This window comes from Nonomuraea sp. NPDC050310, assembly GCF_040655795.1.
In the GTDB taxonomy this organism is placed as follows: Bacteria; Actinomycetota; Actinomycetes; order Streptosporangiales; family Streptosporangiaceae; genus Nonomuraea.
Genome location: NZ_JBFAKP010000003.1, coordinates 565,214 through 622,884, shown reverse-complemented (window position 1 = coordinate 622,884; position 57,671 = coordinate 565,214). Strand labels below are relative to the sequence as shown.

Sequence of the window (57,671 nt, the reverse complement as noted above, 5' to 3'; positions counted from 1 at the left end):
GCCTGGTCGAGAACCGCAAGCGCGGGCTCGATGCCGGACTCGCGGAGCTCTGCTCCGTTGTTCGGGAAGCGCCCCAGGAAGTCGTGACATCTCCGCACATGCTGCTGGATTTCCTCGTAGATCGGATGCTGTCGGGCTATGAGCAGGACGACGACGTGACCGCGCTCGCGATTCACGTCCCTCCTGCCACGAAGAGTGACTGAATGAAACAGTCATAAGGGTTGCTTTCGGGTATCAGTGCCTCGCTTCCGTACGCACTACTGTTCCGGTCGGCCTAGGGTGGAGGTCAACCGCCGGGAGGTGGCCGTGTGGAGTGCTGGGTCGTGTCAGAATGCTGGATGGCCCGTCGCATTCCAGCGCGGCCCCCGCATTCTCCAAGAGAGGCAACAGCCCCCCAGCGGGCACATGGGTCCATTGTCGCCACGCGATCGTTCGAGAGGTGTTCGTGTCGCCTGCAAGTTCGACTCGCTCGAAGCCATCTGAGCTGAACGAGCCCGTCATTCAGCGACTGCTCGAGCGTGGGCGCTCGCAGGGTTACCTCGAGTCTGAGGATGTCCGTAAGGCCTTCGAGGAGGCCGACATCCCGATGTCGCAAGCCGCTGGAGTCCTCCGGACTCTCAGCAAGGAGGGCGTCATCGTCCGGTTGACCGCCGCTGACTCGGCGCCGCCGAAGAAGTCTCGTGGTCCAGCAAAGCGCCGCACCGCTGCCCCCGTCAAGACGAAGAGCGCAGCGGCCGCCAAGGAGCAGCAGCCGGAGACCGTGACCGCCGTCGTCCCCGACGAGGTCCGGCCCGAAGCAGAGGCTGCCAAGAAGCCCAAGAAGGCTGCTCCTGCCAAGAAGGCGGTCGTGAAGGACGAGGTGCCCGCCGCGGCGCCCGTCGCCAAGGCCAAGGTCTCCGACGAGGCCGACGGCGAGGAGATCGAACTCGACGGTGACGTCGAACTCGACGACCTCGAAGACCTCGAGATCGAGGACGAGGTGGTCGTCGAGGAAGAGGTCGAGGAGGAGGCCGAGCCGGACGAGGAGCCCAAGGTGGCGGAGGTCGCCGCCGTGGAGGTCAAGTCCGACGACGAGGTCCTGATCCTGTCCGACGACGACGATGACGCCCCGGTGGCCCAGGTCGCCGCCGCCGGCGCCACCGCCGACCCGGTGAAGGACTACCTCAAGCAGATCGGCAAGGTCCCCCTGCTCAACGCCGAGCAGGAGGTCGAGCTGGCCAAGCGCATCGAGGCGGGCCTGTTCGCCGAGGAGCAGCTCGGCAGCGACAACGACGCGCTGCCGGTCGACGTCCGCGCCGAGCTGGAGTGGATCGCCGAGGACGGCCGCCGGGCCAAGAACCACCTGCTGGAGGCCAACCTCCGGCTCGTGGTCTCGCTGGCCAAGCGCTACACCGGCCGCGGCATGCTCTTCCTGGACCTGATCCAGGAGGGCAACCTGGGCCTGATCCGCGCGGTCGAGAAGTTCGACTACACCAAGGGCTACAAGTTCTCCACCTACGCCACGTGGTGGATCCGGCAGGCGATCACCCGCGCCATGGCCGACCAGGCGCGGACCATCCGCATCCCGGTCCACATGGTCGAAGTGATCAACAAGCTGGCCCGGGTCCAGCGGCAGATGCTGCAGGACCTCGGCCGCGAGCCCACGCCGGAGGAACTGGCCCGCGAGCTGGACATGACCCCCGAGAAGGTGGTCGAGGTCCAGAAGTACGGCCGCGAGCCGATCTCCCTGCACACCCCGCTGGGTGAGGAGGGCGACTCCGAGTTCGGCGACCTGATCGAGGACTCCGAGGCCATCGTCCCGGCCGACGCCGTCTCCTTCACGCTGTTGCAGGAGCAGTTGCACTCCGTTCTCGACACGCTGTCGGAGCGCGAGGCGGGCGTCGTGTCCATGCGGTTCGGCCTCACCGACGGCCAGCCCAAGACGCTCGACGAGATCGGCAAGGTCTACGGGGTCACGCGTGAGCGGATCCGGCAGATCGAGTCGAAGACGATGTCGAAGCTGCGTCACCCGTCGCGCTCGCAGGTGCTGCGCGACTATCTCGACTGATCTTCCAGTCACCGAGAAGAGGTACGGCTCCGCGGAGCCGTACCTCTTTTTGTTGCGCTCGTTTGTTGCGGTTTGGCGCTACTGATCGGTTGGGGCTAGCGGGACTGGGGTGGTCTGTCCTACCGTTTCCGAACATTTCACACTGAAAAGTTTTGGTTCGGAAGGACCGCCGATGACTTCCCCCCGCCATGCGGCACCCGATCTCGCGCAGTTCGGGTACACCCAGGAACTGAAGCGCACGCTCAGCTTCACCGACCTGCTCTTCTACGGCCTGATCTTCATGGTGCCGATCGCGCCCATGGCCATCTTCGGCGGGGTCTTCCAGGCCTCGGGCGGCATGATCGTCCTGGCCTACATCGTCGGCGTGATCGCGCTGTCCTTCACCGCCGCCTCCTTCTCGCAGATGACCAAGGCCTTCCCGATCGCGGGCAGCGTCTACAACTTCGCCAGCCGGGCCATCCACCCCTCGGTGGGCTTCCTGGCCGGCTGGGCGATCCTCCTGGACTACCTGCTGGTGCCCAGTCTGCTCTACCTGGTGGCCGCGATGGCGATGAACGGCATCATCACCGTGGTCCCGGTCTGGGGCTGGCTGCTGCTGTTCATCGCGGTCAACACCGTGATCAACCTGACCGGCATCCGGATCACCGCCCGGGTCACCAAGATCTTCATCGTCGGCGAGCTGATCGTGCTGGCGATCTTCCTGATCATCGGCATCACCGCGATCATCGGCGGCAAGGGCAACGGCTGGGGCTTGGAGCCGCTGTTCAACTCCGAGACCTTCAGCTGGTCCCTGATCTTCGGCGCGACCTCGGTGGCCGTGCTCAGCTTCCTCGGCTTCGACGGCATCGCGATGCTCTCGGAGGAGAACAAGGAGAGCGCCAACACGGTCGGCAAGTCGATGATGGCCGCGCTGGCCCTGGCCGGCCTGCTCTTCGTCGCCCAGACCTGGGTCGCCGCCCTGCTGGTGGAGAACCCGGGCAAGCTGATCGCCGAAGGCGACGGCACCGGCACCGCCTTCTACGACGCCGCCGCCCTGGCCGGCGGGCAGTGGATGTTCTACCTCTGCGCCGGAGCCACCGCGCTCGCCTGGGGCTTCGCCGACGCCATGGTGGCCCAGGTGGCCACCTCCCGGCTCCTGTACGCCATGGGCCGCGACGGCGCCCTGCCGCGCTTCCTGGCCAAGGTCTCGCGCAGCTACTCGGTGCCCTACAACGCCATCCTGCTCGGCTCGGTCCTGGCGATCGTGCTGCCCGGCAGCCTCCTGATCTTCCTGGAGAACCCCGGCGACGGCGTGGCCGTGGTGGGCACGCTGATCAACTTCGGCGCGATGATCGCCTTCATGACGCTGCACGTCTCGGTGGTGTGGCACTTCGTCATCAAGCGGCGCTCGTCCGACCTGCTGCTGCACCTGGTCTCGCCGATCATCGGCTTCGTCATCCTGGGCTTCGTGGTCTGGAACGCCAACCTGGCCGCCCAGATCGTCGGCCTGATCTGGCTCGGCGTCGGATTCGTTATCATGCTTGTCCTGCTGGCGCTCAAGCGCAACGTCAGCCTCGTGGGCATGGACTAGACGATCCGAACGACGGCCGCCCGGCCACCGGCATCCCCGGTGGCCGGGCGCCGGCTCTCCGGCGGAGATGACTGAGATGAACGACCTGGCCCTGCCGTACGACCTGTTCCTGCTCGCGCACAGCGAGGCCGGGATCAGGCTGCCCCACAAACCCGCGCTCTGCGCCGGACTGGCCGGGGCGCTGGTCTCCCAGCTCCTCATCGACGGGGCGGTCACCCTGGTGGGCGACAGCCTCGCCGCGGGGCGGGAGGTGCGGCACACCGACCCCTCGGCGGCCAAGCTCGCCGGGGCGGTGGGGGTGCGGCGGATGCGGGTGCGGGAGTGGCTGCCGCTCGTGGCCGCCGACCTGTACGAGGAGACCGCCGCCCAGCTCGTCGCCCAGCGGGTGGTGGCCGAGGAGCGGCGAGGGCTCTTCCGCAACCAGCGGAGCTATCCTCCGGTCGGGACCACGCCTCTCGTGCGGGCGCGCTCGCGCATCCGGCTGCCGCTGACCGGCGGGAAGGTGCCGGAGGCGGGGGACCTGGTGTTGTGCGCCCTGGTGCCCATGCTGGGGCTGGAGGAGACCCTGTACCTCTCCGAGAGCCCCGGGCAGATCCGGCCCCGGCTGGCCGTGCTGGCGGCGGCGGCTCCTGCGCCGCTGCGAGCCGTCATGCGGGACGTGGAGGACTACATGGGGGACCTGGCCACCGCGGTCTACCGCTGACCGTCCCCCGGGTCAGGGGCCAGTTCGACGTCGAGCTTGCCCGGGGCCTGCCGTACGGCGTAGCCCAGGGTTTGGAGGATCTTGGCCAGCTCGTCCGGGGAGGACGGGTCCTGGCCGCTTTCCAGCAGGACCCGGGCGATCTCCCCACGGGTGGCCTTGGCCATGTGGCTGACCACCTTGCCCTGGTTGAACACCCGCACGGCCACCGACCGCGCACCCGGCTTCCAGGCCCCGGCGTAGGTGGCCGACCGCATGTCCACCACCAGCCCCGGCAGCCGGTCGAGCTCGGCGGTGACCGAAGGCCGCCAGAACGCGGCCAGGCCGCCGAGCGGAGGCAGGGTGACCCCCATCGACAACCGATAGGGCGGGATCCGGTCGGTGATACGGACGACGCCCCACAGCCCGGAGAAGATCAGCACCTGCTCCTCGGCCCGCGCCCGGGCCTCCGGGCTCAGCGTGGCGAGACCGAGGTTGTCGTACAGGACGCCGGTGTACAGCTCGGCGGCCGGCAGGGCGGGGGCCTCGCGCAGGGCGAGGTTCTTGTCCAGTTCGCCCCGCTGGCCCGGGCTCAGGCCCAGGACGTCGAGGGCGTCACGCCGCTTCGAGGCCTTCAGGAGCGCGCTCAGCACCCGCTTGCGGGGGCGGTCGAGCTTGGGGAAGGACAGCTCGCCGAGGCTCGGGCCGTCCCCCACGGACGCCTTGCCCTCGGAGGGCGGCAACAGGATGAGCACGATTCCGCAGCTTATCGGGGCCGGGCCTCTCCTCGGTCCCGCCCCTGCCCCCAGCCCGGCCCCGGTTCGGGGAGGACTCAGGACAGACCCGGACCTTCGGCCGGAAGCTCAGGACGGGTCCGTGGCGAGGGCCGGTGGGACCCCAGATCGGGACCAAGCGGGAGCGATGGCCGGGCGAACCCGGCATCCCGTCCCGGGTGGAGACGTGCGAGAGCGGCGGCCCGGGCCTGCCGGGACGCCGCTCTCGCAATATCGATCAGCGCTCGTCTTCGACCGCTGTAGCCTTCGTCTTGCTCAACTTGGCGGATTCATCAAGGATTTCCGCGCCTTTGTCCCTCAGGGCTGCTATGTGCTGGCGACCGTGGTGGGCGCAGAACAGAAGCTCCCCGCCAACGGGCAAGGTCGCACGGATGTAGGCCTGGGCGCCACAACGGTCACAACGGTCGAGGGCCGTCAGCGGCTTAACGGGGGCGAGTGCTCCAGTCACGTATCGCCTTTCGGGTCACCCCCACCGGAGCGGGGATCTGGCGTCAGTCACTTGGGACAACATCTAACCGGATGCGAACGTTCCCAATCACTCCCCGGCTACGCCGAGAGCGGAATGTGGCCAAAAGTAATGGACAGCCAGCTCACAGTCATGCGAAACGTGTCCAGGAGGCAAGGTTGTCCCCGCCCCACCGGGAAGAACGGTAGGCTAACGCACACGTGTTCGATGCTGTCCCAGAGGAGTCAGAGTGACGGTAGTGGAGGCGGGTTACACAGCTCGTCACCTGTCGGTGCTTGAGGGCCTCGAGGCCGTCCGCAAGCGACCCGGCATGTACATCGGGTCCACCGACAGCCGCGGGCTGATGCACTGCCTCTGGGAGATCGTCGACAACGGCGTGGACGAGGCGCTGGCCGGTCACTGCACCCGGATCGAGGTCGAGCTGCACGCCGACGGCTCGATCGAGGTGCGCGACGACGGCCGCGGCATCCCCGTCGACATCGAGCCCAAGAGCGGCCTGCCGGGCGTCGAGCTCGTCTACACCAAGCTCCACGCCGGCGGGAAGTTCGGCAGCGGCTCCTACACCGCCTCAGGCGGCCTCCACGGCGTCGGCGCCTCGGTGGTCAACGCGCTGTCCTCCCGGCTCGACGTCGAGGTCGACCGCGACGGCCAGGTCCACCTGATCAGCTTCCGCCGGGGCGTGCCCGGCCTCTTCGACGGCGACGGCCCGACCGCCAAGTTCAAGAAGAAGTCCGGCCTGCGCGACGGCGGCAAGGCCAAGCGCGGCGTCACCGGCACCCGGGTGCGCTTCTGGGCCGACAAGCAGATCTTCCTGCCCGACGCCGAGGTCGCCGTGGACGAGATCCACGTACGGCTCCGCCAGACCGCCTTCCTGGTGCCCGGCCTGACCCTCGTGCTGATCCAGGGCGAGACGGTCGAGGAGTTCCGCTTCGACGGCGGCATCTCCGAGTTCACCGAGTTCCTGGCCCGCGACGAGGCCGTCTGCGACGTGCTCCGCCTCCAGGGCCTGGGGCACTTCCACGAGACCGTGCCCGTCCTGGACGACCAGGGCCACATGACGCCCACCGAGGTCGAGCGCGAGCTGACCGTCGACGTCGCGCTGCGCTGGGGCAAGGGCTACGACTCCACCGTCCGCTCCTTCGTCAACGTGATCGCCACCCCCAAGGGCGGCACCCACATCACCGGCCTGGAGCGCGGCCTGGTCCGCACGGTCAACGAGCTGCTGCGCGAGACCCGGCTGCTCAAGAACGGCGACGACGCGGTGACCAAGGAGGACATCCTCGAAGGCCTCACCGCCGTGGTCACCGTCCGCGTGCCCGAGCCGCAGTTCGAGGGACAGACCAAGGAGGTGCTCGGCACCTCCGCGGCCACCCGGATCGTCTCCCATGTCGTCTCGCGCGAGCTCAAGGCGCTCTACGCCAACCCGCCGCGCGGGTTCAAGCAGCCGCTGCGGGCCGTGCTGGAGAAGATCGTCGCGGCCGCCAAGGCGCGGATCGCGGCCCGTGAGCACCGCGACAACCAGCGGCGCAAGAGCGCCCTGGAGAACTCCTCGCTCCCGGCCAAGCTTGTCGACTGCCGGAGTGACGACGTCGACCGGAGCGAGCTGTTCATCGTCGAGGGTGACTCGGCGCTGGGCACGGCCAAGCTGGCGCGTGACTCGGAGTTCCAGGCGTTGCTGCCCATCCGCGGCAAGATCCTCAACGTGCAGAAGGCGTCTGTCGCCGACATGTTGAAGAACACCGAGTGTGCGTCGATCATCCAGGTCGTCGGGGCTGGGTCGGGGCGGTCGTTCGAGCTGGAGTCGGCTCGGTACGGCAAGATCATTTTGATGGCGGACGCGGATGTCGACGGTGCGCACATCCGGTGCCTGTTGCTCACGCTCTTCCATCGGTACATGCGGCCCATGATCGAGGCTGGGCGGGTTTTCGCCGCCGTTCCGCCGTTGCACCGGATCGAGCTCACCAACCCGGGGCGGGGGCAGGACAAGTACGTCTACTGCTATTCCGATGCCGAGTTGCACAAGGTGCTGCGTGACCTTGAGCGGCGGGGGAAGCGGTGGAAGGACCCTGTGCAGCGGTACAAGGGTCTAGGGGAGATGGACGCGGATCAGCTTGCGGAGACGACCATGGATCCGCGGCACCGGATCCTTCGGCGGGTTCGGATCGAGGACGCTGAGTCGGCTGAGCGGATCTTCAGTTTGCTCATGGGGAGTGATGTTGCTCCTCGGCGGGAGTTCATCGTCAACAGCGCGGCCGAGGTTGATCGGGACCACATCGACGCCTGACGTCTTTCCGTTTGGGTCTGGCTTGTTGGGTGGGGCTCGGACAGGATCATCTCCCGCCGTACGGGTGCTCGCCGCATAGGTGGGGCACGGGTGGGGGCTGGCGGCGGCGGTGGGGTGGCCGGTCTGGCCGGGCCGGCTGAGACCGGGCCTTCCGCCCCGGCCTTCACTGTCACGGCCCTTCGCCGCTACGGTCCTTTTACCGTCACGGTCCTTCACCGTCACGGGCCTTCGCCGCTACGGTCCTTCGCCGGCACGGCCCTAGGTCACGAAGCTCCGCCGACCACGGCTCCTCACCCGGCGCACCAACCTCTGCCGCCATCGGCCGTCGCCGCCGCGGCCCTCCGTTACGGCCTCTCGCTGCTACGGTCCTCCGCTACGGCCTCTCACCCGCCCTCTGCTACGAGCTCCCACCGCCGCCGCCCTCCGTCACCGGTCCCCACTGCTGCGGTCTTTCGCCGTTGCGGTGCTGCACCCGTTCGGGCCTTTCGCCGCTGAGGGTGCGCAAGTCTCGCGACGCCCTTATGGCGGGTTCGTCGCGGCACTGCGGCAGCCGCTGGTCTTCGGGGTGCCGGGGTTCGCCTGTCACCCGGCGGATCCCTCCACCGACGCGGAGAGCGCAAGGCGTCCAGGTGTCAGTGTTGTTCCTGGCGGGGGAGGGTTACCTCGTGGAGGACCAGTTGGACGGCGGCGGCCACCGGGATGGCCAGGAGGGCGCCGACGACGCCGAGGAGGGCGCCGCCGATGAGGGCGGCGATGATGGTGACGGCGGCGGGGACGTCGACGGAGGACAACATCACCCGCGGAGCGATGACGTAGTTCTCGACCTGCTGGTAGACGATGAAGAAGATCAGGCAGGCGATCCCCACCGGAAAGGACACGAAGAGGCCGACCAGGGTGACGACGGCGGCGCCGATGGTGGCGCCGACCAGGGGGATGAGGTCGGTGATGGCGACGATCAGCGAAAGGGCCAGAGCGTACGGCACGCCCGCGATCGACAGGAACAGGAACGTGGTCACCCCGGCGATGAGCGAGATGAGCAGGTTCCCCGCCACGTAACCGCCGATGCGCTTGATGATCTCGTCGCCCAGGGCCCGGACGCGGTCGCGGCGGCTGGCCGGGACGAGGCGGTAGCCGAAGCTGGTGATGGACGGCAGCGAGGCCAGGAAGTAGAGCGAGAGGATCAACACCGTCAGCGCGTTGAACAGCGCCCCCGCGACCATCCCGGCGGCCCCGAGCAGCCCGCCGAAGACCTGCTTGCCCAGGTCGCCGCTGGCGAGGTACTGCTGCAGCCGGTCGAGAAGCTGGAACTGCTGATCGAGCGCCCGCACCTGAGGATGGTTCTGCAGCTCGTTGACGTAGGCCGGGAGCTGCGCGGCGAAGTCGGCCGTCTGGGTGGTCAGGGGCGGGACTATGGCCAGCCCGAACCCGACGAAGAAGGCGATCACCAGCAGGAACACGACGGTGATGGCCGCGGGGCGCGGCAGGCCGCGCTTGCCGAGCCAGACGACCGCCGGGTTGAGCCCGACGGCCAGGAAGAGCGAGACGACGATCAGGATGAGCACCGAGGCGGCGGAGGTGAGCGCCTGGACCAGCATCCAGGCGCTGAGCACGCCCAGGGCGGCGGTGAAGCCGAAGACGAACGGGTGGTTGGCCAGGGCCCGTCCCGGCTTGCCGTACGCCAGCTCCCTGCGGCCTTCGGGCGTGGCGGTGGGCGCGCTCGGGTCGAGGGGCAGCTCGACGGCCTTGCTCGAGGCCGGCGCGGGCGACGGCCGGGGGGTGGATGAATCGGTCACGGACACCTCTCAGGCGGGAGTTGTCCGACCAACTGCCCCAGACGGGCTTGAGCACGCCACTTCTGATGGGGGAGCAGCCCGAAGTCCGGCCGGCTCGGTCAGGTGTCGTCGTCCGGGGCGTAGTCGCCGATGGCGACGTCCCAGAGGACGGAGTTCCAGAAGCTGTTCTCGTCGGTGAGGGCGGTGGGGTCGAGGGCGGTGAGGGCCTCGCCGAGGAGGCGGGCCTGGGTCTCCGATTCGTCCTCGTCGCTGGAGGAGGCGGGGGCGAGGCGGAGCTGGCGGGTGAACTCGGCCAGGCAGGCGGCGAAGGTCTGCGGCGAGCTGTTGACCGGCAGGACGGCCGCGTCGATGGTGCTGCGCGAGACGACGGCGCCGGTGCGGCAATTCACGCAGAATTCGTCGAAATCCCCTCCGTCGCCAATCTTGAGGAATTCTCCGGAAGGCTGCGGTTCGGTGGCGGCGGCGAAAAGGAGGTGGTCCTGGGGAAGCCCGGTGTCGAGCAGAAATCGGCGAGCCTCGTCGTGCTGAACCGGCGCGAGATAGGCGCTTGGATAACGGTGGTTCAAGGGGAACTCCGTGGCGTGTCCGGGGAAAAGGGGCCGCTGGGTGGAGAACGGGCCGGCCTCCCCGCCGGAATGGCGGGGAGGCCGGGGTCAAGCGGGGACTTTACCAGCGCCCGGCTATCGCGTCGGCGAAGAGGGAGGCGATGGCCTTCTTCTTGTCCGCCCGGGCCGTGGCCCCGGCGGCGGAGGTTGACCAGTCCCAGGTGTAGGAGGTCGGGATGCCCGCGTCGGCCAGGGCTTTTCGGCACTGGTTGGTCCCGGTGCACGGGCGGAACTCGGAGTAGGCCTCCTGGATGGCGTCGCCGAACTGCCGCATCAGCTTGAGTTCGGCGTGGTTGCCCCGGCCCTTGGAGGAGAAGGCGACCTCGATCCGGTCGGTCCCGTCGGCGTTGCGGACCCGGACGGCGGCGGCGTTGTTGCCGCGGTTGCCGGTCCGGAGCCGTTCCTGCAGGACGGCCCGGCTGAGGTCGTTGCCGCCGTAGTCGACCTGGCAGTTGTGGACGAGGAGGGGCGTGCCGCGGGTGACGACGTAGTAGGTGTGCAGGTCGGCGACGGTGAGGTTGTGCACCCGCTGCCGGGCGTCGCGGCGTTCGACGGCGGCGAGCTGGACGTAGGTGCCCGCGCTGGTGCGCAGCCACATGCCGGGCCGGAGGTCGCCGGCCTTGACCCAGCGGCCCTTGCCGCTGCCGCGAGCGTCCTTGCGGTCCTTGTCGGCGACCCAGAAGGGGTGCCCGTCGGTGGCCACCAGCTCCCCTGAGCTCACCACCAGCCGGACCAGGCGCTTGTCGCCGTCTCCGGTGATCTGGCCGACGACCGGCTTGGCGACGGTCTCCCCGGTCGCCGGGTCGGTGGCCAGGACGGTGTCGCCGAGCCGTACCGACTCGATCGGCTTGGCGGTGCCGTCGCTGAGCAGGACCAGCGTGCCCGGGGTGAAGCTGTTGCCGGTCTTGCAGGAGTCGCCGATGGACGGCCGGGAGGACGGGTTCTGCGTCTTGGTGCTGGCCTTGGCCCGGGCGGCCTGGGCTCTGGCGCGTTCGGCGGCCTCGGCGGCCAGGCGTTTGGCCTCGGCCTCGGCCGCCGCCCTGAGTGCGGCCTCCTTCTCCGCGGCCTCCCGTGCCGCCCTGGCCGCGGCGGCCTTGGCGGCTTCGGCCGCCTTCTCGGCCTTGGCGAGGATGGCGCGGGCCCACTTGAGTTCCTGGAGGAAGGAGACGACCGCCTTGCCGGCCCGCCAGATCGCCCCGATGATCTTCGGTGCTTTGAAGATCTTGCCCCACGGGAGCGAGCCGACGACGGCCGAGACGCAGGCGCCGAGGTCGCCCTGGAGGCAGTTGATGATGTCGTTGATCCCCAGGACCTCCATGAGGATCTGGCCGCCCGCCTCCAGGATCACGTCGAGGATCGACTTGCTCTGGAGCTGCTGGGCCTTGGCCACCTCCTCGGGGCTGGGCCCGGTCTCGATGGTCGCCGGGTCGCCGCCGCCGGTCGCGCCCGCGTCGGGCACGGCGCCGGTGGGGTCGGTGTAGACCATCGGGTTGTTGGCGGCGTAGGTGTAGGGCGAGGTGGCCGCCAGGCCGCTGGGCTGCGGGTCGGTCGAGGTGAACCGGCCGGTGCCCGGGTTGTAGGTGCGCTCGCGCAGGTAGTAGTTGCCGGTCCCGCTGCTGTCGTCCTGGTAGGCGCCGTGGAACTTCATCGGGTTGGCGGGGCCGCCTGCCGTACCGGACAGAGTGGTTCCGGTGCGCGGGTTGCCGAACGGGTCGTAGTCGTAGCCGGCCTCGACCTCGCCGGACGGCGAGAGCAGGTTGGCCACGCCGCCGAGCCAGTCGTGGGTGTAGGCGTGCGCGGCGCCCCCGGTCAGCAGCGCCAGCGGCTCGTCGCCGGGACCGTAGGTGAAGCCCTGCCGCGACATGACCGAACCGGCCGCGTCGTAGGTGGTGTCCAGGGCGATCTGCGGGATCGAGCCGTTGGTGTCCCAGCTCCAGCGCTGGGTGCCGGTGGCCCCGGTGGCGCTGAGCCGCAGGCCCTGCGCGTCGTAGGTGAAGGTGGTGCTCTTGCCGTTGACCGTCGCCGAGGCGAGCTTGTTGTCCAGCGTGTAGGTGAAGCGGTCGGCGCCCGCCCGGACCTGGTTGCCGTTGACGTCGTAGGCGAAGTCGCGGCTGACGACGCTGCCGGGCTTGCTGACCGTCTCCTTCGTGAGCTGGTTGGCGGCGTCGTAGGTGTAGGTGGTGGTGTCGTTGCCCGCCGTACCGGACCGCTTCTGGCTGAGGCGGTTGCCCATCAGGTCGTAGGCGTAGTCGATGCGCCCGGCCATCGGGCTGCCGGTGGCGCAACTGGTGGCCGAGTAGCAGGCCGAGGTGATCCGGTTGACGTTGTCGTAGGTGTAGGCGACCGACTCGTTGCGCTCGCCGCGGGTGGTGACGACGCGCGTGGGGTTGCCGAGCGGGTCGAGGGTGAGCTGGAAGGCCGAGACCGGCGGCTGGCCCTCGCGGCCGGTGACCAGGCTGGTCAGCCGGCCCGCCGGGTCGTAGGCGGCCTCGGCGGCCAGGCCGTTCGGCAGCGTGGTCCTGGTCCGGCGCCCGGCCGGGTCGTAGCCGAACTCCCACTTGGCGGCCGAGCCGGCGACGCCGCCGCCCACGGTGTGCGAGGTGACCCGGCTGTCGGCGTCGTAGGTCGCGGTGACCTTGGTGCCGTCGGGGTACTCGCGGGTCGCGATGTTGCCGCGCTCGTCGTAGGTGTAGGCGAAGCGCTCGTCGGCCAGGCCGGCGGTCTTGCGCAGGACCGAGGTGATCTGGTCCTCGTCGTCGTAGGCGACTTCGCGCACGCCGGCCGGGTCGCCGTACCCGACGGTCCGGTCCTTGGCGTCGTAGGCGAAGGTGTAGACCGGTCCCTCGGAGCCGAGGGTGGACTTCACCCGCCGGTTCAGGATGTCGTAGGTGCTGGTGACGGTCCGCTTGGCGCGCTCCTCCGGCGAGAGCCACTCGGGGCCGTTGATCGCGATGGCGGAGACCGGGTTGCTCTCCGCGTCGTAGCTGATCTCGATGCGGCGGCTGAGCGCGTCGGCCCTGGTGATCAGGCGGCCGGCGTCGTCGTAGGCCATCCGGACGTAGCGCCCCATCGGGTCGCGGACGGCTTCGAGCAAGCCGTCCACCCCGTAGGAGTACACCGTCGAGCGGGCCGCCGGGTCGGCCGGGTTGTACGGGCTGTCCGGGGTGTGCAGGGTCGCCGGGAGGTTGTCCTCGCGGTAGGTCTGGTGCGTGGTGCGGCCCTTGGCGTCGGTGACCGCGACGACGCGGTTGCTCGCGTCGTAGGTCAGCGTCGTCGCGCCGCCGAGCGGGTCGATCGTCTTGACGTGGTTGCCGGCCGCGTCGTACTCGTAGCGGACGGTGTAGCGGTCCGGGTCGGCGCCCTCGACGTTGCCGCGCGGCTCGGTCATCGCGATCGGCCGGCCGTCGTCGTCGTACTTCCAGGTGGTGACGCCGCCGGTGGCGCTGATCTCCTTGATCCGGTTGCCGGCCGCGTCGTACTCGGTGCGCGTGGTCTCGCCGCCGGCGTCCGTGGTCGAGGTCTGCCGGCCGGCCTTGTCGTAGCCCGCCTTGGTGGTACGGCCCAGCGAGTCGGTGACCTGGGTGAGCTGCCCGGCGTCGTCCCTGGTGAAGGACTGCTCGTTGCCGAGCTCGTCGACCTTGCCGGTGGTGCGGTCGAGCGGGTCGACCTTGACGTCCTGGTCGACGAAGCCCCCGCCGGGGTACGGCCGGCGCATCCGGACGAGGTTGTCGTTGTAGTCGTAGAAGTAGGTCGTGGTGAAGTCGGCCTTGTTCGCGCCCGGCTCGTTGCCGCGCGGGGAGACGACCGTCTTGAGCAGGCCCTTGGCGTCGTAGCCGTAGCTGGTGACGATCGGGGCGCGGGTCCGCAGCAGCACCTGGGTCGTCAGGCGGCGCCCGGCCTCGCTGTAGGTGATGACGCTGGTGCGGCGCTCGTTGTCGACCTTCTGCAGCAGGCCGTTGGCCAGGTAGAAGTAGTTGGTCGTCTGCCCGGTCGGGGTCTGCTTGCGCACGACCCGGCCGGTCTCGTCGAACCCGGTGCGCCAGGCGCCGGCCTTGCCGGGGTCGAGGGTGCTGACCAGGTTGTCCTGCGCGTCGTAGCCGTAGCGCGTGGTGTAGGCGTTGCGGTTGCCGCCCGGCGCGGTGCCCCGGCCGTCGATCGCGGCGATCTGGCGGCCCGTGGTGTCGTAGACGCGCTCGTCGCGCCGCCCGGTGGGCAGGATCGTGGACTTGAGCTGGCCCTGGGCGGTGTACTCGTAACGCGTGACCTTGCCGCGCGGGTCGGTCGTCGACACGCGCAGCCCGCGCGAGTCGTACTCGTGCCGGACCTCGTTGCCCTCGGGGTCCACGCTGCGGACGAGCTCGTTGTACTCGTTGTAGGTGTCCTTCCACACCTCGCCGTTGGCGTCGGTGTGCTCGGTCGGGTTGTTGCGCTCGTCGAACCTGGTCTTCTCGGAGAAGCCCTGCGGCGCGGTCGAGGCGGTCCGGTTGCCGTTGGCGTCGAAGGTGGCCTCGTGCTGGTGCTGGCCGGCGTTGACGACCAGGTTGCGGTTGAGCGAGCGGTCGTAGCGGTGGTTGTCGGAGTCGCCGGTGCCGCGCTGGGAGTAGACCAGGGTGTTACCGCGGTAGCCGTCCCACACCACCACGCCGTCGGCGTCGGTGGTCTTGGCCTCCTGGCGGCCGGCGTTCCACTCGAAGCGGGTGGGCTTGCCCAGGCCGTCCTTCTGCTCGGTGACGCGGCCGTCGGCGCCGTAGACGTTGCTGACGATGGCCACGTTGTGCGGGTCGATCACCGAGGCCAGCAGGCTGTTGGCGTGGTAGGTGTACTTCCACGTGAAGCCGCGGGGGTCGATCACCGAGCTGAGCAGGCCGCCGGTGTAGAAGTAGGAGACGTGCCGGCCGTCGGGCAGGCTGATCTGGCGGATCAGCCCGCCCTCGACGCGCACCTCGACGACGCGGCCGGAGGCGTCGGTGATGTTGACGCCCAGTCCCTCGTAGGCGAGCTTGACGCCGACGCCGCGCGCGTTGCCGACCGAGGTCAGCCGGCCCTGGGCGTCGAAGCCGAAGCGGACCTGCCGGGGCGTGGTGAGCACCCAGCCGTCGCCGGACTTCGCCAGCGTGCTGCGCACGCCCGGCGGCCGCTTGTAGCCGTTCCCGTCGGGGGTGTACTTCGCCTGCGCGCCGTCCTCCGCCCGTACGGTGACCACGCCGTCCTCGCCGGGGGTCACGCGCATGTCGTAGGACCACGCCCAGCCGGGGCCGAACGGCCCGGGCCCGCGGTTCATCGAGGAGTAGGTGCGGCTGGAGGCGAAGACCGGGCCGAAGGAGTCCATGGCCAGGTCCTGCTCGGTCCGCACGTAGGCGCCGGTGCCGGTGTTGACGCCCTGGGCGCGTCCGGCCTGCCCGGCGGCGGTGAGCGCGAGCGCGTTGCCGCAGCCGCAGCCGGCGGCCTGCTCGTTCGGCACCGGCGGCGGGTCCTCGGTCAGCCGGGGACCGGCCTGGCCGGAGGGCGGGGAGGCGACCTCGCGCCCGTCGCCGTAGACCGCCGAGACGGTGACGAAGTACTCCTTGCCCACCTCCAGCGTCCAGCCGTCGGCCGTGCCGAAGGAGCGGCAGAACTCGCCCGCCCCGCCGCAGGTGGGGGAGGGGGGAAGGTCGGCGCGCGGGATCAGCGTCGAGGCCTGCTCGGTCTGCGAGGCCGCGTCGTAGAGCCGCACGCGGGCTCCGGTCCAGGACGGGTCCACCTGGCCGGAGGAGAAGTACAGGACCAGCGAGGTGTCGCCGATCACGAAGCCGGGCCGGAGCGACAGCCCGGTGAAGGCGTCGTCGGCCGCCTTGGCGGCCTTCTTCGAGGTGAGGGCGCTCCAGCGGGCCTCGGCCACCTCGGCCGGTTCGCCGTCCGCGGCGGCGCCCGGGGGAAGCACGGGCGGCCGGTGGGCTGGGTCGACGGCCTTGTCGGGGCGGACTCCGGGCGGCATGGGCCGCTGCGCGGGTGCGCCGGTCTGCTGGGTCTGCGCCGCGGCCGGGGTTTCCGCCTTCGCGGGCAGGGCACGGACGGGCCCCAGGACCGAGGCCAGAAGTGCGACGGATAATAAGGCGCCCGTTATTCGGGCACGCCGAAATCGACTGAGTAACATTGCAGGTCACCCCCGTTTGTGATCGGCAGGCTTTCAAGAAAGCAGCCGATCGGAAGCGCTGCAACCAGGATTATGTTCGGTCGCGGGAAAAGTGAATAACCGATGCACCGTTCCAGCCAGGTGAAAGCCGTGACAATGGCCCGGGGCATAGTCCGGTGTTATGGGAAAGACTTATGCCTTGCGCTTCATCTCGCCCAGGACGTTGCGCAACTCGTCGAAGATCGGCGTCATGTCCGCGACCCGGCGCGCCGCGCGCGGTTTGTTGGTCAGCAATCCGTCCACGCCCGCGGCCAGCATCCGGCGCATCACCCTCGGCCGGTTGACCGTGTAGGCCATCACCTTCAGGCCGAGCCGGTGGGCGGTCTTCACGTAGGCGGGCGTGACCGTCTGGTGCGGGACGTTCACGTAGTCGGCGAAACCCGCCACGTACGGTAGGCGTGCCGCCGGCACCGTGCCGAGCACCGCCCGCAGCGCGTGCGTCTGGAGGCGGCGGACGAACTCCCAGTCGAAGCTCTGCACGATCGTGTCGGAGGGCGCCTCGGCCAGGACGTCCGCCAGGCGGGGCTCGATCTCGGGCGTGGGCTTCTTGACCTCGACGACCACGGCGGCCGGGCCGGTGCGCATGGCCTCGATCGCCTCGGCCAGCGTCGGTACGCGCTGGCCGGCGAACCTCGGCCCGAACCACTTGCCGGCGTCCAGGCGGCGGATCTCGGCGAGGGTGAAGTCGCTGACCCGCCACGGGGCGCGGTCGGGGTAGAGCTCCTCGGCGTCGGTGGTGCGTTCCAGGGTGGAGTCGTGGAGCACGACGAGCTCGCCGTCCTTGGTGGTGCGGACGTCGAGCTCGTACATGTCGGCGCCTGCCGTACCGGCTGCCTTGAAGGCGGCGAGCGTGTTCTCCGGCGCCACCGCGGAGGCGCCGCGGTGCGCCACGACGAGGAGATCGAGCGTGACCAGGAGTGATACGACAGCTAGCACAAAGTGACTATATATCTACAGACTGTAGCCGTCCGGTGCGGACGTCGTAGATCGCGCCGCCGACCGGCAGATCCTCGGGCAGGAAGGGGCTGGTGCGGATGCGGGTCAGGTCGTGTCGCAGCGCGGCGTCCTGGTCCGGGACGGTGTGGAACTCCAGGCTGCGCGTGTCCACCCCCCGCGCCTGGGTGAGGGCGTGCACGTCCTCGTCGGTCACCTTGGACATGCCGCAGTCGGTGTGCGGCATCACCAGCACCCGTTCCACGCCGAGCAGGTAGACGGCCAGGACCAGGGTGCGGAGGACGTCGTCGGTGACCCGCGCGCCGGCGTTGCGCAGGATCTTGGCGTCACCCGGCTTCAGCCCCAGCAGGCCGAGGGGGTCGATGCGGGAGTCCATGCAGGTCACCACGGCCAGGCCTCGCGCGGCCCGGCCGGTCAGCCCGGATTCCCCGAAGAAGCGGGCGTAGTCGGCGTTGGCGGACAGCACGTCGTCGAATGCGCTCATGGAGAGATGATCCCCCATGCACGTTTCCTGACGGTTGCCGGGGCTCCCAGGTTTGGAAAGCTCTCACCTGGGAGCATGACGATGCGTGAAGATATGTTGCCGTGAGTAGGACTCAATCGCTGGCCGCCTGCCTGCGGGCGCACGCGCGGCGCAGCCTCGACCGGGTCGAGCCCCGTGACGACGGGCGCAACGCCCGCCGCGCCCTGGCGTTGCTCGACGCCGCCTGTTACGCCGAGAGCCTGCCGGAGGACGACTCGCTCCTCCTGCTGCTGCGGGAGGCGGGCCACTTCGGACCGCACGGCCTCGACGACTTCGAGCCCGACGAGCAGGCCCGCCGCCGGATCGCCGAATGGACCGGCGGCGAGCCCGCCGAGCTCCTGCTGGACCTGGCCGGCCGGCTCCCGCAGGACGCCGCCTCCGACTAGTCCGCGGGCCTGGAATTGTCGGTGCCACCAGGCAGGATAGGGGTCATGAAGGACGCGCCTCCCATCACCGTGATCGCCGACGAGACCGCCTACGCCGAGGCGGTCCAGCTCGCCCTCGACTCGTCGGCGGCCTACTACGCCGACGGCACCTCCACCCTCGACGACGACTCCTACGACCGCCTGGTGCGCGGCATCGAGGCGTACGAGCGCGACCACCCCGAGCAGGTGCTGCCGCAGTCGCCGACGGGCAAGGTGGCCGGCGGCGCGGTGGTGGGCGACGTGCCCCACCTGACCCCGATGCTCAGCCTCGACAACGTCTTCGGCGCCGAGCAGCTCGCCGACTGGGCCGCCTCGGTCGAGCGGCGCATCGGCCGGCCGGTGACCGCGTGGGCGGTGGAGCCCAAGCTCGACGGCCTGGCGATCTCGGCCCGTTACCGGCGGGGCCGCCTGGTCCAGCTCGTCACCCGCGGCGACGGTGTCGCGGGTGAGGACGTCAGCCACGCCATCGGCACCATCCTCGGCCTGCCCGGCCGCCTCACCGACCCGGTGACGATCGAGCTGCGCGGCGAGGTCATGATGACCACCGCCCAGTTCGAGGAGGCCTGCGCCAAACGCCAGGCGCACGACGGCACCACCTTCGCCAACCCGCGCAGCGCCGCCGCCGGCTCGCTGCGCACCCGCGAGCGGCCCTACGTCTGCGAGCAGACCTTCTTCGGGTACGGCGCGCTGCCCCACCCCGACGACACGTCCGAGCTGGCGGCCGGCCTGCGGGAGTGGCCGCACAGCGAGGTCATGGCCTGGGTCGCCGGGCAGGGCGTGCAGACCACGGCCGTCACCCCGGTCGCCGGCACCGTGGTGGCCACGATCGCGGAGGCGCAGGTCCGGGTCGAGCAGATCGCCGCCGCGCGGCCCGACCTGGAGTTCGGCATCGACGGCATCGTCGTCAAGTGCGACCTGGCCGCCGACCAGGCCGCCGCCGGGTTCAGCTCGCGGGCGCCGCGCTGGGCGGTGGCCTACAAGCTGCCCGCCACCGAGAAGATCACCAAGCTGGTCGGCGTGGAGTGGAACACCGGCCGCACCGGCGTCATCGCCCCGCGGGCCGTCCTGGAGCCGGTCGAGCTCGACGGTTCGATCGTCACCTACGCCACCCTGCACAACGTCGCCGACATCGGGCGGCGCGGGCTCATGCTCGGAGACTCCGTGACCGTCTACAAGGCGGGCGACGTCATCCCGCGGGTCGAGGCGCCCGTGGTGCACCTGCGCACCGGCGACGAGCGGCCGATCCCCATCCCCGAGGTCTGCCCGTCCTGCGGCGACGCCATCGACACCAGCCAGGAGCGCTGGCGGTGCGTGCGCGGCCGGGGCTGCCGGGCCATCGCCTCGATCAGCTACGCCGCCGGGCGCGACCAGCTCGACATCGAGGGGCTGGCCGACAACCGCATCAAGCAGATGCTCGACACCGGGCTGATCGCCGACTTCGCGGACCTGTTCTACCTCACGCGGGAGCAGTTGCTTGGGCTGGAGCGGATGGGCGCGGTCAGCACCGACAACCTGCTGGCCGCCTTCGAGCGGGCCAAGGCGCAGCCGCTCAGCCGGGTCTTCTGCGCGCTGGGCGTCCGGGGGACCGGGCGGTCGATGAGCCGGCGGATCGCGCGGCACTTCGGGACCATGGCGGCCATCCGGGCCGCCGACGCCGCGGCCATCCAGGAGGTCGAGGGGATTGGGCCGGAGAAGGCGCCGGTCGTGGTCGCGGAGCTGGCCGAGCTGGCGCCGCTGATCGACAAGCTGGTGGCGGCGGGGGTCAACATGACCGAGCCCGGGGTGCCTGAGGGTGGGCTGGCCGCCGCTGCCGCGGCCGGTGCGGACGTGGGGGCGGGGGAGCTGGAGTTGCCGCTGGCCGGGATGTCGGTGGTGGTGACCGGGGCGATGTCCGGGGAGCTGGAGGCGTTGTCGCGCAACGAGATGAACGAGCTCATCGAGCGGGCCGGGGGGAAGGCGTCGTCCGGGGTGTCGGCCAAGACGTCGTTGCTGGTGGCGGGGGAGAAGGCGGGGTCCAAGCGGGCCAAGGCGGAGTCTTTGGGCGTCCGGATCGTCAGCCCGGAGGAGTTCGCCGACCTGGTCCGGCCCGTCCTCTGAGCCTCGGCCCAGGCCGGGTCGGTGAGGGAGGGCGGCGGCGTCCCGGCCCCGGGTGGGGCGCCGCCGCCCTCGGTTGAGAGAGCAGAGAGGGTCAGGTCAGGAGGGCGAGGGCTCGGGTGAGGTCGCCCTGGGCCAGAGCCTGGTCGGCCAGGGCCTGGCGCGGGTAGGGCACGGAGCCGGCCTGGGCGAGGTCGCGGGCGACGGAGACGATCGCGTTCCCCTGGGCGAAGGTGCCGGTCCGCGACCGCTCCAGGAGGGCGGCGGCGGTGCGAAGGCCGAGGACGACCTTGCGGGAGTCCCGCACGGCCCCGTCGGCGGTCCACCACGACCGGTGCAACGCCACGGTGAGCGCGGCGGCGGCGGCCTTGGCCGGTCCGTCGCCCCGGGCGAGGGAGTCCCGCGCCGCCACCAGCCGGTCACGCGCCCGGTCGGTGCGCAACCCCCAGCCGTAGGGGAAGAGCGGCGCGTAGGTCGCGTCCCCCACGTTGATGGGCAGCTGCTCGACCGAGCTGAACCAGGTGAACGGCAACCGCCCGGTGTACGGCACGGCCCCGAACAGCGGGTCGGCCACCCCGTCGCCCTCGCTGCCCGGCAGCCAGGCCGCCACGACGGCCTCGATCCCGGACAGCTCGCCGAGCAGCAGCGGACGCCCGGACACCACGACGACCACGCACTTGACCGCCCCGCACACCTTGTCGATCGCCGCCCGGTCGGCGGGGGACAGGTCGAGGGTGCGGCCCTGGCGGCCGACGTCGCCGAAGCCTTCGGCGTAGGGCCGCTCGCCGACCACGACGACGCCGGTGGCGGCGGGGTCGATGGGGGCGGAGGCGTCGGGGGAGTGGGTGACGTCCGGCGCGCGCTTCTTGATCGCTTGCAGGATGGTCGTGCCCTCGGTGATCGGGCCGGAGCTGCCCTGCCAGGTGATCGTCCAGCCGCCGGCCTGGTTGCCGAGGTCATCGGCGTTGGATCCGGCGACGTACAGCTTGCCGCCGGGCTTGAGCGGCAGCAGCCCGCCGTCGTTCTTGAGCAGCACCTGCGACTTGGCGGCAGCCGTACGGGCGACCGAGCGGTGGGCGGCCGAGCCGACGGCGGCCAGGCCCGAGCGGTCGGCGTAGGGCCGCTCGAACAGGCCGAGCTCGAACTTCTTGGTGAGGATGCGCGAGACGGCGTCGTCGATGCGCGCGGCGCTCACCCGTCCGGCGGTGGCCTCGTCGGTGAGGGTCTGGGTGAACTGCACGTACGCGTGCGGCACCATGATCATGTCTAGTCCGGCGTTGATCGAGGTGCGCACGTCGGAGGCGTAGTCGCCGGGGATCTGGTCGATGGCCTGCCAGTCGCTGATCACGAAGCCCTTGAAGCCGAGCCGGCCCTTGAGGGTGTCGGTGATCAGTTCGCGGTGGGCGTGCATCTTGGTGTCGCCGACGCTGGAGAAGCTGGGCATCACGGTGCCGACGCCGCGCTTGACCGCCTCGGCGAAGGGCGCGAGGTGGATCTTCTCCAGCTCGTCCCGGCTGCCGGTGAAGACGCCCTGGTCGATGGTGTAGTCGCCGGTCGTGGAGGAGCCGTAGGCGGTGCCGCCGTCGGCGACGTAGTGCTTCGCGGAGGCCAGCACGCCGTTCTTCTCCAGCCCGTCGATGATCGTCGTCATGCGGCTGACCAGGTGCGGGTCCTCGGAGAAGGACTCGTAGGCGCGGCCCCAGCGGTCGTCACGGGAGACGCACAGGCAGGGCGCGAAGTCCCACGGGATGCCGGTGGCCTTGACCTCCTTGGCGGTGATCGCGCCGGTCCGCTCGACCAGCTCGGGGTCGCGGGTCGCGCCGAGGCCGACGTTGTGCGGGAAGATCGTCGCGCCGACCACGTTGTTGTGCCCGTGCACGGCGTCCACACCGTAGATGATCGGGATCTGCAGGCGGGTCTGCATGGCACGGAGCTGGAAGGCGTCGACCATGTCCGCCCACGCCTCGGGCGTGTTGGTGGCGGGGGTGGAGCCGCCGCCGGACAGCAGCGAGCCGAGCAGGTAGGTGGCGATGTCGTCCTGCTTGGCCAGGGCGCCGCGTTCGGCCTGGGTCATCTGCCCGACTTTCTCGGCGAGCGTCATGCGGCTCAGCAGGTCGGCCACCCGCTGCTTGACCGGCCGCTTCCGGTCGAGGTACGGCAGGCCGTGCGCGTCGATCACGATCGCCGGTTCGTCGGCGGGCGGGCTGACGCCTTCGCCGTCGAGCAGGATCGGGATCGTCTCGGCGGTCTCGGCGTCGCCGTCGCGCAGGGTGCGGACGGTGAAGGTCTTGGCCGTGCCGGAGGCGGTCCCGGCGGGGAAGGCGAGCGTGCCCTCGGCCGGCTCGTAGTCCTGGCCGGCGGTAGCCGTACCGGCTCCGGTGCGGTAGCGGACGGTGGCGTCGGCGGGCAGCGGCGCGCCCGTGGCGGTCGAGACGCTGACCCGGACGGTGACCGTACCCGCCTCGTCCACCTGGTAGACCGGCCGGTCGGTGGCCAGCCGGGCCGGGCGCGGCGGCGCGGTGCCGAAGGCCTGGACGTCGTCCCAGAGCAGCACGCCGCTGGCCCCGGCGGGCAGGCGCATCGAGTAGCCCCACATCGCGACCAGGTCGAGCTGGCCGTCGGTGGGCGCGCCGCCGGGCTGGTAGTCGCCGCGGCGGACGAAGTCGGTGAACCGGGTCTGGACCTGCTTCCACCCGGCGGTGTCGTCGACGAAGGAGGACTCGAACAGCTCGGAGCTGCCCGCTCCGCCGCCGCCGTCCTTGACCTCGAAGAAGATGCGCTGGCCCGAGGCGGTGCCCTTCACCCAGAAGGAGAAGCCTTCGTACGGTGACCAGTCCTGGGTGGCGCTCAGGTCGTGCGACCAGCCGCCCCACTGGCCGACGGAGTAGGTCGTCTTGAGCACCCGGCCCTGCCGTTCGGCGTCGGCCTCGACGCTGAGCGCGGGGGTCGAGGCGGCGTCGTTGCCCCAGCCGACGACCCCGGCGGGAACGGTGTCGCTCTCGAAGTCGGTGATGGTGAGCGGCGCTGCCGCCTGTGCGGGGGTGGCGACGAGCGCCGTGGCTAACACGAGGACAGTAGTGAGGATCTTCACGGGACCTCCTTTGGAGCGGTTATCTGCCAGAGAGCGCTCTCTGTCAACCCTTCAGCGCGCCGTGCATGATGCCCTGGATGATCTGCCGCCCGAACACGGCCGCCACGACCAGCAGCGGAAGCGTCCCGACCGTCGTCGCGGCCAGCACGAACGAGTAGTCCACGGAGTAGCCGCTGGACACCGTGGAGAGCGCTACCTGAACCGTCGGGTTCTCCGGGCTGAGTACCACCAGCGGCCAGAAGAAGTCGTTCCAGGCGTTCATGAAGGTGAGCATGCCGAGCACCGCGGCGGCCGGGCGGGCCAGCGGCAGGATGACCCGCCAGAAGAGCCCGAAGGTGGTGCAGCCGTCCACCCGCGCCGCCTCGATCAGCTCACCGGGGATCGCGCCACTGAGGTACTGCGCCATGAAGAAGACGCCGAAGGCGCTGACCAGGCTGGGCGCGATGACCGCGTAGAGGGTGTCGATCCACCCGATCTCGGCCATCATCATGTACAGCGGGATGATCCCGAGCTGCGTCGGCACCATCATCGTCGCCACCACGCCCAGGTAGAGCCCGTTGCGCCCGCGGAAGCGCAGCTTGGCGAAGGCGAAGCCGGCCAGCGTGGAGGAGAGGATCTGGCTGAACGTGATCGCCCCCGCGACCACCGCGGTGTTGAGCAGCGCCAGGTCGAACGGGACGGTGGCGAAGACGCGCTGGATGTTGCTCAGCAGGTTGGGGCCCGGCAGCACCGGCGGGGGCACCTGGCCGAGCGCCGAGTTGTCCAGCGAGCCGACCACCACGCTGTAGTAGAGCGGGAAGGCCGAGAAGAAGGCGACCGCGGCCAGCGTCAGGTAGGCCAGCCGGCCGGGCCGGCGCACCCGGCGCCGGGCGTGCCGTACCCGGGCGAGCGTGAGGTCCATCATGTGCTCCTGATGCGGCGGATGAGCAGGTAGTTGACCGCCGCGGCGACGAGCACCAGGGCGAACATCACCCAGGCGGTCGCGCTGGCGAAGCCGAGGTCGAAGCGGCCGAACCCGGCCTCGAACAGGTAGAGCGTCAGCGTCTGGAACTGGTGGTCGTTGCCGCCGCCCGGCTGCCCGCCGCCGAACAGCAGCGGCTCGGCGAACATCTGCATCCCGCCGATGGTCGAGACGATGACGGTGAAGATGATCGTCGGCCGGATCGCCGGGATGGTGATCTTCCGCAGCCGCTGCAGGCTGCTCGCGCCGTCGATGATCGCCGCCTCGTGCAGCGACTGCGGCACCGCCTGCATCGCCGCCAGGTAGATCAGCGCGTTGTAGCCGGTCCAGCGCCAGATGACCATCGCGGAGATGGCCGCGTGCGAGCTGGCCGTGCCGGCCGCCCAGTCGATCTGGCCCGCCCCGAACACCCCCAGCACCCAGTTGACCAGGCCGTAGTCCCGGCCGAAGAGCTGGCCGAAGATGATCGCGACGGCGGCGACGCTGGTCAGGTTGGGCAGCAGCAGGCTCAGCCGCCAGAACGTCTGGCCGCGCAGCCGGCCGCTCAGCAGGTGCGCCAGCAGCAGGGCCAGCAGCAACTGCGGCACGGTGGACAGCACGAGGATCGACACCGTGTTGAACAGCGCGTTCCAGAAGGCCGGGTCGGCCAGGAGGGTCAGGTAGTTCGCCGCGCCGAGGAAGGCGTGCTCGTCCTCCAGCAGGCTCCAGTCGTGCAACGACACCCAGCCGGTGTAGAGCAGCGGGAAGGCCGACAGGGCGGCGAACAGGGCGAAGAACGGCAGGATGTAGAGGTACGGGGACGCCTTGGTGTCCAGGCGGTAGAGCCAGGATCGCAACACCTGGGGTTCCTCCTGTGGTGGGGGGCTTCGGGTACGGCAGGCCGCCCGGCGCTGGTGCCGCGACCGGGCGGCCTGGGTCCGGACGAGGGGGTCAGAGGATCTTCTTGACCTCGGTCATGGCCTGGTTCCAGGCCTCGTCGGGCGTCTGCTTGCCCTGCTCCACCCGGGTGAGCGCGTTGTTGATCGCGGTGTTGATGTCCCCGGCCTTCGGCCCGAGGTACTGCGCGTTCATGGTCGCCACCGACTGGGAGAAGATCTTCCCGACCGGCGCGTCGTTGAAGAACGGGTTGACGAAGTCGGTGATCACCGGGTCGCTGTAGAGCTTGTTGGTGGAGGGGAAGTTGCCCTTGGCGCGGAAGACCTTCGCCTGCTGTTCCGGCGCGGTCAGCCAGGAGGCGAGCGCGAAGGCGGCCTCGGGGTTCTTGCCCTGCTTGGGCAGGGTGAGGAAGGAGCCGCCCCAGTTGCCGGTGCCGCCGGGGATGGCGGCGATGTCCCACTTGCCGGCCGCGTTCTTGGCCTGCTCCTGGATGTAGGCCATCATCCAGGCGGGGCAGGCGATGGTGGCGAAGGAGCCGCGCTGGAAGCCCGCGTTCCAGTCGGCCGACCAGGCGGTGATCTTCGCGGAGAGCCCGGCGCCGATCGCCTCGATGGTCTTGTCGAAGGCGGCGCGCACCTCGGGGTTGGTCTCGACGACCACGGTGTCGTCGGTGGCGTAGAGCCCGGTCGGCGCCTGGCCCAGGATGGCGCGGTACATCACGATCGGGCCGTCGAAGAAGGCGGTCTTGGGCAGCTTGGCCGCGGCGAACTTCTTGCCGGTCTCGATGTAGCCGTCCCAGGTGGACCAGAGTCGCGAAACCTGCTCGCGGTCGGTGGGGAGCCCGGCCTTGGCGAACAGGTCGGTCCGGTAGCACATGGCCAGGCCGCCGACGTCGGTGCCGAGGCCGAGCTGGCGGCCGTCCTTGGACTGGGAGGTCTTCCACTTCCATTCCGGCCACTGGCTCGCCAGCTTGTCCGCGCCGAGCTCGGTGAGGTTGTGGAACTTGTCGGGGTTGGCCTTGAACTGGCCGATCCAGCCTTCCTCGATGGCTTCGATGTCGGCCGCGCCCTTGCCGGTGGCCAGGTTGGTGGCCACCCGCCGGTGGTGCTCCTCGGCGGCGGCCACCCGCTCGACGATGTCGATCTCCGGATGGGCCTTCTCGTACTCCTGGTAGAGCGACTGGTAGCCGAAGTCGTTGAAGGTGCCGATGACGATCTTGGTCTTGGCGCCGCCGCCGGCCGCGCCGGAGGCCGCCGGGGTGGTGCCGCCGCTGCCCGACGTGCCGCCGCCGCAGGCCGTCACGGCGAGAAGGAGTAAGGGCACGAGCAGCCCGCGCTGCAAACGCATAGAACCGCACCTCCGTAGGTCCTGGGATTGCCCAGACCCTACGGCGGCTTCTGACGGACTTCAATATAAGCCTTAAAAAAAGTGGCAACAGCTCGGCAACGCCGTGCTCATCCCGGCGTCACACGCCCTGCAGGGCTCGCTGGCTGTCCAACAGGAAGCCGTCGACCACCAGCGTCGCCGCCCCCCGCGCCACCGCGTCCGGCCCCAGCAGGCCGAGCTCGATCCCGGTCCGCTCGTACGGCAGGGCCAGCGAGTGCGCCCGCGCGGCCTCCCGGATCTCCGGCAGGAACCGCCGGCCCAGCAGCAGCCCGGCCCAGCCGCCCAGCACGATCCGCTCCGGGTTGAGCAGGTTGATCAGCGTGCCCAGCCCCGCGCCCAGGTAGTGCACGGTCTCGGCCAGCACCCGCCCGGCCTCCGGCGAACGATCGGCCAGCAACGCGGCGAAGGCCGGCTCCTCCTCGCCCTCCTCGCCCGGCACCAGCTCGCGGTAACGGTCCAGGACCGCCTCGGCCCCCGCGTACGCCTCCAGGCAGCCGCGGTTGCCGCAGCGGCAGGTCCGGCCGCCGGCCGCCACCGTCATGTGCCCCCACTCGCCCGCGCTGCCCGACGCGCCACGGTAGATGCCGCCGTCGGTCACCAGGCACAGGCCCACCCCCGAGCCGACCAGCGCGACCGCCGCGGTGCTCGCCCCGCGGCCCGCGCCGAACCACAGCTCGGCCTGGCCCATCGTCTTGGCGCCGTTGTCCACGAAGAGCGGCAGCTCGGTGCCGGCGCGCAGCAGCGTGCCGAGCGCGACGCCCTGCCAGCCGTAGGTCGGGGCGTGGATCACCGCCTCCGGGCCGGGCTCGACCAGGCCGGGCACCCCGACGCCGAGCCCCAGCACCCGCTCGCGCGGCACGCCGGCCTCCGACAGCACCAGGTCGGCCCCGGCCAGGATGTGCCGCACCACCAGCTCGACGTCGTGCCGGGCCGGGCGCAACGCGTAGTCGGTGCGGGCCAGCTCGTTCATGCCCAGGTCGAGCAGCTCGACCCGGACGTGCGTCTCGCCGACGTCCACGCCGATGGCGTAGCCGTAGTCGGGGTTGACGCGCAGCAGCACGCGCGGGCGCCCGCCGTCCGACTCGACCTGGCCGGCCTCGGCGATCACCCCGTCGGCCAGCAGGTCGGCGGTGACGTTGCTGACCGTCGCCGCGCTCAACCCGGTCTGGGCGGTCAGCTCGTGCCGGCTGGCCGGGCCGCCGAAGAACAGCGCGCGAAGGAGGGTCTCGCGGTTGCCCCGGCGCAGGTCTCGTACCGTTCGCCGTCGTGCCTGCATCATGGCGAGCATCTTAGGACAGAACGCGAAATAAGGCAGGGAGAGGGCTTGAGGGAGGGCGATCGCTGTGCAAGCCTGCTTAGTACACGTCGTAAAATAACTCTCGGGAGCGTGAGCGTGGCCATCGAGGTCCGCGACGGAGTCACCGTCATCGACGGAGTGCCCACGGCGCTCGTCACCGCCGACTACCCCTACTACCGGGACCACCCCTCGGTCTGGGCCGACCGGCTGCGGGCGATCCGCGACGAGCTGGGGATCGAGATCATCACCTGCTACCTGCCGTGGCGCCACCACCAGCCCGCTCCCGGCCGCGAGCCCGACTTCACCGGCCGCACCGACCCGGCCACCGACGTGCTGGGCTTCCTGCGCCTGTGTGCGGAACTCGGGCTCAAGGTCGTGGCCAAACCCGGCCCGTTCATCCACGCCGAGGTCGACTACGGCGGCCTGCCCGACTGGGTCTGTCCCACGGCCGACCCGCGCATCGAAGCCCTGCTGGACGCCGACGGCAGGCCCTCCACCTGGGGCGGGCGGGTGCTGCCCGCGCCGCTCGGCCCCGCCTTCGCCGCGCACGCCGAGCAGTGGCTGGCCGCCGTCGGCAAGGAGGTGCTCGACCCCGGCGGGCCGGTCGTCCTGGTGCAGATCGCCAACGAGGGCCTCTACACCAACGGCGCGCTGCCGCTGACCGCCTACGACTACAGCCCGTCCGGCCTGGCCTTCTACCGGGAGCGGCTGCGCGAGTGGTACGGCACGCCGCAGGAGTACGCCCGCGTGCACGGCCACTCCTGGGACCAGCCGCCCTCCGCCGAGGGACTCGCGGCGGCCGCCGACTGGGGGCGCTTCCACGCCGCCTACCTCGCCGAGGTCTACCGCCGCTGGAGCGAGGCGACCGGCACCACCCTGCCGATCGTGGTCAATCTCAACCCGCCCACCATCGCCCACCTCGACGACTGGCTCGCCCGGGTGCGGCCCCGCGACTGGACGGGCATCCACTACGGCTTCACCAACTGGATGGGCGTCGTCTCGGCCGACCCCGAGGCGCACGCCCGCTATGTGATCGCCGCCAAGCTCTTCCCTGGGCCGAACCTGGAGGAGAACTGGGGCTTCTCCGAGCTGTACGACCGGGCCTACGCCGACGCCGCGACCAGCTTCCACCAGTCGCTGCTGGCGCTGGCGGCCGGGGCGACCGGGGTGAACGTCTACACGGCGGCGGCCACGTCGGGGTGGAGCCGAGCGCTGGACTCGGTGCATGCTGCGCCGTACCCGGACTGTGCGCCGATCGCGGCCGACGGGAGCGCGACCGGAAAGGCGCCGGTCGTGCGGGCGATGGCCGGCTTCCTGGCCCGGCACGGCGGCGAGTTCCTGGAGGCGAAGCCGGTGACCGGCGGGGCCTTCGGGCTCTACGCGCCGCAGGCCGCCGTCGCGGCGGCGGGCGTGGCCGGGCACTCGTGCGGGCGGTCGTTGCTCGCCTACCACGCGCGGATGCGGGCCGCGGGGCTCGACTACGCGCTGGTCGACCTGGAGCACGCCGACGCCGCCGAGCTGGCCGGGCACGCCTCGATCACGCTGCCGGGCGGGACGTTCCTGGGGCGGGCCGCGCAGGAGGCCCTGGCCGGCTACCTCGGCCAGGGCGGCGTGGTCGTGGTGGAGGGGGAGGTGCCGGTGCTGGACGAGCACTTCCGGCCGTGCACGCTGCTCGCCGACGCCTTGGCCGGGAGCTCGGCCGGTTCCTCGTCGGGGGAGTCGCCGGTGCGGGTGGTGCGCGGGGTCGCCGACGCCTACCTGCGGGTGCATCCGAAGCTGGACGTGCGCTACCTGACCGTGCTGGCCGCCGACTCGCACGAGGGGGTGGTCGAGGTCGAGACCCCCGACGGGACGGTCTCGCTGGTCACCTGCCGGGGCGGGGCGGCGATCATCCGGCTCGCCGGGGGACGGCTGGACGACGTGCTGGTCAAGGGGACCAACGCCTTCCTCGGCTCAGCGGTCGAGGCCAGCGTGACCTACGGGAGGGACACCCGCACCGCAGGCCACCCCGCCGACCTGTTCCACCTGACCTGACCCCCGTGCCGGCCGGGTCTCCTCCCCGCAGGAGACCCGGCCGTCCGTTCGTCAGCCCTGCTCGGCCGGTTCGCCGAGCTGATCGGGGGCCGCGGGCTCGGCGGCCGGGGCGCCGGCGGCCAGGGAGCCGCCCACCGCGCCGATGGTGTGCGTCAGGCGCATGCCCGACCCGTCGCGCCGCCCGATCTCCTCCGGCAGCGGGATCGGCTTGCCGGTCGCCGAGACCGCCTTGGCCGGCGCGGGACCCGCCCAGGCCAGCAACAACACGTCCTCGCCCTTCAGGAACCGCTGCGCCCGCACCCCGCCGGTCGCCCGGCCCTTGGGCGGGAACTCGGCGTAGTCGGAGACCTTGCCGCCGCCGACCTGCGTGCCCGGCAGCGCGGTGGAGGACCCGGCGACCGTGACGACCTGGGCCGGCCGGGCCGGATCGACGACACCGAACCAGACCACCCGGGCGTCCCCGTCGAGCCGGATGCCGGCCATGCCGCCCGCCGGCCGCCCCTGGGGGCGCACGACGGAGGCGGGGTACCGCAGCAGTTGCGCGTCAGAGGAGATGAACACCAGGTCGTGCTCCTCCGACTCCAGCTCGACCGCGCCGACGACGGTGTCGCCGTCCTTGAGGGTGATCACCTCGAAGTCGTCCCGGTTGACCGGATACTCGGGCACCACCCGCTTGATCACGCCTTGGGCGGTGCCGAGGGCGAGGCCCGGCCCGGCCGGGTCGAGCGAGCCGAGCCCGACGACCTTCTCCTCCGGGGCGAGCACCACGTACTCCGAGACCGGATGCCCGCCCGACAACGACGGCGGGTTGGCCGACGGCGGCAGGATGGGCAGGTCGAGCACCGAGACCCGGATCACCCGGCCCAGCGAGGTGACCACGCCGACCTCGGCCCGCGCGGTGGTGCGCACCGCGGCGACCAGCACGTCGTGGGCCGACCGCTCGCCCTCCCCGGCCAGCGGCGAGGCGTCGGAGGTGCGGGCCAGCAGACCGGTCGAGGACAGCAGCACCAGGCACGGGTCGTCGGCCACCTCCAGGGTGACCGTGGCCGAGCGCGTCACGCCGGAGGCCTCCAGCAGGACCGTGCGGCGCGGCGTGCCGTACTTCTTGCCCACCTCGGCCAGCTCGCCGGAGACGACCTCGCGCAGCTTGGCGTCGGAGGACAGGATCGCGGTGAGCGCCGCGATCTCCTCGCTGAGCTGCGCCTTCTCGCTGTCGAGCTCCAGCTTGTCGTACTTGGTGAGCCGGCGCAGCGGGGTGTCGAGGATGTAGGCGGCCTGGATCTCCGACAGGTCGAAGACCTCCATGAGGCGCGTGCGCGCCTGCGCGGAGTCGTCGCTGGAGCGGATGACCTGGATGACCTCGTCGATGTTGAGCAGCGCGACGATGAGGCCGTCGACCAGGTGGAGGCGCTCCTCGCGTTTGCGGCGCCGGAACTCGCTGCGCCGCCGGACGACCTCCAGCCGGTGCTGGACGTAGACCTGGAGCAGCTCGCGCAGGCCCAGCGTGCGGGGCTCGCCGTCGACGAGGGCGACGTTGTTGATGCCGAAGGTCTCCTCCATCGGCGTCAGCCGGTAGAGCTCCTCCAGCACCGCCTCGGGCACGAAGCCGTTCTTGATCTCGATGACCAGGCGCAGGCCCTTGTGCCGGTCGGTGAGGTCCTTCAGATCGGCGATGCCCTGGAGCTTCTTGGCGTTGACCAGCTCCTTGATCTTCGTGACGACGCGCTCGGGGCCCACGTTGTAGGGCAGCTCGGTCACCACGATGCCGCGCCGGCGCGGGGTGATCTGCTCGATCGCGCACTTGGCGCGCATGCGGAAGGTGCCGCGCCCGGTCTCGTAGGCGTCGCGGACGCCTTCGAGGCCGATGATCGTGCCGCCGGTCGGCAGGTCGGGGCCCGGGACGTAACGCATCAGCTCGTCGAGCGTGGCGTCGGGCTTCTTGATCAGGTGGCGGGCGGCCGCGACGACCTCGACGAGGTTGTGCGGCGCCATGTTGGTCGCCATGCCCACCGCGATGCCGGTCGTGCCGTTGACCAGCAGGTTGGGGAAGGCGGACGGCAGGACCGTGGGCTCGGTCTCCTGGCCGTCGTAGTTGGGCTTGAAGTCGACCGTGTCCTCGTGGATGGACTCGGTCATCAGCATGGCCGCCTGGGCCAGCCGCGCCTCGGTGTACCGCATCGCGGCGGGCAGGTCGTCGGGCGAGCCGAAGTTGCCGTGCCCGTCGACCATGGGCAGCCGCATGGAGAACGGCTGGGCCATCCGGACGAGCGCGTCGTAGATCGCGCTGTCGCCGTGTGGATGGAGCTTGCCCATCACGTCGCCCACCACGCGCGAGGACTTGACGTGGCCCCGGTCGGGGCGCAGGCCCATCTCGCTCATCGAGTAGAGGATGCGGCGCTGCACCGGCTTGAGACCGTCGCGCGCGTCGGGCAGGGCCCGCTGGTAGATCACCGAGTAGGCGTACTCGAGGAAGCTGGTGCGCATCTCGGAGGAGACGTCGATGTCGACGATCCGCTCCTCGAAATCCTCGGGCGGGGGTGTGGTGGTGCGTCGGGCCATGTCGAACATTGTGCCGAAGAATTGGCGGTGCCCGCGACCGCCGGAGCATTATGTACGGCTTGCGCCGCCTGTCACCCCCGGCTCACCCCCGCGCGCCGGGCCACGGGCCGGGCGTGGGGCCCTCGGGACGGTCGCCCGGTTCGTTGAGCTTCTCCTGGTAGACGCGGAAGCCACGGGCCCGGTAGTTCGCCAGCGCGTGCGGCCCGTCCAGCGTGCAGGTGTGCAGCCAGACGCGGCGCGTTCCGGGCAGGCCGGGCCAGCGCGAGGCCAGGTCCCAGGCGCGTGCCGTACCGGTGTGCAGCAGGTGGCCGCCGAGCCCCTGGCCGATGGCCCAGGGGAGCAGGCCGAAGCTGGTGATCTCCACCTCGCCCTCCGGGTGCGCCTCCAACTCGGCGAAACCGGCGGGGGTGCCGCGGTGCCAGGCCACCCAGGTCTCGAAGCCGGGCCGCTCCAGCAGGGCGGTCCAGCGGTCGTAGCTCCAGGCCAGCCGGTCGGTCCAGTGCCAGTCGCCGCCGACGGCGGTGTAGAGGAAGCGGCTGAACTCGGGGTTCGGGATCTCGGCCCGCACCACCTCGATCTCCAGGCGGGGCGGCTTGGCCGCGACCAGGTCGCCGGGGGAGGTCTGCTCCAGGTACCAGGTGGTGACGTCCATGGCCCTCATCCTAATCTTGACCAAGCAATTGCTTGGTAATAGCGTCGGTGCATGATTGAGTTCCATCCCGTGACCAAGCACATCGGCGCCGAGGTCACCGGCGTCGACCTGCGCAAACCGCTGTCGGCCGAGGAAGTGGCGACCCTGCGTGCGGGGTGGCTCCGGCACCTGGTGCTGTTCTTCCGCGACCAGCACATCGACGACGATCAGCACCTGCAGTTCGCGCTCAACTTCGGCACCCTCAACCACCCGGCCTTCAAGAAGGACTCCGCCAGCCCCATCCACGTGCTCGACCAGACCGACCCCAAGGGCGAGGGCGGCGACGAGTGGCACAGCGACAACACCTTCGAGCCCACCCCGCCCATGGGGTCACTGCTGAGGTGCGTGCAGTTGCCGAGCGTGGGCGGCGACACCTGCTGGGCCAACACCTACCTGGCCTACGAGTCGCTCTCCAAGCCGCTCCAGCGACTGTGCGACGAGCTGACCGCGGTCCACGACATCACCGCCTCGATGAAGAAGGCGATCTCCAAGGGACACCCCTTCGTCCTGGAGGAGATCCAGGCCAGGTGGCCGCCGATCGAGCGGCCCGTGGTGCGCGTGCACGCCGAGACCGGGCGCAAGGCCTTGTTCGTCAACCGGGCCTCGACCACCCGGCTGGTGGGGCTGAGCGACCGCGAGAACGAGGCGCTGCTGCCGATGCTCATCGACCACATCCGCTCGCCGGAGTTCCAGTGCCGGCTGCAGTGGCGGCCCGGCACGCTGGCGTTCTGGGACAACCGGCCCACCCAGCACTACGCGGTGGCCGACTACACCGAGCGGCGGCGCATGCACCGGGTGACGGTCAACGCCTTCCCGGAGCATCAGGATCGGTGAGCCCCTGCTAGATTCCCGAATTAGGAAAGTTTCCTAACGTCTGGAATCTTGGAGTGCCACTGTGAAACTCGCCGTTGTCGGAGGCGGCTCGACCTACACCCCCGAGCTGATCGACGGGTTCGCGCGCCTGCGCGACGACCTGCCCCTCACCGAGATCGCCCTCATCGACCCCGACGCCGAGCGCCTCGACCTGGTCGCCGGCGTCGCCCGCCGGATGCTGGCCAAGGCCGGGCATCCGGCGAAGGTCGTCGCCACCGCCGACGTCGCGGCCGGCGTCAAGGACGCCCAGGCCGTGCTGTTCCAGCTCCGCGTCGGCGGCCAGGCCGCCCGCAACGTCGACGAGACCCTCCCGCTGCAGTGCGGCTGCGTCGGGCAGGAGACCACCGGCGCCGGCGGCCTGGCCAAGGCCCTGCGCACCGTCCCGCTCGTGCTGGAGCTGGCCGAGCAGGTGCGCACGCACGCCCCCGACGCCTGGATCGTCGACTTCACCAACCCGGTCGGCATCGTCACCCGCGCCCTGCTCGACGCCGGCCACCGCGCCATCGGCCTGTGCAACGTCGCCATCGGCTTCCAGCGCCGCTTCGCCGCCCGCCTCGGCCTCACCCCCGAGCAGATCCAGCTCGGCCACGTCGGGCTCAACCACCTCACCTGGGAGCGGGCCGTCTACGTCGACGGCGAGAACGTGCTGCCCAAGCTCCTGGCCGACAGCGCCCAGGAGATCGCCGACGACCTCAAGCTGCCGGTCGAGCTGATCACCCGGCTCCAGGTCGTGCCCTCCTACTACCTGCGCTACTTCTACGCCCACGACCTCGTGGTCGAGGAGCAGAAGTCGGCTCCCTCGCGCGCCGCCGAGGTGGCCGCGATGGAGGAGGAGCTGCTCAAGCTCTACGCCGACCCGGCCGTCGACACCAAGCCCGAGCTGCTCGGCAAGCGCGGCGGCGCCTTCTACTCCGAGGCCGCCGTGGCGCTGATCGCCTCGCTGCTCGGCGACCGCGGCGACGTGCAGGTGGTCAACACCCGCAACAACGGCACGCTGCCCTTCCTCGCCGACGACGCGGTCATCGAGGTGCCCGCGAAGATCACCGCGACCGGCGCCGTCCCGCTGCCGGTCGAGCCGGTCGAGCCGCTGTACGCGGGCCTCATCGCGGCCGTCTCCGCCTACGAGGAGCTGGCCCTGGAAGCCGCCCGGTACGGCGGAGCCGACCGGGTGCGCAACGCCCTGCTGGCCCACCCCCTCGTCGGGCAGGAGGCGATCGCCGCCGAGCTGACCGGCCTGCTGCTGGAGGCGAACGGGAAGTACCTGAAGTGGTGAGGCTGCTGGCCGTCGACGGCGGCAACAGCAAGACCGACGTGCTGCTCCTGGACTCCTCCGGCGAGATCCTCGCGCGCGGCCGGGGCGGCCCGTTCGTCCCGCAGAGCGAGGGCGTCCAGGCCGCCGCCGACGTCATCGACGGCGTCGTGCGGCAGGTGATGGGCCTGACCGAGCCGGTGGAGCAGCTCGTCGCCTTCCTCGCCGGGGCCGACCTGCCGGAAGAGGAGGAGGCCCTCGCCGCCGAGATCGGCTCGCGCGGCCTGGCCGGCGAGGTCGTCGTGCGCAACGACACCTTCGCCCTGCTGAGGGCCGGCGCGTCCGGCCCGTGGGGCGTGGCCGTGGTGTGCGGCGCGGGCATCAACGCCGTCGGCGTCGCACCCGGCGGCGAGACGGCGCGGTTCCTGTCCCTCGGGCCGATCAGCGGCGACTGGGGCGGCGGGCAGGGCCTGTCGGGGGAGACCCTCTGGCACGCCATCCGCGCCGAGGACGGCCGCGGCGAGCCGACCGAGCTGGCCGAGCTGGTCAAGACCCACTTCGGCGCGGCCAGCGTCGAGGAGGTCGTGCTGGACGTGCACTTCGGCCGGCTCGACCGGGACCGGCTCCTGGAGCTGACCCCGGGGCTGTTCAAGGTGGCCGCCGGGGGCGACCCGATCGCCCTCGGGCTGGTGCGGCGGATGGCCGACGAGGTCGTCGCCATGGCCGGGGTCTGCCTGCGGCGCCTCGGCCTGCTCGGTGAGCCGGTCGAGGTGGTGCTCGGGGGAGGGGTGCTGCGGGCTCGTGACCCGTTGCTCACCTCGCTGCTCGACGAGCGCTTCGCCGAGGCCGCGCCGCTGGCCCGGCAGGTCGTGGCCGAACTGCCGCCGATCGCGGGGGCCGCCCTGGCGGCGCTCGACCGGATCGGGGCGACGGAGCAGGCCAAGGCCCGCCTCCGCGCCCAGTTCTGAGCCGCACGACCAGGTGAGGCCGGCGCCCGGGCCAAGGAGGGGACCCGGGCCCGCCCGCCCTTTCTCCCTTTCCGTAGGGAGCTCTTGACGCCGCTCGACCTGCCCTCCTAGAGTCAGCCGCTAATCGTCTGGAAAGTATCCAGACGGTTAGCGCTCAGGAGGAGCCATGTCCCCCAACCGCCGCGACGTCCTGCGCGGGCTCGGTCTCGCCGCGCTGGCCGCCCCCCTCGCCGCCTGCGCGACCGCCAGCCGTACCGCGACTCCTGCCGCCACCGCCACGGCCGCCGCGACGTCGGCGGCCAACCCGCTCGGCGTCCAGGCCGCCGCGCCGCTCGAAGTGGTCATCTTCAGCGGCGGCAACGGCGACAAGTACGCCGTGGACCTGCACGAGGCCGCCTACAGCAAGGCCTACCCGAACGCCAGGATCAAGCACGTCGCCACCCAGAAGGTCGGCACGCAGCTCCGCCCGCGCTTCATCGCCGGCGACGTCCCCGACGTGGTCAACAACTCCGGCCCCGAGGCCCTCGACCTGCAGGCCCTCGTCCAGGAAGGCCACCTCGCCGACCTCACCCCGCTGTTCGAGGCCCCCTCGCTCGCCTTCCCCGACAAGAAGGTCAAGGACACCCTCGTCGGCGGCGTCTACGAGAACTCCCTGATCGACGGCGTCCCCCGGGTGCTGCAGTACACCGTCGCCCACCGCGCCCTCTGGTACAACGCCAAGCTGTTCGAGGCCAAGGGCTGGACGGCGCCCAAGACCTGGGCCGAGTTCAACGCCCTCGGCGAGGAGGCGAAGAAGGCGGGCATCGCCCTGTTCGCCTACCCCGGCCAGGTCGGCCCCTTCTACCAGCTCTGGAACCTCGTCTACAGCGCCGCCAAGATCGGCGGCAACCAGGTCATCCTCGACATCGACAACCTGGCCGACGGCGCCTGGACCGCCGACCCGGTACGGCAGGCCGTGGCCGCCTGGGCGCAGGTCCAGAAGGACTTCGGCGACAAGGCCTACTTCGGCCTCGACCACACCCAGACCCAGATCAAGCACCTGCAGGACAAGGTCCTGTTCTACCCGTGCGGCTCCTGGCTGGAGAACGAGATGGCCAAGGACCGGCCGGACACCTTCGAGTACGCCATCGCCCCGGTCCCCAGCATCACCGCCGCCGACGCCATGCCGTACGAAGCGATCTTCGTCGGCGTGTCCGAGGCCTTCTTCGTCGGCGCCAAGGGCAAGAACCCGCAGGGCGGCCTGGAGTACCTGCGGATGATGCTCTCCCGGGAGGGCGCACGCGGCTACACCGAGCTCACCAAGAACCTCACCGTGGTCAACGGCGTGGTCGACGGCCTCCAGCTCACCTCGGCGGTCAACAGCGCCGCCAAGGCCCAGGAGGCGGCCGGCCGCGACACGATCACCGACGCCCGCTTCGAGACCTGGTACAAGGAGCTGTTCGACCACGCCCAGACCCAGACCAACTCGGTCATGGCCGGACGCAGCACCCCCGAGCAGTTCTGCGCGAACATGCAGAAGAAGGCCGACGAGCTCAAGAACGACCCGGCGATCGCCAAGCAGACCCGGAGCGTCTGACCGATGCGGCGGCACGGCTTCGTCGCGGGGTTCCTGCTCCTCCCCGTCGCGCTCTACCTCGTCTTCGTAATCAGCCCGTACGCGCAGGCGTTCCAGATCGCGCTGACCGACTGGCGGGGCGTGTCGGCCGGGCTCCACTACGTCGGGCTCGACAACTTCCAGCGGCTGTTCGGCAACGACGCCTTCTGGGAGGCGATCCGCAACCACGTGGTCCTGCTCGTCGCCATGCCGCTGGCCACCATCGCCCTGGCCCTGGTCTTCGCCTACCTGCTCAACGCGCAGGGCGGGGTCAGGGGCTCGGGCTTCTACCGGGTCGTCTTCTTCCTGCCGCAGGTGCTCGCGGTCGCGGTGGTGGGCGTGCTGTTCAAGGCCGTCTACCGGCCCGACTCCAGCGGCGTGCTCAACGGCGCGCTGATGAAGGTCGGGCTGGAGCCGGTCGGCTGGCTGACCGACCAGCGGCTGGCGCTCTGGTCGATCATCGCGGTGATGGTGTGGCAGGCCGTCGGCTTCTACATGGTGCTCTTCTCCGCGGGCATGGCGGCCATCCCGAAGGACGTCTTCGAGGCGGCGTCGCTCGACGGCGCGGGCCGGCTGACCCTGTTCTTCCGGATCACGCTGCCGCTGATCCGGGACACCGTCCAGGTCGGCTGGATCTACCTCGGCATCGCCGCCTTCGACGCCTTCGCCCTGGTCAACGTGCTCTCCATCGAGCAGGGCGGCCCCGACGGCGCGACCACGGTGCTGGCCACCGAGATCTACAAGAACGCCTTCGGCTACTCGCGCTTCGGCTACGCCTCGGCGATGGGCGTGGCGCTGTTCTTCCTGACCCTCACCTTCGCCGCGGTGACGATGCGGGTCACCAGGCGAGAGAGGATCGTGTACTGATGCGCCGCAGGCTCTTCGGCGGCCTGTCCCAGGCCGTGCTGGTGGTGTGGGCGCTGCTGATCATCGGCCCGCTGATCTGGACGCTGCTGGCCTCCTTCAAGAGCAACGCCGAGATCTTCGGCGACGCCCTGCAACTGCCGGGCGAGCTGCGCTGGGACAACTGGCTGCGCGCCTGGGAGAAGGCGAACGTCGGCACCTACCTGCTGAACACGGTGGTCGTGGTGTTCTTCGGGGTGCTCGGCACGATGCTGCTCAGCTCGATGGCCGCCTACGTGCTGGCGCGCTACCGCTTCCCCGGCAACCGGGCGATCTACTTCCTGTTCGTCTCCGGCATGGCCTTCCCGGTCTTCCTGGCGCTGGTCCCGCTCTTCTTCGTGGTCGACGGGCTCGGGCTGCTCGACTCGCACGTGGGGCTGGTGCTGGTCTACATCGCCTACTCGCTGCCGTTCACCGTGTTCTTCCTGACCTCCTTCTTCCGCGGCCTGCCGGACGCGGTCGCGGAGGCGGCGATGATGGACGGCGCCTCGCACACCCGCACGTTCTTCCAGATCATGCTGCCCATGGCCAAGCCCGGACTGGTCAGCCTGACGATCTTCAACGTGCTCGGCCAGTGGAACCAGTACCTCCTGCCGCTGGTGCTCCTGCCCGGCGACAAGAGCAAGTGGGTCATCACCCAGGGCATCGCCGACATCTCCACCATCGCGGGCTACGAGGCCGACTGGCCCGCCCTGTTCGCCGCCCTGAGCATGACCGTCCTGCCGGTCGTGGTCGCCTATATCGTCTTCCAGCGACACATCCAGTCCGGGCTGACCTCAGGAGCCGTGAAGTAAGCATGTCCACCGGGAATCCCACGGTCTTCCGCACCCTCAACGAGCGCGCCGCCCTCGAACTGCTGCTGCGCCACGGCACCCTCACCCGCGCCGAGCTGGAGCTGCACACCGGCCTGTCCAAGGCGTCGGCCGCCGAGGTGCTGCGCCGCCTGGAGAACGGCGGGCTGGCCCGCAAGGCCGGCACCAAGCCGGGCAACGCCGGTCCGGCCGCGCAGATGTGGGAGCTGGAGGGCGGCGCCGCGCTCGTCGCCGGAGCCGACCTGACCGCCGACGCCGTGGAGGTCGCGGTCGCCGACCTGACCGGCACGGTCCTCGGCCGGCACCGCGCCCAGGCCCCCGGGCCCGGGGCCGACGCCGTGGAGTTCCTGACCGCCGCCGTCGCCGCGGCCGCCGCCGAGGCCGGACTCGGGTTCGACGACCTCGACCAGATCGTGCTCGGCGTGCCGGGCATCGTCGAGTCCGGCGGGCAGCGGCTCAGCCAGGCGGTCCAGCTCTCCGGCTGGTCCCACCTCGACGACCTGGCCGACCTGCGCGACGCGCTCGGCCCCGAACGTTTCCGGCTGGAGAACGACGTCAACCTCGTGGCCATCCGCGAGCTGGCCGACCGCGAGGGCCAGAGCTTCGTCCTGCTCTGGATCGGCGGCGGCGTCGGCGCGGGCGCCGTGCTCGACGGCTCGCTCTGGCGGGGCGTCACCGGGCGTGGCGGCGAGGTCGGCTCGGTGATCGTGCCGGACCCGGTCGGCCGCGGGCGGCTCTACGGACCCGAGGGCGGCCCGCTCGGCGCCCTGCTCGGCGCCGCCCCGCTGGCCGCACTCGCCGCCGCCCACGGCCTCTCCGCCACACCGGCCGCCTCCCTGGCCGAGGTGGCCGCCCTCCTGCGCGAGGACTCCACGGAATCCTTCCTTGACGACGTCGCGGCGCGGGTCGCGGTCGCCGTGACCGCCGCCGTCGGTGTGCTCGACCCGGGCTGCGTCGTGCTGAGCGGCCCCCTCTGCGTGGCCGGCGGCGAACCCCTGCGCGCCCGCGTCGCCGCACTGCTCGCCCCCACCGGCCTGGCCCCGGTCACCGTGACCGTGGGCCGCGCCGGCGGCGGCAGCGTGCTCGAAGGCGCCGTCCGCTACGCCCTCGATCTGGCCCGCGAGCGGGTCTTCCAAGCCGGTACGGCAGGCCGTACCGGCGAGCAAATCCCCTGACGAAAGCTGAGACATGTTGCGCACCCTGGTGATCGCCGCCCATCCCGACGAGCCCGAGATCTACGCCGGCGGCACCGCCGCCCTGCTGGCCCGGGCCGGGCACGCGGTGAAGTTCCTGACCCTCACCAACGGTGACGCCGGGCACCACGAGATGGAACGAGCTCCCCTGGCCCGCCGCCGCGCCGAGGAGGCCTGGCGGGCGGCCGACGCGCTCGGCGTGACCACCTACGAGATCTTCGACGACGTGCACGACGGCTTCCTCGAACCCACCGTGGACCTGCGGCTGCGCGTCCTGCGGGAGATCCGCGGCTGGCGGCCCGACCTGGTGGTCGCGCTGCACGCCGACGGCGGCGGCCACCCCGACAACCGCGCGGCCGGCAAGCTCGCCGGGCAGGCGGTGGAGTTCTCCACCACCCGCAACGTCGAGTGCGGCAAGCCGGCCCTGGACCGGCAGCCGGTCTGCCTGCTGATGACCGACTACGTCTCGCGGCCCGTCCACCGGGACGACGTCGTGGTGGACGTCGCCCCGGTGCTGGAGGCCAAGCTCGACGCCTGCCTGGCGCACGCCTCGCAGTTCCTGGAGTACGCGCCGTTCCAGCGCGGGCTGCTGGCCAAGGTGCCCGACGCCGCCGACGTGGCGGCCTGCCGTACCTTCGTCAGCGAGCACTGGGCCGAGCACATCGGGCCGGAGACCTTCCAGCTCGCCCCGTACGGCCGGCGGCCGGCCGAGGGCGAACTGCTCGACCTCCTGCCCTTCGCCACGCTCCGAGCCCGCTGACCTCCGGGCGCAGGGTCGCCCCCAGGCCCGCCGGCCTGGCCGGGCGCCGCGCCCGGCGTCAGGCCGCGCGGCCTCGGCGGCGGGCGACCAGGCGCAGCCCCACCCCGGCGGCGATCAGCCCCACGGCCCCGGCCACGCCCAGCGCCACCGGCGCACCGGTCATGGGCAGCACGTCCCCGTGCGGCCGGTGCCTGGGTCCGTCACCCGCATGCCCGCGCTTTCCCGGCCCGTCGGTTGACGGGCCGGGCTCGCTGGACGTGGGCCGCGGCGTCGGCGAACCGGAAGGCGAGGGCGTCGGCGACGGGCTGGGAGCTGGCCCGTCGATCTCGGTGCTCACGCACTCCGCCCCCCGGCCGCCCCGGTTCGCGGTGGTCGTCGTGCCCACCGCGCAGTTGCGGATCACGTCCCCGTCGCCTCCCGAACTCACCCGCACGCCGAAGGTGAGCGTCCTGCTCTCGCCCGGCGCCAGATCGCCCACCGAACACCGGACCGTCCCCCCGGCCAGCGCGCACCCCGGCGGCAGGTCCGCCACGGTGAGCTTGCCGTCGACCAGGTCGGTGACCACCACGTTCTCCGCCGTGGCGTCACCGTCGTTGGCGATGACGACCGTGTACTCGTAGGTGTCACCGGGCCGGGCGACCGCCGGACCGCTCTTGTCCAGGTCGAGGTCGGGCTCGCCGCCCGTGATCGGGGGCGGCGGCTGCACGACGGTCGACACGCAGGAGACGTTGTTGCCGGTCTCGTTCTCGCGGCTGCCGGTGTAGACCGTGGCGCAGTTGTCGATCTGCGTCCCCCCGGGCGCCCGCACCCGGACGGTGAAGGTGAACTCCCGCCGCTCGCCGGGCTTGAGCCTGCCCAGCGGGCACGACACCGTCAGGCCGCTCGCGGGGCACTCGGCCGGCAGGTCGACGATCTCGGTGAGGTTGCCGTCGGTCGGGTCCTGGACCGTCACGTCCACCGCGTCCGAGGGGCCGTGGTTGACCACGACCACGGTGTAGGTGATCGTGCCGTCCTGCTCGACCGTGGCCGGGCCCGACTTGGTGATCTCCACGTCGGTGACCGTCCGGGTCTGCGAGATGAGCTGCCCCGTGGCGGGGGCGGTGTTCGAGCCGTCCGCGGTGAAGCCGTTGCGCAGGTTGGTGCCGTCGGCGAGGGCGGAGTCCACGGTGACCGGGATGCTCAGCGTCAGCTCGCCGCCGGGCGGGATGGCCGTGCCTGGGCCGCCGCAGGTCACCGTCTGCCCGCTCGCCGTACAGCCGGCGGGCAGCGCGCCCGGTGTCAGGTTCGGGTCGAGGGTGTCGGTGACGACCACGTCCGTGGCCGGCGTGTCGCCGGTGTTGCGCACGGTCAGGGTGTAGACCGACTCCGCTCCGATGATCATCGGGTCGGGCGACACGGTCTTGGTGACCTGGAGCTGGGCCGCCCGCGCGCCCCCGCCGAACGGCAGGACCGACAGGGCCAGCACCACCAGGATCGCGACAGTCATGAACCGACTCTCCGACCCGCCTGACCTGCGACGATGGAACGACACAGGGGCAGGCGACAGCTTTTCCCAGCCTTGGCCGGGGCGAAGCGTCGGTCAGACCTGGTAACAAAGGAGCCATGGACGAAGCGGCGCTGATGCGCGAGGAGGCCGAGGAGCGGCTGAGGGCCCTGGCGGGCGAGCACGCCCGGCTCCGGGACGACCAGTGGAACGCCATCGCGGCCCTGGTCATGGAGCGCCGCCGGGTGCTCGTGGTGCAGCGCACCGGCTGGGGCAAGTCGGCGGTCTACTTCGTGGCCACCGGCCTGCTGCGCGACCTCGGCGAGGGGCCCACGGTCATCGTCTCGCCCCTGCTGGCGCTGATGCGCAACCAGATCGCCGCCGCCGAGCGGGCCGGCATCCGCGCGGTGACCATCAACTCGGCCAACCCCGAGGACTGGGCCCGCGTCTACGAGCAGGTCGCCGAGGGCCTGGTCGACGTGCTGCTGGTCAGCCCCGAACGGCTCAACAACCCCGACTTCCGCGACAACGTCCTGCCCGAACTGGCCGAGAGCGCCGGCCTCGTCGTGGTCGACGAGGCGCACTGCATCTCCGACTGGGGCCACGACTTCCGGCCCGACTACCGCCGGCTGGCGCGGCTGTTCGAGGAGCTGCCGCCGGGCATCCCGGTGCTGGCCACGACCGCGACCGCCAACGCCCGCGTCACCCACGACGTCGCCGAGCAGATGGGCGAGGACACCCTGGTCCTGCGCGGGCCGCTGGAGCGCGACAGCCTCCACCTCAGCGTCGTACGGCCCGCCAGCGCCGAGCAGCGGCTGGCCTGGCTCGCCCAGACCCTCGACGAGCTGCCGGGCTCCGGCATCGTCTACACCCTGACCGTGGCCGCCGCCCAGGAGATCGCCGCCTACCTGCGCGACAAGGGCCACGAGGTGCGCGCCTACTCCGGGCAGACCGACCCCGCCGAACGCCTGGAGGCCGAGGAGGCGCTGCTCGCCAACAAGATCAAGGCGCTGGTGGCCACCAGCGCGCTCGGCATGGGCTTCGACAAGCCCGACCTGGGCTTCGTCATCCACGTCGGCGCCCCGCAGTCCCCGGTCGCCTACTACCAGCAGGTCGGCCGGGCCGGCCGCGGCGTCGAGCGGGCCGAGGTCATCCTGCTGCCCGGCGCGGAGGACAAGGAGATCTGGGCCTACTTCGGCTCCCTCGCCTTCCCGCCCGAACCCCAGGTCCGCGCCACGCTGGCCGCGCTGGAAGGCGGCGTGCTGTCCACCCAGGCCCTCGAGAGCCGCGTCGACCTGAGCCGCACCCGCCTGGAGATGATGCTCAAGGTCCTCGACGTGGACGGCGCGGTCCGCCGGGTCAAGGGCGGCTGGGAGTCCACCGGCGAACCGTGGTCCTACGACGCCGACCGCTACGCCCGTGTGGCCGAGGCCCGGCGGAGCGAGCAGGAGGCCATGCTCGGCTACCTCACCACCACCGGCTGCCGAGAGGAGTACCTCCGCCGCTGCCTCGACGACGACGCCGCCACCGCCTGCGGGCGCTGCGACAACTGCACCGGCGCCCACCGCAGCGCCGACGTGCGGGCCGAGGCGCTCGACGACGCCCGCGAGCGGCTGTCCAGGCCCGGCATCGAGATCGAGGCCCGCCGGCAGTGGCCCACCGGGCTGGCCGACCTGTCCGGACGGATCAAGCCCGAGCTCGGCGCCCAGCCCGGGCGGGCGCTCGGGCGGCTCACCGACATCGGCTGGGGCAACCGGCTGCGCGACCTCTTCAGCCAGCCCGACGGGCCGCTGCCCGACGAGGTCTTCCAGGGCGTGGTGCAGGTGCTCAAGACCTGGGGGTGGGCCGAGCGGCCGGTCGCGGTGGTCTCGCTGCCCTCCGGCTCCCGGCCGCAGCTCGTCCGCAGCCTGGCCGAGCGGCTGGCCCAGATCGGGCGGCTCGACTACCTCGGCGAGCTGGGCTACCGCGCCGGGTCGCCGGGGAGCCAGTTCAACAGCGCCAAGCGGGTGCAGGCCATCCGTGCCACCCTGGCCATGCCGCGCGAGCTCGGGGGGCGGATCGCGGCTTGCGGCGGGCCGGTGCTGCTGGTGGACGACCGGATCGACACCGGCTGGACCATGACCCTGGCCACCGCCCTCGTCCGCCACGCCGGCGCCCCCGCCGTCCTCCCCCTGGCTTTGGCCGCCACCTCCTAACCGCAGCCCTACCTGGGCGGGGGCCGCTCCTTGGGACCCACCCAAGATGTACGGCTAGCCGCCCCGGCCACCGGGGCTGCGGGCCGTACAGACGACCGCATCGGGGGCGCGCGCCCGAGCGGGACGCGGGCCGTACAGGGGGCCGGGTCTGGGCGGGCCGCCCGAGCGCGCCGGGCAGGTGGGGGAGTGGGTGGAGTGGTCAAGGCCGCCAGCAGACGGACAGCGGCAGCCGAGGGCCGGTTCACCCAACCAAGCCGCACCGGCCGCACCGACCGGGCCAACCCGGCCAACCGGAAAGAGGCTGGGCCGGTTAGAGGCGCGCTGGGTAGGGGCGGGCCGGTTAGAGGCGCGCCGGTTAGAGGCTGGTCCGGTTACTGGCCGGTCCGGTTAGAGGTCGGGGCGGTTAGAGGCGGGGGCGGTTAGAGGCGGGGGCGGGCGCCGAGGTGGCTGATGGCCTGGGCGGCGAGGTGGCAGCCGGCCGCCAGCGACTCCGCCGGCGGCTTGCCGGCCAGCCAAGGCGGCAGCATCCCGGCCACGAAGGCGTCACCCGCACCGGTGCCGTCGACCACCCGGTCCACGGGCACGGCCGGAACCTTCACCGGCTCGCTGCGCCCGTTGGTGAACCAGAGCGCCCCGTCCTTGTTGAGCTTGATCACAACCTGCGGGAACCAGGCGGTCAGCACCTTGGCCGCCGCAGCCGGGTCGTCCCGGCCGGTGAGCAGCTTGGCCTGGTCGGCGTTGGCGAAGAGCAGCTTGGCGCCGTTGGTCCACTCGAGGTACGGCTCGGCGCCGATGCGCTCCAGCGGCGCGGTGGAGGCGCAGTCGACCGAGATGGACATCCCACCCCGCCGAGCCATGTCCAGCGCCGCGAACCCGGCCTCACGTGAGCCCTCGTTCATCAGCGTGTAGCCGGACAAGTGCAGATGACTGCCCTGGGTGAACAGGTCACGCGGCAGGTCCTCGGGGGAGAGCGCCGCGTTGGCCCCGGGGTCGGACAGCTGCGTGCGCTCGCCCTTGTGCGTCACCAGCACCACGCAGGTGCCGGTGGGGCGTTCGGGGTCCATGACGAGCCGGGCGTCGACGCCGTAGCCCATCAGTTCCATGTCGCGGTTACGCCCGGTGATGTCGGCGCCACGACGGCCGATGAAGGCCACCTCCGCGCCCTCGACCGCGAGCCACGAGGCGACGTTGGCGCCGGAGCCGCCGCCGTGCATCGTGACCGTGGCGGGAGTGTCACTGGCGCGGGCGAGGGCATAACGGGCGCGCGCCAGCGCGTCGGTCATGAGATCGCCCACCACGACGACCCGCGTCATGATGCCACCACCTTGCTGCCTTCAGAACGAGCCCGGCCTTGGCGAAGAACCTATCGTCGCCAAGGCAAAAAGTAACAGCTTCCCGGCGGCTCGTGGGGGAGAGAGCCAGTTCGGCGATGCAGTCGATGCACAAGCGTTGCCCAGCGGAGGCGCACGTGAGGCACGGGACTACGCTCGAGACTGTGGAGGCACCGCACAGCCCTTACCCCGCCCACTGGGAGGCGGACGTCGTCCTGACCGACGGCGGGACCGCGCATGTCCGCCCGATCCGCCCGGAGGACGCCGGCCTCTTGCGCGCCTTCTACTCCCGGCTGTCGGACGAGTCGATCTATTTCCGTTTCTTCGGTCCCCGCCCCAAGCTGAGCGACCGCGAGGTGGAGTGGTTCACCAACGTGGACTACACCGGCCGCGTCGCGCTGATCGCCACGATCGGCACCGAGATGGTGGCGGTCATCCGCTACGACCGGATCGATCCGGGGGAGGCGGAGGTCGCCTTCCTGGTCGAGGACGCCCATCAGGGCCGGGGCGTGGCCAGCGTGCTCCTGGAGCACCTCGCCGCCACCGCCAGGGAGAACGGCATCGAGCACTTCGTCGCCGACGTGCTGCCGGCCAACATGAAGATGATGGCCGTGCTGCGCCAGGCCGGTTACACCGCGCAGAGCCGGTTCGCCGACGGCGTGGTCCGCATGACGCTCGACCTCACGCCCACCGAGACCTCCGCCGAGGTGACCGCCGCCCGCGAGCACCGCGCCGAGGCCCGGTCCATCGCCCGGCTGCTGTCGCCCGGCTCGGTCGCGGTCATCGGCGCCTCGCGCGAGCCCCGCGGGGTCGGCCAGACCGTGCTGCGCAACCTGCTGGCCGCCGACTTCACCGGCCCGGTCTACCCGGTCCACCGCGAGGTGCGCGCGGTCGCCGGGGTGCGGGCCTACCCGAGCGTCACCGCGATCGACGACGAGGTGGACCTCGCCGTCGTGGCCGTCCCCGCCGACAGCGTCATCGACGTGGTCAAGGAGTGCGCCGAGAAGGGCGTGCACGGCCTGGTCGTGGTCTCCTCCGGCTTCGGCGAGACCGGTGCGGCCGGCAAGGCCCGCCAGGACGAGCTGGCCAGCCTCGCCCGCGCGTACGGCCTGCGCGTGGTCGGCCCCAACTGCCTGGGCATCGCCAACACCGACCCGGCGGTCCGGCTCAACGCCACCCTGGCCGCCACCGTTCCCGGCCGTGGCCGGGTCGGCTTCTTCAGCCAGTCCGGCGCGCTCGGCACCGCGTTGCTCCAGCGGGTGGCGCAGCGCGGCATGGGCATCTCGTCCTTCGTCAGCGCAGGCAACCGGGCCGACGTCTCCGGCAACGACCTGCTGCAGTACTGGGAGGAGGACCCGGCCACCGAGGTCATCCTCCTCTACCTGGAGTCGCTCGGTAATCCGCGCAAGTTCACCCGGCTGGCCAGGCGCATCTCGCAGAGCAAGCCGATCGTGGTGGTCAAGAGCCTCGGCGCGCCCAAGTCCCACTCCGGCACCGAGCTGGGTCTGCCCGACTCGGCGATCAGCTCGCTGTTCGAGCAGTCCGGCGTGATCCGGGTGGACGACCTCATCCAGCTCTTCGACGTCGGCCAGCTCCTGGCGCACCAGCCGCTGCCGCGCGGGCCGCGCGTGGGCCTGGTGACCAACTCCGACGCTATGGGCCACCTCGCGGTGGACTCCTGCCTGGGCGCCGGGCTGGAGCCGGGCCGCCCGGTCAACCTGGGGGCCGCCGCCGGGGCCCAGGAGTACGGCAGCGCCCTGGCCGGCCTGCTCGGCTCCGGCGAGGTCGACTCCGTGGTGGTGATCTACATGCCGCCCGTGCCCGGCGGCAGCGACGCGGTCGCCGCCGAGCTGGCCCGGGTCGCGGCCGACAGCGGCAAGCCGGTCGTGGCCACCTTCGAGGGCTACCTCGGCATGCATCCCGCGCTCGCGCCCATCCCCTCCTACGCCGCGCCCGAGGAGGCCGTGCGCGCGCTGGCCCGCGCGACCGCCTACGCCGCCTGGCGCGACCGGCCCGCCGACTACCCGCCCGAGCTGGACGACCTCGACCCCGAGCGCGCCCGCGCCCTCGTCGAGGCCGCCCTCGAAGACCCTGCTCCCGGCGACTCTGCTCCCGGCCACGCTGCTCCCGGCGGCTCCGCTTCTGGCGATCCGGGGGACCGCTCCGGGCGGGCCGACGCGCCCGAACGCCGGGTGGAGCTCGACCCCACCGACCTGCTCGCCTGCTACGGCCTGTCGGTCTGGCCGTCCGAGCCGGTCTCCTCGCCCGAGGAGGCCGCCTTCGAGGCCGAGCGCATGGGCTGGCCGGTCGTGCTCAAGCTGACCGGCCCCGGCGCCTCCCGCCAGGCCGGCACCGTACGGCTCGGCCTGTCCGGCCCGGAGAGCGTGCGCCACGCCTACGAGGAGTTCGTCGCCCGCTTCGGCCCCGACGCCCCGCTCGCCGTCCAGCGCATGGCCCCGCAGCCGGCCGTACCGACCGTGGTCAGCGTGGTGGAGGACCCCGCCTTCGGCCCGGTCGTCTCCTTCGGCCTCGGCGAGGTCACCGCCCGGCTGCTCGGCGACGAGAGCTTCCGCCTGGCCCCCCTGACCCGCCAGGACGCCGCAGAACTGGTCCGCTCCGTGCGCGCCGCGCCGCTGCTCCTGGGCGAGTACGGTTACCCCCCGGTCGCGGTCGGGGCGCTGGAGGACCTGCTCGTCCGCGTCGCCCGCCTGGCGCACGACCTGCCCGAACTGGCCCGCCTCGACCTCGACCAGGTGCTCGTCGGCGAGTCCGAGACGATCGTGCTCGGCGCGCGGGCGGTCCTGGCCACCCCCGACGCCCCGCGCCTCGACGGGGGGCCACGCCGCCTGTTGTGATCCCGCGGCAGTGTGAGACGAGGCCCCGCTCCTGGCAGGATGGACCCATGAGGGAAACCCGAGTCTCAGCCGCGGGCCTGCGTGAAGCGATCGAGCGCAGCGGCTACTACCCCGACCTCGTCACCGATGCGGTCGAATCCGCGCTGGGCAAGGAAGCCGTGACCGCCTTCGTGGTGCACCACGAGGCCACCTTCGACCCCGCCATGGAGGTCCGCCGGCACGTCACCGTCCTGGTGCTCACCGCCGGGCGGCTGCTGGTCTGCCACACCGACGAGCATCCGGCGGTCGAGGGCGTCTCCGCCTCCCACGCCTCCACGACCACCGAGGCGGTCCGCCTGAGCCGCATCCAGTCGGTCGCGGTGACCCGCGTGGTGCCCGACCCCGCCGCCTACGCGCCGGGCGTCGCCCCCACCGAGGTCACGCTGACCATCGGCTGGGGCGCCATCTCCCACGTGGATCTCGAACCGGCCACCTGCGGCGACGAGAACTGCGAGGCCGACCACGGCTACACCGGCGCGATCACCGCCGACGACCTGTCGCTGCGCGTCAGCGAGGCCGCCGACGGGCCGGAAGCCGTCTCGCACGTGCTGGCCTTCGCCAAGTCCCTCTCCGAGGCCACCGCCCGCGCCGCCTCCTGAACCGAGCCGCCTCCGACGCCGAGGCAGCGAACCCAGCCGCCTCCTGACCCTCCAGAGGTGCCCATGCGGCATGAGCCGCTCCTGCCCGCCTACGGCGGGTCCACGCTGGCCGAGCTGCCCGGTTCGGTGCTGGCCGCGCTCGGGTTGCCCGGCCCCAACCCGCTCGGCCTCGAACCCGTCCGGCGCGTGGTCGTCCTGCTCGTCGACGGGCTGGGCGCCGATCTCCTGCGCGCCCATCCCGAACGCGCGCCCTTCCTGTCCGCCGCGGCCGGCCGTACGCTCACCTCGGGTTTCCCCGCGACCACGGTGACCAGCCTGTGCACGCTCGGCACCGGGCTCGCGCCGGGCGAGCACGGCATGCTCGGCATGGTCCTGGCGGTGCCCGGCACCGGCCACCTGTTCAACTGCCTGCGCTGGACGCTGCCCGGCGGCCTCGACATGGACCCGCTGGAGTGGCAGCCCGCCCCCACCGTCTTCCAGCGCGCGGCCGGGGCCGGGATCGCGACCAGCTACGTCGGCCCCGCCGAGTTCGAGGGCACCGGCCTGACCCGCGCGGTCTACCGCGGCGCCCGCTACCTGGCCGCCAACACCGTGGACGAGCGGGTCGAGGCCACCCGCCGCGCCCTGGCCGAACCACGCGCGCACGTGACCGTCTACTACGGCGACCTCGACGCCTACGGGCACCTGTGCGGCTGGGGCAGCCCCGAATGGCTCGACCAGCTCGCCGTCGTCGACGAGCTGGCCCGGCGGCTGGCCGAGGCGCTGCCGCCCGGCTCGGCGCTCTACGTCACCGCCGACCACGGCATGGTCAACGCCACCGCCAAGGCCGACGCCGACACCGACCCGGCGCTCACCACCGGCGTGGCCATGCTCGGCGGCGACTCCCGCGCCCGGCACGTCTACGCCGAGTCCGGCGCGGCCGGGGCCGTGCTCGACTCGTGGCGCGAGCGGCTGGCCGGGCAGGCGTGGGTGCTCTCGCGCGGCGAGGCGGTCGAGGCCGGCTGGTTCGGCCCCCGAGTAAGATCCGAATGGCTCGGGCGCATCGGCGACGTGGTCGCGGTTCCCTACGGTGAGCTGGCCATCGTCGCCTCGCGGACCGGTTCGCTGGAGGCCACCTTCACCGGGTACCACGGCTCGCTGACCGCGCTGGAGCAGCACGTCCCGCTTCTGGAAGTGAGCACCCGATGAGTCCGTTGATCACCCTGGCCGAGCTCGACGCGCTGGGCGAGGTGACCCTGCTCGACGTGCGGTCGCGGCTGGGCGGCCCGCCCGGCGTCACCTTCTACCGCGAAGGCCACATCCCCGGCGCCGCCTACTGCGACCTCGACGCCGACCTCGCCGGTCCGGCCGGCGCGGGCGGCCGGCACCCGCTGCCCGAGACCGAGGCGTTCCAGGCGGCGATGCGGCGGCTCGGCGTCTCGAACGACCGCCCCGTGGTGGCCTACGACGACGCCGGCTCCACCATCGCCGCCCGCATCTGGTGGACGCTGCGGTACTTCGGCCACCAGGACGTGCGCGTGCTCGACGGCGGCCTGGCCGCCTGGACCGCCGACGGGCGGCCGGCCACCACCGACGAGCCGCAGGTCGAGCCGGGTGACTTCGTCGCCAAGCCGGGCGCGCTGCCCGTCCTCGACGCCGACGAGGCCGCCGCCCTGGCCCGTTCCGGGATCCTCGTGGACGCCCGGTCCGCCGAGCGCTACCGCGGTGAGACCGAGCCCATCGACCCGGCGGCCGGGCACGTCCCGGGGGCGGTCAACGTGCCGACCACCGGGAACGTCGGCCCCGACGGGCGGTTCCTGCCCGCCGAACAGCTCCGGGCCCGTTTCGACGCCGTGGGGGTGCGGGACGGGGTCCCGCTGGGGGCCTACTGCGGGTCCGGCGTGACCGCCGCGCACGAGCTGATCGCCCTCGAACTCGCCGGTTACCCCGGTGCGGCCCTGTACGTGGGCTCGTGGTCCAACTGGTCAGCCGACCCGTCCCGCCCGATCGAGACCGCCTGACCCCCGCCCCAGCCTGACCCGGCCAGGCCGACCTGCTCAGCCTGACCGGCCGGCCTGGTCTCGCTCAGCCGGTGATCTGGCGGCCGAGGGGGCGGTCGCCCGCGCCGAAGCAGACGAACCCGCGGGCCCCGGTCTCGGCCGCCGCCGCGGCCAGGGCCCGCTCGGGCGTCTCCCGCCCGGCCAGCCGCCGGTGGAAGGCGTCCATCAACGCGGCGGTCTCCTCGTCCGGCACGGGCACCATCCCGGCCACCACACAGCTCGTCCCCTGCGCCAGGAACGCCCCGGCCAGCCCCAGCGCCGCCCCCTCCGCCGGGACGTGCGCCATCCCCGAGTCGCACGCCGACAGCACCACCAGCCGCGGCGGGCCGGCCACCCGCAGCAGGTCGTAGGCCATCAGCGGCCGATCCTCCAGCGTCAGGCTCGACAGCAGCGGGCTGCGCGCGTGGAAGGTGCCGTGCGCGGCCAGGTGCACCACCTCGGCCCGGTCGAGCGCCGCCAGCACCTCCGCCACGGTGGCCGGGACCCGCGTCGCGCCGGCGTGGTGCCGCGCGACCGTCTCCGCCTCGCGCTCGGCGTGCCGCAGCCCAGGACCCGCGCAGACCGCGACCTCGCCCTTCCCGGCCCGCCGCGGCCCCACCCGCGCCGCGTACCAGGCCCGGGCGCTGGACGCCACGCTCACCGGCCGCCCCCGCAGGTACGGCAAAGCCGCCCACGGCACCGTGTGCAGCGGCCCCGCGGGCACGATGACCAGCGGCGACTCCCCGATCCCGGCGGCGAGCGGCGCGAACAGCAGCTCCTCCAGCTCCCCGGCCGCGGCCGCCAGCGCGTCGAGGTCCTGGGCCGCCTCCACCCCGAGCCCGCCGTCGGCGAGGTGCACCCGGCGCAACGCGTACCGCACCCGCACGACGGCCTCGCCGATCTGCTGGACCGGTCCGAGCCGCCGCAGGACGGGCCGTCCGGGACCGGCCAGGAGGGCGACGAGCTCGCCGTCGTCGATCAGGAACTCCACCAGCGCCCGGCCGCCCAGCGCGGTCCGGACGGCGGCCAGCCGTACCGTCTGGGGGCGGCCGGTGGCGGTCACCGCCCGCCAGCGTTCGGCCCAGGCGAAGACCTGCTCGGGCCGGCCGTCGCCCAGCGCCAGCCGCAGCCCGAAGGCGGCCAGCCGCTCCCCGGCCCGAGCCGTATGGGCGCGGATGGCCGGATCGTCCAGCCGTCGCACCTGGTGCCCGATGCCGGCCAAGCCGTCGAGGACCGCGCCGAAGGCCGTCGCGGGATCGCCGTCCAGCGCCGCCTCCAGCGCGAGCGCGTGCTGGTGGATGACCGGCGGCACGCTCCGGCCGGGCGCGGCGGTGAGCCGGGTGAGCTGGGCCGCGGCCGTCTCGGTCGCCCCCAGCTTCAGCGCGGTCTCGGCCGCCAGCAGCCGCGTCCCGGCCCCGCAGGTCGCCGAGGCGGGACCGCGGTCGAGCTCGTCGGCGCAGGCCAGCAGCTCGTCGACCAGCTCGGGGGTGGGCGGTTCGAGGGCGAGCCTGGCCCGCAGCAGGGTGTCGGTGGCCACCGGCGCCCAGACGTGCCGGTCCTGCCCGGACAGCTCGTCGCGGGCCCGCCCGGCCAGCTCGGCGGCCCGGCGGGCGTCGCCGGTGAGCAGCTCGACCTGGGCGAGCTTCAGCCGCGCCTCGGCCAGGGCCGCCCCGGCTCCGGCCGCCTCCAGCTCGGGGAGCGCCAGGCTGAGCATCACCCGCGCCTCGCCTGGCAGGTGGGCGGCCAGCAGGGCCCCGGCGAAGTCGGTGCGCATCGTGGCCAGGCGCTCGGTGAAGCCGAACAGCGTGTCCTCGGAGGCGCGGTAGTGGGCGAAGGCGGCGGCGATGTCGCCCTGCCGTACCGCCACGAAGGGCAGGTTGGCGGTCGCCAGCCGGGCGAGGTGGTCGAGGCGGTGCCGCGTGGACAGTTCCCGGCAGGCGGTGATGTCGCGCACGGCCTCGGGCCATTCGGCGCGGTAGGCGTGGACCAGGCCCCGGTTGAGCAGGCCACCGGCCAGGAAGCGCTGGTTGTCGAGGCTGTCGTCGGCGCGGGACAGCTCGGCCACCGCGCGGTCGCAGGCGGCCACGGCCTCCTGGCAGCGGCCGAGGTGGGCCAGCGCGACCGCGCGCTGGGTCTCCAGCTTGGCGCGGTCGAGGCGGGGCAGATGGGCGTAGGCCAGGGCGGCGATGCGCAGGGCTTGGAGCGGATGCCCCCGCTCGGTCCGTACGGTCACCAGCGACAACCGGGCCTGCGCCACCCGGTGGGCGGGCACGCCGGGCAGGGCGATGGCCCGGCGCAGGCAGTGCTCGGCCATCCGCAGATCGCCCAGCTCCCGCGCGGCCAGTGCCATGGCCCGCAACGACACCGCGGCCATCTCGGGAGCCGCCGCACGCAGCTCGGGGTCGTCAGGAGGGTCCTCGTGCGCTGCGGGTTCGGGCGCCGGCCAATGGCTGGCGAACGAGCTGCGCGGCTGCCCCGCGCCGAGCCGTTCGGCCAGGGCGAGCAGGCCACGGCCCGTGGCCAGGGCGGCCGCGGGATCGACCACCGAACGGATCACCGCACCTTCGGCCCTGGCGAGGAGCTCGTCGCGAGGGCCGGGCGCGGCGGCGCCCGGCCCCGGCTCGCTCAGGAGCGGATCCGCAACCATCGGGTGACGATCGGGGCGTGCCCGGTCCGGTGGCAGACCAGGCTGAACCACCCGGGGGGCAGTCCGGTGGCGGCGAACTGCCCTGACGCGGCCACCTCGCGGCGGACGGTCAGTTGCAGGGTCCGGATCTCGATGCGGCAGCCGTCGGGCGGGCAGGGGAAGACCCGCCCGGCCAGGTTGATCAGCCCGTCCCCGATCGTGACCTCCACGTCGAACGCGAGCTCGGGCGTGGCGAAGCGGACCAGCCGCGGGCCGTCCTCCCCTCGGACGCCGCGGGCGGCGGCGGACTCGACGGGGGTGGCGGTGACCGCGTCTGGCACCCGCAGGTTGTACGCCTCACGTGCCGCCGCGGACACGTGAGCCGGGATCGGGTCGTGGCCCGATCCGAGACGGAGGGCGGCTAGAAGGTATTCGTCGTCGGTCATTGCACCTTTTCCTCGAGGGAGATCCGGGTGCGCAGTTTCTGCAGGCAGCGAGCTCGGGTCGGACCCACGCTGCCGGGTGGGATGCCCATGCGGACGGCCACCTGCCGCGGTCCCGCCTGGGTGGCCAGGAGCTTGAGCAGCGTGCGGCACGGCTCCGGCAGGTCGGTGACCTGCTGCCAGAGCAGCCGGACCGAGTCCGCCTCGAGGAGCGTGGACTCGGGGCTGGGATGAGCCGGCGGGGTGAACGCGGGGAACGTCGTCGGTCCCCGCCTGAGCAACTGGATCGCCTCGCGCCTGGCGGTGGTGACCAGCCAGGCCCCGACGCAGGAAGGTTCCCTGATCCGGTCGAGACTCTCCAGCAGGCGGAGCCAGGCGCCCTGCACCGCGTCGGCGGCGTCGGCCTCACCCAGCCCGCAAGCGCGTGCGACGGCCCACATCCGCGGCCCGAAGAGGGCTTCGAGCCCGGCCCAGGCCGACTCGTCCCCTTCTGCCGCGGCCTTGAGCAGGAGCGCCGCATCGCTCATGTTGCCTCCCCGTGGTTGGACGAGGACTGAGCGTAAACTCTACCGAGTCGCCGGGACGACAGCCCCCAGATCGGGAATTTGCCTTTCCTTGAGCACCGCTTGGGCCGCCTCGTGCGGCGGCAGGTCGGCGGCGGCGCGGGCGATGGCCCCGCTGACCAGCGCGGCGGCGAAGGAGGTGCCGCTCCAGGAGGCGTAGCCGGCGAACTCGCCGGTGCGCAGGTAGGCCGAGGTCAGCCACTCGCCGCGGGCCCAGGCGTCGATCCAGCTCCCGTGCGCGGAGAACGGCGCCCGGCGTTCCTCGGCGGCGTCGAGCGCGCCGACCCCGATGACGCCGGGCAGGGCCGCGGGCCAGAACGGCCGGTCGGAGCCGGTGTTGCCGGCGCAGGCGACCACGACGGTCTCGGTGAGGGCGGAGACCGCGTCGGCCAGCAGCGGCGAGGGCTGGTCGTCGTGGGTGTGGCCGCCGAAGGAGAGGTTGAGCACGTGCGGGCCTCCGGCCAGGTCGCCGGGCCTGGCGCCCTCCTGCTCCCGCTGCCGCAGCCGGCGCAGGGCGCGGACCACCCCGGCCTCGTCCCCGAGGCCGTCGCCGTCGAGGACGCGGGCCACGCGCAGCGAGCTCTCCGGGGCCTGGCGCAGCAGCAGGCCGGCGATGAAGGTGCCGTGGCCGGCCTGGGCGCCCTGGACCGCGTCGGCGGCGGCCTCGGGCAGCCCGCCGTACCACGTGCTGCCGGCCCACCAGGGGTGGGCGGCGACGCCGGTGTCGAGCAGGGCGACGGTGACGCCGGAGCGTTCCCGGCCGATCTTGGCCTTGACCGGATCGGCGGGGAACGGGCGCGAGGCGGGCCCGCCGAAGAACAGCGGCTGGCCGGCGAACACGTGGTTGGGCGAGGCTCGATGGCCCTGATCGCGCAGCTCGGCAACGAGCTCGCAGGGGTCCACCCCTGGTGAGAGGCGTACGACGCAGACGCCGTCGGCCTCCGCGATGGCCTGGGTCCAGCGGGAGACGGCCGAGACCGTGCCCCGTTCGATCAGGATCTGGCCCGGCCGGATGAGCGAGTGACCAACAGCTTGGACGTCCATGTGGACGTATCTTTCCGTCTCAGGAGACGTGTCACGTGCCACATCCGCAACAACTTGGTATGGCCCCCCTCTGGTGCCGAGAAACGACGGACGGTAGTCTCTCCCTAGTCACTTGTGATCATCCCAGGACGAGGCCGTTGGGGAAGGCGCACCTCGTACCGAAACGGGAGGTCCGGTGTCTGCTCGTGGCGTGCTGTACGTCCACTCGGCTCAGCCCGCGCTGTGCCCTCATATCGAATGGGCGGTCGCGGGTGTTCTTGGCGTGCCTGTCGACCTGACCTGGACTCCCCAGCCTGCCGCGCCCAATGTCGTGCGGGCCCAGGCCGAGTGGGAGGGGCGCCCCGGCATCGCCGCCGCGATCGCCTCCTCGTTGATGGGCTGGCAGCGCATCCGCTTCGAGGTGACCGAGGACGCCACACCTGGCGTGGACGGCACCCGTTACGCCTACACCCCGACCTTGGGGGCCTTCCACGCCGTGGTGGGGGCGACCGGCGACATCCTCGTGCCGGAGGACCGGCTGCGGACGGCCATGATGCTGGCCGCGCAGGGCCGGTGCGTGCTGGAGGAGGAGCTGGACAAGCTGCTCGGGCGCGCGTGGGACGAGGAGCTGGAGCCGTTCCGCTACGCCGGCGACGGCGCCCCGGTCCGCTGGCTCCACGCCGCGGTGTGATCCGCGCCGGGTCTGCCCGGCGGCGGTCCAGCGCGGGCTTTCCCCTGCGCGCCCGGATTCTTTCGCGGCGGTCTAGAGCGGGATGTTGCCGTGCGACCCGCGGGCCGGAGTGGCCTGGGCCAGCACCCGGGCGATGGCGCCCCGAGTCTCCT

The 57,671-nt window shown here is 71.9% G+C and carries 43 protein-coding genes (2 of these 43 running past the window's edge); 22 read left to right on the top strand and 21 right to left on the bottom strand.

Annotated elements, in window-relative coordinates:
* The 4 genes from AB0I67_RS12505 to AB0I67_RS12490 form a co-directional block, all read left to right on the top strand.
* Positions 1-203: the 3' portion of a SpoIIE family protein phosphatase gene (locus tag AB0I67_RS12505; RefSeq protein ID WP_357921917.1), read on the top strand. 1,891 nt of this gene lie to the left of the window's left edge; only the last 203 of its 2,094 coding nucleotides appear in the window; the start codon falls outside the window, past its left edge; it ends in the stop codon at positions 201-203.
* A gap of 242 nt (positions 204-445) precedes the next feature.
* The gene (locus tag AB0I67_RS12500; RefSeq protein WP_357921915.1) at positions 446-2,047 is read left to right on the top strand and encodes an RNA polymerase sigma factor; all 1,602 of its coding nucleotides are present in this window, start codon (positions 446-448) and stop codon (positions 2,045-2,047) included.
* 172 nt (positions 2,048-2,219) lie between these two features.
* On the top strand, positions 2,220-3,617 hold the full coding sequence (locus tag AB0I67_RS12495; protein WP_357921912.1) for an APC family permease: 1,398 nt from the start codon (positions 2,220-2,222) through the stop codon (positions 3,615-3,617).
* Positions 3,618-3,693: 76 nt separating this feature from the next.
* On the top strand, positions 3,694-4,320 hold the full coding sequence (locus tag AB0I67_RS12490; protein WP_357921910.1) for a GPP34 family phosphoprotein: 627 nt from the start codon (positions 3,694-3,696) through the stop codon (positions 4,318-4,320).
* Here the strand turns inward: AB0I67_RS12490 and AB0I67_RS12485 are convergent.
* On the bottom strand, positions 4,311-5,051 hold the full coding sequence (locus tag AB0I67_RS12485) for a peroxide stress protein YaaA (RefSeq protein WP_357921908.1): 741 nt from the start codon (positions 5,049-5,051) through the stop codon (positions 4,311-4,313). The two genes, AB0I67_RS12490 and AB0I67_RS12485, sit on opposite strands and share 10 nt — an antisense overlap.
* A gap of 256 nt (positions 5,052-5,307) precedes the next feature.
* On the bottom strand, positions 5,308-5,538 hold the full coding sequence (locus AB0I67_RS12480) for a hypothetical protein (RefSeq protein ID WP_357921905.1): 231 nt from the start codon (positions 5,536-5,538) through the stop codon (positions 5,308-5,310).
* Between the two features lie 247 nt (positions 5,539-5,785).
* On the opposite strand from AB0I67_RS12480, the gene AB0I67_RS12475 reads away from it, so the two are divergent.
* Positions 5,786-7,840, top strand: coding sequence for a DNA topoisomerase IV subunit B (locus tag AB0I67_RS12475; RefSeq protein WP_357921903.1), 2,055 nt, complete (start codon positions 5,786-5,788; stop codon positions 7,838-7,840).
* A gap of 632 nt (positions 7,841-8,472) precedes the next feature.
* Here the strand turns inward: AB0I67_RS12475 and AB0I67_RS12470 are convergent.
* The 5 genes from AB0I67_RS12470 to AB0I67_RS12450 form a co-directional block, all read right to left on the bottom strand.
* The gene (locus AB0I67_RS12470) at positions 8,473-9,633 is read right to left on the bottom strand and encodes an AI-2E family transporter (RefSeq protein WP_357921900.1); all 1,161 of its coding nucleotides are present in this window, start codon (positions 9,631-9,633) and stop codon (positions 8,473-8,475) included.
* A gap of 98 nt (positions 9,634-9,731) precedes the next feature.
* Entirely contained in the window at positions 9,732-10,199 is a 468-nt protein-coding gene (locus AB0I67_RS12465) for an SUKH-4 family immunity protein (RefSeq protein ID WP_357921897.1), read from the bottom strand.
* 100 nt (positions 10,200-10,299) lie between these two features.
* On the bottom strand, positions 10,300-16,212 hold the full coding sequence (locus AB0I67_RS12460) for an RHS repeat-associated core domain-containing protein (RefSeq protein ID WP_357921894.1): 5,913 nt from the start codon (positions 16,210-16,212) through the stop codon (positions 10,300-10,302).
* 330 nt (positions 16,213-16,542) lie between these two features.
* On the bottom strand, positions 16,543-17,346 hold the full coding sequence (locus AB0I67_RS12455) for a glycerophosphodiester phosphodiesterase family protein (RefSeq protein ID WP_357921891.1): 804 nt from the start codon (positions 17,344-17,346) through the stop codon (positions 16,543-16,545).
* Positions 17,347-17,353: 7 nt separating this feature from the next.
* A complete protein-coding gene (locus AB0I67_RS12450; RefSeq protein WP_357921888.1) occupies positions 17,354-17,848 on the bottom strand; it encodes a carbonic anhydrase in 495 nt (164 codons plus the stop codon).
* 101 nt (positions 17,849-17,949) lie between these two features.
* On the opposite strand from AB0I67_RS12450, the gene AB0I67_RS12445 reads away from it, so the two are divergent.
* A complete protein-coding gene (locus AB0I67_RS12445) occupies positions 17,950-18,273 on the top strand; it encodes a hypothetical protein (RefSeq protein WP_357921885.1) in 324 nt (107 codons plus the stop codon).
* 45 nt (positions 18,274-18,318) lie between these two features.
* Positions 18,319-20,409, top strand: a complete 2,091-nt coding sequence (ligA, locus tag AB0I67_RS12440; RefSeq protein ID WP_357921882.1) for an NAD-dependent DNA ligase LigA — start codon at positions 18,319-18,321, stop codon at positions 20,407-20,409.
* A gap of 91 nt (positions 20,410-20,500) precedes the next feature.
* Here the strand turns inward: ligA and AB0I67_RS12435 are convergent, their stop codons facing one another.
* The 5 genes from AB0I67_RS12435 to AB0I67_RS12415 all read right to left on the bottom strand — a co-directional run bounded on the left by AB0I67_RS12435 (position 20,501) and on the right by AB0I67_RS12415 (position 27,999).
* Positions 20,501-23,497: a glycoside hydrolase family 3 N-terminal domain-containing protein gene (locus AB0I67_RS12435; protein ID WP_357921879.1), complete on the bottom strand. Its 2,997-nt coding sequence runs from the start codon at positions 23,495-23,497 to the stop codon at positions 20,501-20,503.
* A gap of 43 nt (positions 23,498-23,540) precedes the next feature.
* Positions 23,541-24,401 (bottom strand): carbohydrate ABC transporter permease, encoded by an 861-nt coding sequence (locus tag AB0I67_RS12430; protein WP_357921876.1) that lies wholly within the window; start codon positions 24,399-24,401, stop codon positions 23,541-23,543.
* Positions 24,398-25,297 carry a sugar ABC transporter permease gene (locus AB0I67_RS12425; RefSeq protein WP_357921873.1) on the bottom strand — a complete coding sequence of 300 codons (900 nt, stop codon included), beginning with the start codon at positions 25,295-25,297 and terminating at the stop codon, positions 24,398-24,400. Before AB0I67_RS12425 ends, AB0I67_RS12430 begins: the two co-directional genes overlap by 4 nt.
* A 91-nt stretch (positions 25,298-25,388) precedes the next feature.
* Positions 25,389-26,681 carry an extracellular solute-binding protein gene (locus AB0I67_RS12420; protein ID WP_357921870.1) on the bottom strand — a complete coding sequence of 431 codons (1,293 nt, stop codon included), beginning with the start codon at positions 26,679-26,681 and terminating at the stop codon, positions 25,389-25,391.
* Positions 26,682-26,799: 118 nt separating this feature from the next.
* Positions 26,800-27,999, bottom strand: a complete 1,200-nt coding sequence (locus AB0I67_RS12415) for an ROK family protein (protein WP_357921868.1) — start codon at positions 27,997-27,999, stop codon at positions 26,800-26,802.
* A 108-nt stretch (positions 28,000-28,107) separates the two neighbouring features.
* Between AB0I67_RS12415 and AB0I67_RS12410 the strand changes: the two genes are divergently transcribed.
* Positions 28,108-30,051, top strand: coding sequence for a beta-galactosidase (locus tag AB0I67_RS12410; protein ID WP_357921865.1), 1,944 nt, complete (start codon positions 28,108-28,110; stop codon positions 30,049-30,051).
* 51 nt (positions 30,052-30,102) lie between these two features.
* On the opposite strand, the gene AB0I67_RS12405 is transcribed toward AB0I67_RS12410, so the two are convergent.
* Both AB0I67_RS12405 and AB0I67_RS12400 read right to left on the bottom strand, forming a co-directional pair.
* Positions 30,103-32,619 (bottom strand): DNA topoisomerase IV subunit A, encoded by a 2,517-nt coding sequence (locus AB0I67_RS12405; RefSeq protein ID WP_357921862.1) that lies wholly within the window; start codon positions 32,617-32,619, stop codon positions 30,103-30,105.
* A gap of 73 nt (positions 32,620-32,692) precedes the next feature.
* The gene (locus AB0I67_RS12400) at positions 32,693-33,262 is read right to left on the bottom strand and encodes a GNAT family N-acetyltransferase (RefSeq protein WP_357921859.1); all 570 of its coding nucleotides are present in this window, start codon (positions 33,260-33,262) and stop codon (positions 32,693-32,695) included.
* 51 nt (positions 33,263-33,313) lie between these two features.
* Here AB0I67_RS12400 and AB0I67_RS12395 point away from each other — a divergent pair, with 51 nt between their 5' ends.
* The 8 genes from AB0I67_RS12395 to AB0I67_RS12360 all read left to right on the top strand — a co-directional run bounded on the left by AB0I67_RS12395 (position 33,314) and on the right by AB0I67_RS12360 (position 41,653).
* Positions 33,314-34,135, top strand: a complete 822-nt coding sequence (locus AB0I67_RS12395; protein WP_357921856.1) for a TauD/TfdA family dioxygenase — start codon at positions 33,314-33,316, stop codon at positions 34,133-34,135.
* 61 nt (positions 34,136-34,196) lie between these two features.
* A complete protein-coding gene (locus tag AB0I67_RS12390; RefSeq protein WP_357921853.1) occupies positions 34,197-35,447 on the top strand; it encodes a 6-phospho-beta-glucosidase in 1,251 nt (416 codons plus the stop codon).
* Complete coding sequence (locus AB0I67_RS12385; RefSeq protein WP_357921850.1) at positions 35,441-36,391, top strand: BadF/BadG/BcrA/BcrD ATPase family protein; 951 nt, start codon at positions 35,441-35,443, stop codon at positions 36,389-36,391. Before AB0I67_RS12390 ends, AB0I67_RS12385 begins: the two co-directional genes overlap by 7 nt.
* Positions 36,392-36,557: 166 nt before the next feature.
* Entirely contained in the window at positions 36,558-37,967 is a 1,410-nt protein-coding gene (gene ngcE / locus AB0I67_RS12380) for an N-acetylglucosamine/diacetylchitobiose ABC transporter substrate-binding protein (RefSeq protein WP_357921848.1), read from the top strand.
* A gap of 3 nt (positions 37,968-37,970) precedes the next feature.
* A complete protein-coding gene (locus AB0I67_RS12375) occupies positions 37,971-38,852 on the top strand; it encodes a sugar ABC transporter permease (RefSeq protein ID WP_357921845.1) in 882 nt (293 codons plus the stop codon).
* Entirely contained in the window at positions 38,852-39,682 is an 831-nt protein-coding gene (locus tag AB0I67_RS12370; protein WP_357921842.1) for a carbohydrate ABC transporter permease, read from the top strand. Before AB0I67_RS12375 ends, AB0I67_RS12370 begins: the two co-directional genes overlap by 1 nt.
* A gap of 2 nt (positions 39,683-39,684) precedes the next feature.
* Positions 39,685-40,875: an ROK family protein gene (locus AB0I67_RS12365; RefSeq protein WP_357921839.1), complete on the top strand. Its 1,191-nt coding sequence runs from the start codon at positions 39,685-39,687 to the stop codon at positions 40,873-40,875.
* 13 nt (positions 40,876-40,888) lie between these two features.
* Positions 40,889-41,653 carry a PIG-L deacetylase family protein gene (locus AB0I67_RS12360; RefSeq protein WP_357921836.1) on the top strand — a complete coding sequence of 255 codons (765 nt, stop codon included), beginning with the start codon at positions 40,889-40,891 and terminating at the stop codon, positions 41,651-41,653.
* A gap of 58 nt (positions 41,654-41,711) precedes the next feature.
* Here AB0I67_RS12360 and AB0I67_RS12355 read toward each other — a convergent pair whose 3' ends face one another.
* On the bottom strand, positions 41,712-43,139 hold the full coding sequence (locus AB0I67_RS12355; protein WP_357921834.1) for a CARDB domain-containing protein: 1,428 nt from the start codon (positions 43,137-43,139) through the stop codon (positions 41,712-41,714).
* A gap of 116 nt (positions 43,140-43,255) precedes the next feature.
* Here AB0I67_RS12355 and AB0I67_RS12350 point away from each other — a divergent pair, with 116 nt between their 5' ends.
* Complete coding sequence (locus tag AB0I67_RS12350) at positions 43,256-45,331, top strand: RecQ family ATP-dependent DNA helicase (RefSeq protein WP_357921832.1); 2,076 nt, start codon at positions 43,256-43,258, stop codon at positions 45,329-45,331.
* A 419-nt stretch (positions 45,332-45,750) separates the two neighbouring features.
* Here AB0I67_RS12350 and AB0I67_RS12345 read toward each other — a convergent pair whose 3' ends face one another.
* Positions 45,751-46,644 (bottom strand): sugar kinase, encoded by an 894-nt coding sequence (locus AB0I67_RS12345; protein ID WP_357921829.1) that lies wholly within the window; start codon positions 46,642-46,644, stop codon positions 45,751-45,753.
* Positions 46,645-46,769: 125 nt separating this feature from the next.
* Here AB0I67_RS12345 and AB0I67_RS12340 point away from each other — a divergent pair, with 125 nt between their 5' ends.
* From AB0I67_RS12340 to AB0I67_RS12325, 4 genes are all read left to right on the top strand, one after another.
* A complete protein-coding gene (locus AB0I67_RS12340; protein ID WP_357922188.1) occupies positions 46,770-49,517 on the top strand; it encodes a GNAT family N-acetyltransferase in 2,748 nt (915 codons plus the stop codon).
* Positions 49,518-49,564: 47 nt separating this feature from the next.
* Positions 49,565-50,155: a DUF5998 family protein gene (locus AB0I67_RS12335; protein ID WP_357921826.1), complete on the top strand. Its 591-nt coding sequence runs from the start codon at positions 49,565-49,567 to the stop codon at positions 50,153-50,155.
* Between the two features lie 63 nt (positions 50,156-50,218).
* Positions 50,219-51,343 carry a nucleotide pyrophosphatase/phosphodiesterase family protein gene (locus AB0I67_RS12330; protein WP_357921823.1) on the top strand — a complete coding sequence of 375 codons (1,125 nt, stop codon included), beginning with the start codon at positions 50,219-50,221 and terminating at the stop codon, positions 51,341-51,343.
* Positions 51,340-52,155, top strand: coding sequence for a sulfurtransferase (locus AB0I67_RS12325; protein ID WP_357921820.1), 816 nt, complete (start codon positions 51,340-51,342; stop codon positions 52,153-52,155). The genes AB0I67_RS12330 and AB0I67_RS12325 overlap by 4 nt, the downstream gene beginning before the upstream one ends.
* 64 nt (positions 52,156-52,219) lie before the next feature.
* Here the strand turns inward: AB0I67_RS12325 and AB0I67_RS12320 are convergent, their stop codons facing one another.
* Genes AB0I67_RS12320 through AB0I67_RS12305 form a run of 4 tightly spaced genes read right to left on the bottom strand, consistent with a single transcriptional unit; the run spans position 52,220 to position 56,849 of the window.
* The gene (locus tag AB0I67_RS12320) at positions 52,220-54,820 is read right to left on the bottom strand and encodes a CHAT domain-containing protein (protein ID WP_357921817.1); all 2,601 of its coding nucleotides are present in this window, start codon (positions 54,818-54,820) and stop codon (positions 52,220-52,222) included.
* Complete coding sequence (locus tag AB0I67_RS12315) at positions 54,799-55,245, bottom strand: hypothetical protein (RefSeq protein WP_357921815.1); 447 nt, start codon at positions 55,243-55,245, stop codon at positions 54,799-54,801. The genes AB0I67_RS12320 and AB0I67_RS12315 overlap by 22 nt, the downstream gene beginning before the upstream one ends.
* Entirely contained in the window at positions 55,242-55,769 is a 528-nt protein-coding gene (locus AB0I67_RS12310) for a sigma-70 family RNA polymerase sigma factor (protein ID WP_357921812.1), read from the bottom strand. The genes AB0I67_RS12315 and AB0I67_RS12310 overlap by 4 nt, the downstream gene beginning before the upstream one ends.
* Positions 55,770-55,808: 39 nt before the next feature.
* A complete protein-coding gene (locus AB0I67_RS12305) occupies positions 55,809-56,849 on the bottom strand; it encodes a S8/S53 family peptidase (RefSeq protein ID WP_357921809.1) in 1,041 nt (346 codons plus the stop codon).
* 175 nt (positions 56,850-57,024) lie between these two features.
* On the opposite strand from AB0I67_RS12305, the gene AB0I67_RS12300 reads away from it, so the two are divergent.
* Positions 57,025-57,519 (top strand): DUF3145 domain-containing protein, encoded by a 495-nt coding sequence (locus AB0I67_RS12300; RefSeq protein WP_357921806.1) that lies wholly within the window; start codon positions 57,025-57,027, stop codon positions 57,517-57,519.
* A gap of 72 nt (positions 57,520-57,591) precedes the next feature.
* Here the strand turns inward: AB0I67_RS12300 and AB0I67_RS12295 are convergent, their stop codons facing one another.
* Positions 57,592-57,671, bottom strand: partial view of a carboxyl transferase domain-containing protein gene (locus AB0I67_RS12295; protein WP_357922185.1) — the 3' end only. Its footprint extends 1,324 nt past the window's final position; the window shows 80 of its 1,404 coding nt (coding positions 1,325-1,404); its start codon lies beyond the right edge, outside the window; it ends in the stop codon at positions 57,592-57,594.

What these genes read in the sequence shown, in the direction of transcription:
- AB0I67_RS12325 (WP_357921820.1), top strand. Translation starts at nt 51,340, where the DNA reads ATGAGTCCGTTGATCACCCTGGCCGAGCTCGACGCGCTGGGCGAGGTG.
- AB0I67_RS12320 (WP_357921817.1), bottom strand. Translation starts at nt 54,820, where the DNA reads ATGGTTGCGGATCCGCTCCTGAGCGAGCCGGGGCCGGGCGCCGCCGCG.
- AB0I67_RS12305 (WP_357921809.1), bottom strand. Translation starts at nt 56,849, where the DNA reads ATGGACGTCCAAGCTGTTGGTCACTCGCTCATCCGGCCGGGCCAGATC.
- AB0I67_RS12365 (WP_357921839.1), top strand. Translation starts at nt 39,685, where the DNA reads ATGTCCACCGGGAATCCCACGGTCTTCCGCACCCTCAACGAGCGCGCC.
- AB0I67_RS12340 (WP_357922188.1), top strand. Translation starts at nt 46,770, where the DNA reads ATGCACAAGCGTTGCCCAGCGGAGGCGCACGTGAGGCACGGGACTACG.
- AB0I67_RS12400 (WP_357921859.1), bottom strand. Translation starts at nt 33,262, where the DNA reads ATGGACGTCACCACCTGGTACCTGGAGCAGACCTCCCCCGGCGACCTG.
- AB0I67_RS12430 (WP_357921876.1), bottom strand. Translation starts at nt 24,401, where the DNA reads ATGATGGACCTCACGCTCGCCCGGGTACGGCACGCCCGGCGCCGGGTG.
- AB0I67_RS12330 (WP_357921823.1), top strand. Translation starts at nt 50,219, where the DNA reads ATGCGGCATGAGCCGCTCCTGCCCGCCTACGGCGGGTCCACGCTGGCC.
- AB0I67_RS12360 (WP_357921836.1), top strand. Translation starts at nt 40,889, where the DNA reads ATGTTGCGCACCCTGGTGATCGCCGCCCATCCCGACGAGCCCGAGATC.
- AB0I67_RS12405 (WP_357921862.1), bottom strand. Translation starts at nt 32,619, where the DNA reads ATGTTCGACATGGCCCGACGCACCACCACACCCCCGCCCGAGGATTTC.
- AB0I67_RS12460 (WP_357921894.1), bottom strand. Translation starts at nt 16,212, where the DNA reads ATGCCGCCCGGAGTCCGCCCCGACAAGGCCGTCGACCCAGCCCACCGG.
- AB0I67_RS12375 (WP_357921845.1), top strand. Translation starts at nt 37,971, where the DNA reads ATGCGGCGGCACGGCTTCGTCGCGGGGTTCCTGCTCCTCCCCGTCGCG.
- AB0I67_RS12370 (WP_357921842.1), top strand. Translation starts at nt 38,852, where the DNA reads ATGCGCCGCAGGCTCTTCGGCGGCCTGTCCCAGGCCGTGCTGGTGGTG.
- AB0I67_RS12315 (WP_357921815.1), bottom strand. Translation starts at nt 55,245, where the DNA reads ATGACCGACGACGAATACCTTCTAGCCGCCCTCCGTCTCGGATCGGGC.
- AB0I67_RS12355 (WP_357921834.1), bottom strand. Translation starts at nt 43,139, where the DNA reads ATGACTGTCGCGATCCTGGTGGTGCTGGCCCTGTCGGTCCTGCCGTTC.
- AB0I67_RS12395 (WP_357921856.1), top strand. Translation starts at nt 33,314, where the DNA reads ATGATTGAGTTCCATCCCGTGACCAAGCACATCGGCGCCGAGGTCACC.
- AB0I67_RS12335 (WP_357921826.1), top strand. Translation starts at nt 49,565, where the DNA reads ATGAGGGAAACCCGAGTCTCAGCCGCGGGCCTGCGTGAAGCGATCGAG.
- AB0I67_RS12345 (WP_357921829.1), bottom strand. Translation starts at nt 46,644, where the DNA reads ATGACGCGGGTCGTCGTGGTGGGCGATCTCATGACCGACGCGCTGGCG.
- ligA (WP_357921882.1), top strand. Translation starts at nt 18,319, where the DNA reads ATGAAGGACGCGCCTCCCATCACCGTGATCGCCGACGAGACCGCCTAC.
- AB0I67_RS12415 (WP_357921868.1), bottom strand. Translation starts at nt 27,999, where the DNA reads ATGATGCAGGCACGACGGCGAACGGTACGAGACCTGCGCCGGGGCAAC.
- AB0I67_RS12350 (WP_357921832.1), top strand. Translation starts at nt 43,256, where the DNA reads ATGGACGAAGCGGCGCTGATGCGCGAGGAGGCCGAGGAGCGGCTGAGG.
- AB0I67_RS12450 (WP_357921888.1), bottom strand. Translation starts at nt 17,848, where the DNA reads ATGAGCGCATTCGACGACGTGCTGTCCGCCAACGCCGACTACGCCCGC.
- AB0I67_RS12420 (WP_357921870.1), bottom strand. Translation starts at nt 26,681, where the DNA reads ATGCGTTTGCAGCGCGGGCTGCTCGTGCCCTTACTCCTTCTCGCCGTG.
- AB0I67_RS12495 (WP_357921912.1), top strand. Translation starts at nt 2,220, where the DNA reads ATGACTTCCCCCCGCCATGCGGCACCCGATCTCGCGCAGTTCGGGTAC.
- AB0I67_RS12490 (WP_357921910.1), top strand. Translation starts at nt 3,694, where the DNA reads ATGAACGACCTGGCCCTGCCGTACGACCTGTTCCTGCTCGCGCACAGC.
- AB0I67_RS12310 (WP_357921812.1), bottom strand. Translation starts at nt 55,769, where the DNA reads ATGAGCGATGCGGCGCTCCTGCTCAAGGCCGCGGCAGAAGGGGACGAG.
- ngcE (WP_357921848.1), top strand. Translation starts at nt 36,558, where the DNA reads ATGTCCCCCAACCGCCGCGACGTCCTGCGCGGGCTCGGTCTCGCCGCG.